At 62.9% G+C, this 56,788-nt stretch carries 49 protein-coding genes, 1 tRNA gene and 2 pseudogenes; 19 read left to right on the plus strand and 33 right to left on the minus strand.

Going from position 1 to position 56,788, the window contains the following annotated elements:
- Positions 1 to 542: 542 nt before the first annotated feature.
- The gene (locus JQ575_RS10085) at positions 543 to 1,427 is read left to right on the plus strand and encodes a Ku protein (RefSeq protein ID WP_212033058.1); all 885 of its coding nucleotides are present in this window, start codon (positions 543 to 545) and stop codon (positions 1,425 to 1,427) included.
- Positions 1,428 to 1,556: 129 nt separating this feature from the next.
- Here JQ575_RS10085 and JQ575_RS10090 read toward each other — a convergent pair whose 3' ends face one another.
- The 8 genes from JQ575_RS10090 to JQ575_RS10125 all read right to left on the minus strand — a co-directional run bounded on the left by JQ575_RS10090 (position 1,557) and on the right by JQ575_RS10125 (position 10,534).
- Positions 1,557 to 1,787, minus strand: a complete 231-nt coding sequence (locus JQ575_RS10090) for a DUF6496 domain-containing protein (RefSeq protein WP_212033059.1) — start codon at positions 1,785 to 1,787, stop codon at positions 1,557 to 1,559.
- A gap of 66 nt (positions 1,788 to 1,853) precedes the next feature.
- Entirely contained in the window at positions 1,854 to 2,294 is a 441-nt protein-coding gene (locus tag JQ575_RS10095) for a PTS sugar transporter subunit IIA (protein ID WP_212033060.1), read from the minus strand.
- Between the two features lie 25 nt (positions 2,295 to 2,319).
- Positions 2,320 to 3,009, minus strand: coding sequence for a response regulator (locus JQ575_RS10100; RefSeq protein WP_212033061.1), 690 nt, complete (start codon positions 3,007 to 3,009; stop codon positions 2,320 to 2,322).
- The gene (locus JQ575_RS10105; RefSeq protein ID WP_212033062.1) at positions 3,006 to 5,729 is read right to left on the minus strand and encodes a sensor histidine kinase KdpD; all 2,724 of its coding nucleotides are present in this window, start codon (positions 5,727 to 5,729) and stop codon (positions 3,006 to 3,008) included. The genes JQ575_RS10100 and JQ575_RS10105 overlap by 4 nt, the downstream gene beginning before the upstream one ends.
- Before the next feature lie 41 nt (positions 5,730 to 5,770).
- Positions 5,771 to 6,376, minus strand: coding sequence for a K(+)-transporting ATPase subunit C (locus JQ575_RS10110; RefSeq protein WP_212033063.1), 606 nt, complete (start codon positions 6,374 to 6,376; stop codon positions 5,771 to 5,773).
- Between the two features lie 109 nt (positions 6,377 to 6,485).
- A complete protein-coding gene (gene kdpB, locus JQ575_RS10115) occupies positions 6,486 to 8,600 on the minus strand; it encodes a potassium-transporting ATPase subunit KdpB (RefSeq protein WP_212033064.1) in 2,115 nt (704 codons plus the stop codon).
- Positions 8,601 to 8,625: 25 nt separating this feature from the next.
- The gene (kdpA, locus tag JQ575_RS10120) at positions 8,626 to 10,329 is read right to left on the minus strand and encodes a potassium-transporting ATPase subunit KdpA (protein ID WP_212033065.1); all 1,704 of its coding nucleotides are present in this window, start codon (positions 10,327 to 10,329) and stop codon (positions 8,626 to 8,628) included.
- 115 nt (positions 10,330 to 10,444) lie between these two features.
- Complete coding sequence (locus JQ575_RS10125; protein WP_018454042.1) at positions 10,445 to 10,534, minus strand: K(+)-transporting ATPase subunit F; 90 nt, start codon at positions 10,532 to 10,534, stop codon at positions 10,445 to 10,447.
- A gap of 524 nt (positions 10,535 to 11,058) precedes the next feature.
- On the opposite strand from JQ575_RS10125, the gene JQ575_RS10130 reads away from it, so the two are divergent.
- The 6 genes from JQ575_RS10130 to JQ575_RS10155 all read left to right on the plus strand — a co-directional run bounded on the left by JQ575_RS10130 (position 11,059) and on the right by JQ575_RS10155 (position 15,635).
- Positions 11,059 to 11,526, plus strand: a complete 468-nt coding sequence (locus tag JQ575_RS10130) for a hypothetical protein (protein WP_212033066.1) — start codon at positions 11,059 to 11,061, stop codon at positions 11,524 to 11,526.
- A 40-nt stretch (positions 11,527 to 11,566) separates the two neighbouring features.
- Positions 11,567 to 11,860 (plus strand): hypothetical protein, encoded by a 294-nt coding sequence (locus tag JQ575_RS10135; RefSeq protein WP_312015917.1) that lies wholly within the window; start codon positions 11,567 to 11,569, stop codon positions 11,858 to 11,860.
- Positions 11,857 to 12,057 carry a hypothetical protein gene (locus JQ575_RS10140; RefSeq protein WP_212033067.1) on the plus strand — a complete coding sequence of 67 codons (201 nt, stop codon included), beginning with the start codon at positions 11,857 to 11,859 and terminating at the stop codon, positions 12,055 to 12,057. Before JQ575_RS10135 ends, JQ575_RS10140 begins: the two co-directional genes overlap by 4 nt.
- A gap of 182 nt (positions 12,058 to 12,239) precedes the next feature.
- Complete coding sequence (gene corA, locus JQ575_RS10145) at positions 12,240 to 13,256, plus strand: magnesium/cobalt transporter CorA (protein ID WP_212033068.1); 1,017 nt, start codon at positions 12,240 to 12,242, stop codon at positions 13,254 to 13,256.
- 160 nt (positions 13,257 to 13,416) lie between these two features.
- The gene (locus JQ575_RS10150) at positions 13,417 to 14,550 is read left to right on the plus strand and encodes an Ig-like domain-containing protein (protein ID WP_312015918.1); all 1,134 of its coding nucleotides are present in this window, start codon (positions 13,417 to 13,419) and stop codon (positions 14,548 to 14,550) included.
- 290 nt (positions 14,551 to 14,840) lie between these two features.
- Positions 14,841 to 15,635: a Crp/Fnr family transcriptional regulator gene (locus JQ575_RS10155; protein ID WP_212033070.1), complete on the plus strand. Its 795-nt coding sequence runs from the start codon at positions 14,841 to 14,843 to the stop codon at positions 15,633 to 15,635.
- A gap of 270 nt (positions 15,636 to 15,905) precedes the next feature.
- On the opposite strand, the gene fdhF is transcribed toward JQ575_RS10155, so the two are convergent.
- From fdhF to mobB, 5 genes are all read right to left on the minus strand, one after another.
- Complete coding sequence (gene fdhF, locus JQ575_RS10160) at positions 15,906 to 18,671, minus strand: formate dehydrogenase subunit alpha (RefSeq protein WP_212033071.1); 2,766 nt, start codon at positions 18,669 to 18,671, stop codon at positions 15,906 to 15,908.
- On the minus strand, positions 18,668 to 20,377 hold the full coding sequence (locus tag JQ575_RS10165; protein ID WP_212033072.1) for an NADH-ubiquinone oxidoreductase-F iron-sulfur binding region domain-containing protein: 1,710 nt from the start codon (positions 20,375 to 20,377) through the stop codon (positions 18,668 to 18,670). Before JQ575_RS10165 ends, fdhF begins: the two co-directional genes overlap by 4 nt.
- 282 nt (positions 20,378 to 20,659) lie before the next feature.
- On the minus strand, positions 20,660 to 20,896 hold the full coding sequence (locus tag JQ575_RS10170; RefSeq protein ID WP_212000343.1) for a sulfurtransferase TusA family protein: 237 nt from the start codon (positions 20,894 to 20,896) through the stop codon (positions 20,660 to 20,662).
- Positions 20,897 to 20,938: 42 nt separating this feature from the next.
- The gene (glp, locus tag JQ575_RS10175; protein WP_212033073.1) at positions 20,939 to 22,192 is read right to left on the minus strand and encodes a gephyrin-like molybdotransferase Glp; all 1,254 of its coding nucleotides are present in this window, start codon (positions 22,190 to 22,192) and stop codon (positions 20,939 to 20,941) included.
- Positions 22,193 to 22,198: 6 nt separating this feature from the next.
- On the minus strand, positions 22,199 to 22,726 hold the full coding sequence (gene mobB / locus JQ575_RS10180; protein ID WP_212033074.1) for a molybdopterin-guanine dinucleotide biosynthesis protein B: 528 nt from the start codon (positions 22,724 to 22,726) through the stop codon (positions 22,199 to 22,201).
- 191 nt (positions 22,727 to 22,917) lie between these two features.
- On the opposite strand from mobB, the gene JQ575_RS10185 reads away from it, so the two are divergent.
- Together JQ575_RS10185 and mobA are read left to right on the plus strand one after the other, a co-directional pair.
- Entirely contained in the window at positions 22,918 to 23,808 is an 891-nt protein-coding gene (locus JQ575_RS10185; protein ID WP_212033075.1) for a formate dehydrogenase accessory sulfurtransferase FdhD, read from the plus strand.
- A gap of 1 nt (position 23,809) precedes the next feature.
- Positions 23,810 to 24,421 carry a molybdenum cofactor guanylyltransferase MobA gene (mobA, locus tag JQ575_RS10190; RefSeq protein WP_212033249.1) on the plus strand — a complete coding sequence of 204 codons (612 nt, stop codon included), beginning with the start codon at positions 23,810 to 23,812 and terminating at the stop codon, positions 24,419 to 24,421.
- 24 nt (positions 24,422 to 24,445) lie between these two features.
- Here the strand turns inward: mobA and JQ575_RS10195 are convergent, their stop codons facing one another.
- From JQ575_RS10195 to JQ575_RS10205, 3 genes are read right to left on the minus strand one after another with little or no spacing between them, the layout of a single operon-like run.
- Positions 24,446 to 25,576, minus strand: a complete 1,131-nt coding sequence (locus tag JQ575_RS10195; RefSeq protein WP_212033076.1) for an FAD-dependent monooxygenase — start codon at positions 25,574 to 25,576, stop codon at positions 24,446 to 24,448.
- Positions 25,577 to 25,602: 26 nt separating this feature from the next.
- Positions 25,603 to 27,552, minus strand: a complete 1,950-nt coding sequence (locus tag JQ575_RS10200) for a molybdopterin biosynthesis protein (protein WP_212033077.1) — start codon at positions 27,550 to 27,552, stop codon at positions 25,603 to 25,605.
- 13 nt (positions 27,553 to 27,565) lie between these two features.
- The gene (locus tag JQ575_RS10205; RefSeq protein WP_212033078.1) at positions 27,566 to 28,678 is read right to left on the minus strand and encodes a molybdopterin-binding protein; all 1,113 of its coding nucleotides are present in this window, start codon (positions 28,676 to 28,678) and stop codon (positions 27,566 to 27,568) included.
- 207 nt (positions 28,679 to 28,885) lie between these two features.
- Between JQ575_RS10205 and JQ575_RS10210 the strand changes: the two genes are divergently transcribed.
- Positions 28,886 to 30,097, plus strand: coding sequence for an ABC transporter substrate-binding protein (locus JQ575_RS10210; RefSeq protein ID WP_212033079.1), 1,212 nt, complete (start codon positions 28,886 to 28,888; stop codon positions 30,095 to 30,097).
- Between the two features lie 177 nt (positions 30,098 to 30,274).
- On the opposite strand, the gene JQ575_RS10215 is transcribed toward JQ575_RS10210, so the two are convergent.
- A complete protein-coding gene (locus JQ575_RS10215; protein WP_212033080.1) occupies positions 30,275 to 31,240 on the minus strand; it encodes a TAXI family TRAP transporter solute-binding subunit in 966 nt (321 codons plus the stop codon).
- A gap of 125 nt (positions 31,241 to 31,365) precedes the next feature.
- Between JQ575_RS10215 and JQ575_RS10220 the strand changes: the two genes are divergently transcribed.
- Positions 31,366 to 32,358 (plus strand): Bug family tripartite tricarboxylate transporter substrate binding protein, encoded by a 993-nt coding sequence (locus tag JQ575_RS10220; protein WP_409364778.1) that lies wholly within the window; start codon positions 31,366 to 31,368, stop codon positions 32,356 to 32,358.
- A 103-nt stretch (positions 32,359 to 32,461) separates the two neighbouring features.
- Positions 32,462 to 32,537: transfer RNA gene (locus JQ575_RS10225), tRNA-Ile, on the plus strand.
- Positions 32,538 to 32,715: 178 nt separating this feature from the next.
- On the opposite strand, the gene JQ575_RS10230 is transcribed toward JQ575_RS10225, so the two are convergent.
- Complete coding sequence (locus tag JQ575_RS10230; RefSeq protein WP_212033082.1) at positions 32,716 to 33,756, minus strand: aliphatic amidase; 1,041 nt, start codon at positions 33,754 to 33,756, stop codon at positions 32,716 to 32,718.
- Positions 33,757 to 33,902: 146 nt separating this feature from the next.
- A pseudogene (locus JQ575_RS44495) lies at positions 33,903 to 33,977 on the minus strand (zinc ribbon domain-containing protein); the annotation flags it as partial.
- A gap of 86 nt (positions 33,978 to 34,063) precedes the next feature.
- Between JQ575_RS44495 and JQ575_RS10235 the strand changes: the two are divergent.
- The gene (locus tag JQ575_RS10235) at positions 34,064 to 37,426 is read left to right on the plus strand and encodes an ATP-binding protein (protein WP_212033083.1); all 3,363 of its coding nucleotides are present in this window, start codon (positions 34,064 to 34,066) and stop codon (positions 37,424 to 37,426) included.
- The gene (locus tag JQ575_RS10240) at positions 37,423 to 38,346 is read left to right on the plus strand and encodes a response regulator transcription factor (RefSeq protein ID WP_212033084.1); all 924 of its coding nucleotides are present in this window, start codon (positions 37,423 to 37,425) and stop codon (positions 38,344 to 38,346) included. The genes JQ575_RS10235 and JQ575_RS10240 overlap by 4 nt, the downstream gene beginning before the upstream one ends.
- A 362-nt stretch (positions 38,347 to 38,708) precedes the next feature.
- On the opposite strand, the gene JQ575_RS10245 is transcribed toward JQ575_RS10240, so the two are convergent.
- The 3 genes from JQ575_RS10245 to JQ575_RS10255 are packed head-to-tail and all read right to left on the minus strand — an operon-like array spanning position 38,709 to position 41,493.
- Positions 38,709 to 40,007 (minus strand): TRAP transporter large permease, encoded by a 1,299-nt coding sequence (locus JQ575_RS10245; protein WP_212033085.1) that lies wholly within the window; start codon positions 40,005 to 40,007, stop codon positions 38,709 to 38,711.
- Complete coding sequence (locus JQ575_RS10250) at positions 40,004 to 40,492, minus strand: TRAP transporter small permease (RefSeq protein ID WP_212033086.1); 489 nt, start codon at positions 40,490 to 40,492, stop codon at positions 40,004 to 40,006. Before JQ575_RS10250 ends, JQ575_RS10245 begins: the two co-directional genes overlap by 4 nt.
- A gap of 2 nt (positions 40,493 to 40,494) precedes the next feature.
- Complete coding sequence (locus JQ575_RS10255; RefSeq protein ID WP_212033087.1) at positions 40,495 to 41,493, minus strand: TRAP transporter substrate-binding protein; 999 nt, start codon at positions 41,491 to 41,493, stop codon at positions 40,495 to 40,497.
- Between the two features lie 143 nt (positions 41,494 to 41,636).
- On the opposite strand from JQ575_RS10255, the gene JQ575_RS10260 reads away from it, so the two are divergent.
- Positions 41,637 to 42,470 carry a FadR/GntR family transcriptional regulator gene (locus tag JQ575_RS10260; protein ID WP_212033088.1) on the plus strand — a complete coding sequence of 278 codons (834 nt, stop codon included), beginning with the start codon at positions 41,637 to 41,639 and terminating at the stop codon, positions 42,468 to 42,470.
- 59 nt (positions 42,471 to 42,529) lie between these two features.
- Here JQ575_RS10260 and JQ575_RS10265 read toward each other — a convergent pair whose 3' ends face one another.
- Positions 42,530 to 43,324, minus strand: a complete 795-nt coding sequence (locus tag JQ575_RS10265) for an adenylate/guanylate cyclase domain-containing protein (protein ID WP_212033089.1) — start codon at positions 43,322 to 43,324, stop codon at positions 42,530 to 42,532.
- 405 nt (positions 43,325 to 43,729) lie between these two features.
- On the opposite strand from JQ575_RS10265, the gene JQ575_RS10270 reads away from it, so the two are divergent.
- Both JQ575_RS10270 and JQ575_RS10275 read left to right on the plus strand, forming a co-directional pair.
- Positions 43,730 to 44,026: a hypothetical protein gene (locus tag JQ575_RS10270; protein ID WP_212033090.1), complete on the plus strand. Its 297-nt coding sequence runs from the start codon at positions 43,730 to 43,732 to the stop codon at positions 44,024 to 44,026.
- A 35-nt stretch (positions 44,027 to 44,061) separates the two neighbouring features.
- Complete coding sequence (locus tag JQ575_RS10275; RefSeq protein ID WP_212033091.1) at positions 44,062 to 44,502, plus strand: hypothetical protein; 441 nt, start codon at positions 44,062 to 44,064, stop codon at positions 44,500 to 44,502.
- 75 nt (positions 44,503 to 44,577) lie between these two features.
- Here JQ575_RS10275 and ald read toward each other — a convergent pair whose 3' ends face one another.
- Positions 44,578 to 45,690 (minus strand): alanine dehydrogenase, encoded by a 1,113-nt coding sequence (gene ald / locus JQ575_RS10280; protein ID WP_212033092.1) that lies wholly within the window; start codon positions 45,688 to 45,690, stop codon positions 44,578 to 44,580.
- Positions 45,691 to 45,824: 134 nt separating this feature from the next.
- Between ald and JQ575_RS10285 the strand changes: the two genes are divergently transcribed.
- The gene (locus tag JQ575_RS10285; protein WP_212033093.1) at positions 45,825 to 46,328 is read left to right on the plus strand and encodes an Lrp/AsnC family transcriptional regulator; all 504 of its coding nucleotides are present in this window, start codon (positions 45,825 to 45,827) and stop codon (positions 46,326 to 46,328) included.
- A gap of 33 nt (positions 46,329 to 46,361) precedes the next feature.
- On the opposite strand, the gene JQ575_RS10290 is transcribed toward JQ575_RS10285, so the two are convergent.
- The 4 genes from JQ575_RS10290 to JQ575_RS10305 are packed head-to-tail and all read right to left on the minus strand — an operon-like array spanning position 46,362 to position 50,685.
- The gene (locus JQ575_RS10290) at positions 46,362 to 47,405 is read right to left on the minus strand and encodes a TetR/AcrR family transcriptional regulator C-terminal domain-containing protein (RefSeq protein ID WP_212033094.1); all 1,044 of its coding nucleotides are present in this window, start codon (positions 47,403 to 47,405) and stop codon (positions 46,362 to 46,364) included.
- The gene (locus JQ575_RS45665) at positions 47,389 to 47,985 is read right to left on the minus strand and encodes a TetR/AcrR family transcriptional regulator C-terminal domain-containing protein (protein ID WP_212033095.1); all 597 of its coding nucleotides are present in this window, start codon (positions 47,983 to 47,985) and stop codon (positions 47,389 to 47,391) included. Before JQ575_RS45665 ends, JQ575_RS10290 begins: the two co-directional genes overlap by 17 nt.
- A 34-nt stretch (positions 47,986 to 48,019) precedes the next feature.
- The gene (locus tag JQ575_RS10300; RefSeq protein WP_212033096.1) at positions 48,020 to 49,660 is read right to left on the minus strand and encodes a DHA2 family efflux MFS transporter permease subunit; all 1,641 of its coding nucleotides are present in this window, start codon (positions 49,658 to 49,660) and stop codon (positions 48,020 to 48,022) included.
- Positions 49,657 to 50,685: an HlyD family secretion protein gene (locus tag JQ575_RS10305; protein ID WP_212033097.1), complete on the minus strand. Its 1,029-nt coding sequence runs from the start codon at positions 50,683 to 50,685 to the stop codon at positions 49,657 to 49,659. Before JQ575_RS10305 ends, JQ575_RS10300 begins: the two co-directional genes overlap by 4 nt.
- 82 nt (positions 50,686 to 50,767) lie before the next feature.
- On the opposite strand from JQ575_RS10305, the gene JQ575_RS10310 reads away from it, so the two are divergent.
- On the plus strand, positions 50,768 to 51,394 hold the full coding sequence (locus JQ575_RS10310) for a TetR/AcrR family transcriptional regulator (RefSeq protein ID WP_212033098.1): 627 nt from the start codon (positions 50,768 to 50,770) through the stop codon (positions 51,392 to 51,394).
- A 108-nt stretch (positions 51,395 to 51,502) separates the two neighbouring features.
- Here the strand turns inward: JQ575_RS10310 and JQ575_RS10315 are convergent, their stop codons facing one another.
- The 5 genes and pseudogenes from JQ575_RS10315 to JQ575_RS10335 form a co-directional block, all read right to left on the minus strand.
- Positions 51,503 to 52,285 (minus strand): 3-hydroxybutyrate dehydrogenase, encoded by a 783-nt coding sequence (locus tag JQ575_RS10315; RefSeq protein ID WP_212033099.1) that lies wholly within the window; start codon positions 52,283 to 52,285, stop codon positions 51,503 to 51,505.
- A 44-nt stretch (positions 52,286 to 52,329) separates the two neighbouring features.
- Positions 52,330 to 53,505 (minus strand): patatin-like phospholipase family protein, encoded by a 1,176-nt coding sequence (locus JQ575_RS10320; RefSeq protein WP_212033250.1) that lies wholly within the window; start codon positions 53,503 to 53,505, stop codon positions 52,330 to 52,332.
- A 99-nt stretch (positions 53,506 to 53,604) separates the two neighbouring features.
- Positions 53,605 to 54,339: pseudogene (locus JQ575_RS10325) on the minus strand (acetoacetate decarboxylase); the annotation flags it as partial.
- A gap of 109 nt (positions 54,340 to 54,448) precedes the next feature.
- Positions 54,449 to 55,378: an MBL fold metallo-hydrolase gene (locus JQ575_RS10330; RefSeq protein WP_212033100.1), complete on the minus strand. Its 930-nt coding sequence runs from the start codon at positions 55,376 to 55,378 to the stop codon at positions 54,449 to 54,451.
- Positions 55,379 to 55,474: 96 nt separating this feature from the next.
- Entirely contained in the window at positions 55,475 to 56,692 is a 1,218-nt protein-coding gene (locus JQ575_RS10335; protein WP_212033101.1) for an NAD(P)/FAD-dependent oxidoreductase, read from the minus strand.
- Positions 56,693 to 56,788: the final 96 nt, after the last annotated feature.

Raw genomic sequence — 56,788 nt, forward strand, 5'->3', positions numbered from 1 at the left:
TGGCTTTACGGCTTATGCCGTGATCTCCCCGGAGACGAGTTCTTGGTTGACTCCGTCGCTGCCGGTTCAGCTCACGCTTCTCCGACAGCTTGACGCCTGCAACGGGTGCCAGGACCACACGGTTTTGCCGTACGCTTATCCACGCCATCGTCGAGGCGTAAACCAGCGTCCACCGCAACCCGTCCAACGTCCGTGACGACGGCCGACGCCCTTCTGAGTGGGACGGGATTGCGATAGATGCGCACTGATTTGGGGCGATCGACAACAGAAATATTTTTGATTTGCAAAAATTTTCACTTGACACGAATTCTGTAAATCGGAACTGATTTGCCCGTCGGGTTGTTTTGTCGCACCTCTCCATTGTCATTCCGGGGCGATGCGTAGCATCGAGCCCGGAATCCATTAGGCGACAACAGATGCGGCCTGATGGATTCCGGGCTCGCGCTACGCGCGCCCCGGAATGACACGCACGGTCGCAACAGGAACCAAAACCCACACCAGCCGTTGAAACTCCGAACCCAAACGCCTCGCCGGAGATTGTAATGGCCCCTCGCGCCTATTGGAAAGGCTCGCTGAAGCTTTCCCTCGTGTCATGCCCGATTGCGCTGTACCCGGCCTCGACTTCGGCCGAGAAAACCCGCTTCCACATGATCAACAGGGAAACCGGCAACCGGCTGAAGCAGCAGATGGTCGATAGCGAGACCGGCGATGTCGTCGAGAGCGACCAGAAGGGCCGCGGCTACGAGCTGAAGAAGGGCGAATATGTCGAGGTCGAGAAAGAGGAGCTGGAGGCGGTCCAGATCGAGAGCAATCACACCATCGACATCGACAGCTTCGTGCCCCGAGACGAGATCGACAAGCGCTACCTCAACAACCCCTATTATATCGTACCCGACGGCAAGGCCGGTATCGACGCCTTTGCCGTGATCCGCGACGCCATGAAGGACCAGGACCGCGTCGCACTGGCGCGCATCGTGCTCACCAACCGCGAACACGTCATCGCGATCGAACCGCTCGGCAAGGGCCTGCTCGGCACCACGTTGCGCTACCCCTACGAGCTGCGCGACGAGGACAGCTATTTCGACGACATCAAGAGCCCCAAAATATCGAAAGACATGATCGAACTCGCCAGCCATATCCTCGATACCAAGGCGGCGCATTTCGATCCGTCCAAGTTCAAGGACGAGTACGAAAACGCGCTGAAGGCGCTGGTGCGGCGCAAGGCCTCCGGCAAGCCGCTGAAGGCCGCCCCGCGCGAGGAGAAGGCGGATAACGTCATCAACCTGATGGACGCGCTGAAGCAGAGCCTGAAAGGCAAGGCTGCCACCAAGCGGCGGGCGAGCGCGCCGGCCTCGCGCCGCGCGCCGCAACGGCGCGCGGCCAAGAAGGCCCACCGCTCGGCGGCGCGGGCCCGCAAGGCGGGGTGATTTCGAGAAAGTAGCCCACTCATTCGTCATGCCCGGGCTTGACCCGGGCATCCACGACTCCTTTAGCTTGCAGCAAAGACGTGGATGGCCGGGTCAAGCCCGGCCATGACGAGAATGGGAACGCGACAATTACTTCTTCGCCTTCCGCTTCTTCGACGTCTTCCGCTTCTTTGTTGTCTTCCTGGCCTTCTTCGGCACCTTCTTGCCCTTGGCGCGCGCCTCGGAAAGTCCGATCGCGATCGCCTGCTTCTTGCTCTTCACCGTTCTGCCGGAGCGGCCGCTCTTCAATGTGCCGGCCTTGCGTTTCTTCATTGCGCGTTTGACGTCGGTGGACGCCTTCTTGGAATATTTTCGTGCCATGGATGACCTCCCAATTGCAGGGAAATTAATCATCGCTTCTCATGAAAGTTCCAGCGCCCGCAACCCTCAGGCCACCGCGGCATGGAGCGCGGCTGAATCCTTCGCGGCGCGCAATCGCGCGAGCGTATCCGGCGACCTCAACGTTCGGGCGACCAGCGCCAAGGCGGTGAGCGCTTCGCTCTCCGTTGCCGCAGGCAGCAGCAGGACGAACACGACGTCCACCGCCCGACCGTCGATGGCATCGAACTCGATGCCCTGCTTCAGCTTTGCAAGCAGCCCATAGGGCCGCTTCAAGCCCGTCAGCCGGGCGTGAGGAATGGCGATGCCATTGCCGGTCCCCGTCGATCCCAGTTCTTCCCGCTTCAGGAGATGCGACGTGACCTGATCGACTGCCAAGCCGAGATTGGCTGCGGCCAAGGCCGCCAATTCCTGCAACAGCGGCCCCTTCTGCGAGGCCCGAACGTCGATCATGACGTCGGTTGGCGATAGCAGATCGGAAATCTTCATCGTAACTCCAGGCCGGGGTCGCGTATTAGTCCGGCGCGCGCAGCCGATAGCCTATTCCGGTTTCAGTCAAAACGAATTGCGGACGCTCCGGATCCGCCTCGATCTTCTGCCTGACCTGGCGCACATAGACCCGCAGGTATTGCGCGTCGGTCAACTCGTCCCACAGCTCCTTCAAAAGGAAACGGTGGGTCAGCACCTTGCCGGCATGCTGAACCAGCACGCGCAGCAATTCATACTCCTTGGGTGACAATTTGACATCCTTGTCACCCACTTTGACGATGCGGCGCACAAGATCGACCGAAAGATCACCGGATCGAAATACCGGCCGCTCGCCATGGACCTGCAACTGGTGCCGAAGTGCGGCGCGCATGCGGGCAAGCAGTTCGTCCATTCCGAACGGTTTGGTGAGATAATCGTCGGCGCCGAGGTCGAGCGCCTGCACCTTGCCGACCTCGTCGCCGCGGCTCGACAGCACAATGACCGGAACGCTGTCGTTGCGTCCGCGGATCATGCGCAACAATTCGTGGCCCTGGATGTCGGGCAGGCCGAGATCGAGGATGATCAGCGCCGGTCGCTCGGCCAGCTTTTCCAGCGCAATCTTGCCGTTGGAAGCTTCGAGGATGTCGTAACCCTGCGTGCTCAGTCCCATCCGCAGCAGTTTACGGATCGGCGGCTCATCGTCGATCACCAGAACCTTGATCGGCGCGGCACTCATGCGGCGGTGTCCAGTGCATCTGATACGGCCGGGACCGGCAAGCGGATAGTCAGCACGGCGCCGCTCCGGTCAAGCCGGTTGGCGGCCGAGATCGTGCCATGCATCGCCTCGACAAAGCCGCGCGAAATCGCCAGGCCAAGGCCGGTGCCCGGACGGACGTGATCGCCCTTTTGCGCGCGATGGAACTTGTCGAATATCATATCCACCTCCTCGGGCGGTATGCCATCGCCTTCGTCAATGATTTGCAGGGACACCCAATCCCTCTCCCGCGAACTCAGAATCGAAATCGTGGTGTTGGCCGGCGCATATTTCGCCGCGTTGTCCAGCAGATTAAACAGCACCTGCTCGAACAGCACCGCGTCAAGCTGCAGCATCGGCAAGTCGGCGGCAAGCTCAAGCGAAACCTTGTGGCCTCCAAGAATCTTGCTGGCGCGCCGCAGCACGCTGCCGACGATCTCGCCGATATCATGCAGCGCCGTATTCGGCACCACGGCGCCGGATTCCAGCTTTGTCATGTCGAGCAGGTTGGCGATGAAGCGGTTGAGCCGTTCGGACTCGTCGATCACGGTTGCCAGCAGATCCCGCTTTTCCGTGTCGCTCAGGCCGCTGTCAAGGTCCCGTATCGCGCTTGCGGCGCCGAGCACCGAGGCCAGCGGTGTCTTGAGGTCGTGCGAGATCGAGGTCAACAGCGCCGAGCGCAGACGATCCGACTCCACGGTGCGTTTGACGCGGTCCATATCCTCCACCAGCAACACGCGCTCGATCGCCAGCGCGCCCTGATCCATCAAGGCGTCGAGCAAGCGGCGTTGATCCGGGGTGAGCGGCGGCCCGGTCTTGTCGTCGTCGATGCCGATGACGCCGATCGGTCCGCGTCCGGTTCGCATCGGCAGGAACAGCCGCTTGGCGCCCGGCAGCGTATCGGCGCCGCGACCCGCGGCCCGGTCGTTGCCCCATGCCCAGTTCGCCGCGGCGAGATCAGCCTTGTCCAGTTGATCTTCGGGCGGATAGCCGGCCTTGACGGTAATGATGCCGTCCTCCGGCAACAGCAGCACCACCCGCACCTTCAACATCAAGGCCGTCTGGTAGGCGGTCGCCCACAACACGTCGTCGAGGGTCGCGGTGCCCGCGAGCTTGCGGCTGAAGGCGTAGAGCGATTCCGTGGTGCGGACCCGGCCCATCGCGGTCACAGCCTGTGTTCGTACCCGCGCCGCGACGTTGGAAACCAGGATCGCAATCAACATAAAGAAGAAGAAGGCGGCGATATTGGTCGGCTCGGTGATCGTGAAGTTATAGAGCGGCGGCAGGAAGAAGAAATTGTAGCAAAGCGAGCCCACCACGCTTGCAAATATCGACGGCAACAGCCCGTAACGGACGGCGGCCCCGACCACGGCCGTCAGGAATACGAGGTCGACGTTTTCGATGCCCAGCCGCGGATGAACCAGCAGGCCAGTACCGAGTGCAATGACGACGAACAGCAGAGACACAACATAGGGCAGCGGATCGAACGGCTCCTGCCGTTCGGCCGTGCGCACCGTATTCTTCGGAACGGGTTCGGCCGCGAGTTCCTCGCCGGCGATGACGTTGACGGTGATATTGCCGGCGCGGCGCACCAGATCGTGCACGACCGAGCCGCGCGTGAGTTCAAACCACCACGAACGCGTCGACTTGCCGATGATGATCTGGGTTACGTTGTTGGCTTGCGCGAACTGGACCACGTCATCGGCAATGCGCCGCCCGACTCCGGGAATGGTGATAGCCTCGCCACCGAGCGCTTCGGCGAGCCGCATCGTATCGGCGAGCCGGTCGCGCTGCTCGTCGGTCAGCTGCAGGCTGCGCCGGGTCTCGATGCTGATTGCCGTCCATTGCGCGTGCAGCCGGTCGGCCAGCCGCTTGGTGTAGCGCACCAGCCCCGCCGATCGCGGGTCCTCGCTGATGCAGACAAGAACACGCTCGCCCGCGGCCCAGGGCCCGGCGATCGCGTTGGCCTGCATGTGGGTCAGGAGCTGCTCATCGACCCGTTCGGCGGTGCGCCGCAAGGCCAGTTCGCGCAGCGCAGTCAAATTGCCCGGCGAGAAATAATGCTCGAGCGCGCGCTCGGCCTGCTTGGGGACATAGACCTTGCCCTCCTTCAGCCGCTGGATCAGGTCGTCGGGCGTAAGGTCGATCAGCTCGATGGCGTCGGCGCGGTCGAACACCTTGTCCGGCACGGTCTCGCGCACCCGCACATGCGTGATCTGCGCGACCACGTCATTGAGGCTCTCGATGTGCTGGATGTTGACTGCCGTATAGACATCGATGCCGTGGGACAATAGCTCCTCGACGTCGAGGTAGCGCTTGGGATGGCGGCTGCCCGGCGCGTTGGTGTGCGCGAGCTCATCGACCAGGGCGATCTGCGGACGCCGCGCGATCAGGGCGTCGAGGTCCATCTCGTCGAGGATCTGGTCCTTGTATTCCAGCTTCTTGCGCGGAATGATTTCAAGGCCCGCCAGCAGCGCCTCGGTCTCCGCCCGGCCGTGGGTCTCGACCACGCCGACCACGACGTCTATCCCGGCCTTCGTCCTGGCATGGGCGCTTTGCAGCATCTCATAGGTCTTGCCGACGCCGGGCGCGGCGCCGACAAATATCTTGAGCTTCCCGGCCCGATCATTCTCGCGCCGCGCGGCCTCCAGCAGCGCGTCCGGCGACGGTCGTTTTTCAAGATCGGGGCGCTGATTGGCCATGCGGCAATATACTCATCGCATCCGGCGCGGCCTAGCTCCCGTCATTTGGCTGCGGCGGCATCCAGCGCCAGGTTCAGCGCCAGAACGTTAACCCTGACCTCGCCGAGCAATCCAGCCATGCGGCCCTGGGTGTGCTCCGTGACCAACTGGCGAACACGCTCTTCCGGCATTTTTCGAGCCTTCGCCACCCGCGGTACCTGGAACAGCGCGGCTTCCGGCGAAATGTCCGGATCGAGGCCGCTGGCAGAGGTGGTGACGAGGTCGACGGGGACGGAAGCGTTGGGGTTTTCGGCCTTCAGCTTGTCGACGTCCTCCTTGATCCGGTCGGCCAAAGCCTTGCTGGTCGGGCCGAGGTTGGAGCCGCCCGAATTGGCCGCGTTGTAGGGCGCCGACACCGTCTTGCTGGAATCGGCCGGGTCCGGCGCCGAGGTCGCCGAGAGCCGCCCGTGGAAATATTTGTCTTCCTTGAACTCCTGCCCGATCAGGGCCGAGCCGATCACCTTGCCGTCCTTCTCGATCAGGCTGCCTTGCGCCTGCTTCGGAAAGATCACGCCGGCAATCGCGGTCATCGCGAGCGGATAGGCGAGACCGGTGATGGCGGTCAGCAACAGCAGCAGGATGATGGCGGGGCGAATTTCGCGAAACATGATGTGTCTCCTGATAATTCGTCATTGCGAGCGAAGCGAAGCAATCCAGAGTGAGGGACGGGAGAGATGGATTGCTTCGTCGCTTCGCTCCTCGCAATGACGGATGGGTTTAAGCCAGGTTCAAGGCAGTCACCACGAGGTCGATGGCCTTGATGCCGATGAAGGGAATGATGATGCCGCCGAGGCCGTAGATCAGCAGGTTACGGCGCAGCAGTGCCCCTGCCCCGACGGCGCGATAGGCGACGCCCTTCAGCGCCAGCGGAATCAGCGCGATGATGACAAGCGCATTGAAGATGATGGCCGACAGAATTGCGCTTTGCGGGCTTGCCAGATGCATGAGGTTGAGCACCTCGAGCTGCGGATAGAACGCGAGGAACATCGCGGGGATGATGGCGAAATATTTCGCGACGTCGTTCGCAATCGAGAACGTGGTCAACGCGCCGCGCGTCATCAATAGCTGCTTGCCGATCTCGACCACCTCGATCAGTTTTGTCGGGTTGGAATCGAGATCGACCATGTTGCCGGCCTCGCGCGCGGCCTGGGTGCCGGTGTTCATGGCGACGCCGACGTCGGCCTGGGCGAGCGCGGGCGCGTCGTTGGTGCCGTCGCCGCACATCGCCACCAGCTTGCCCTTGGCCTGCTCGTCGCGGATCAGCTTCAGCTTGTCCTCAGGGGTTGCCTGGGCGAGAAAATCATCGACGCCGGCCTCAGCCGCGATCGCGGCTGCCGTCATCGGGTTGTCGCCGGTGATCATCACGGTGCGGATGCCCATCCGGCGGAGTTCAGCAAAGCGCTCGCGGATGCCGCCCTTGACGATATCCTTGAGGTGGATAACGCCGAGCAGGCGGCCGTCCCTGGCGACAGCCAGCGGCGTGCCGCCTTCCTTGGCGATTTCATCCGCGATGGCCTGGAGTTCGCGGGCCGCTTCGGTCCCGACCGAAGGCTGGATCGCACGAACGGCGTTGCCGCTGGCCATGGTCTGAGCCGTACCGCCGCCGATGTAATTCAGGATCGCCTCCACCGCGCCCTTGCGAACCGACGAGTTGCCGGCGTCGATGCCGCTCATGCGGGTTTGCGCGGTAAAGGGCACGAATGTCGCGGCGAGCTCCTTCATGTCGCGGCCTCGAATGTTGTATTTCTCCTTGGCCAGCACGACGATCGAGCGGCCTTCGGGCGTCTCGTCGGCGAGCGAAGCCAGCTGCGCCGCATCCGCCAGTTCCTGCTCGGTCACGCCGCGGACCGGGCGAAACACCGTCGCCTGCCGGTTGCCGAGGGTGATGGTGCCGGTCTTGTCGAGCAGCAGCGTATCGACGTCGCCGGCGGCCTCGACCGCCCGGCCGGACATCGCCAGCACGTTGAAGCGCACCAGCCGGTCCATGCCGGCGATGCCGATCGCCGACAACAAGGCGCCGATGGTGGTCGGGATCAGCGTCACGAACAGCGCCACGAGCACCACCACCGAAATCGAGCCGCCGGCATAGGCGGCATAGCTCGGGATCGTCACGGTCGCGAACACGAAGATGATGGTGAGGCCGGCAAGCAAAATGTTGAGCGCGATCTCGTTCGGCGTCTTCTGCCGCTCGGCGCCCTCGACCAGCCTGATCATGCGGTCGATGAAGGTCGAGCCCTGCGCCGCGGTGATACGGACCCGGATCCAGTCCGACAGCACCTGGGTGCCGCCGGTCACCGCCGAACGGTCGCCGCCGGATTCGCGGATCACGGGCGCGGATTCGCCCGTGATCGCAGCCTCGTTGACCGAAGCGACGCCCTCCACCACTTCACCGTCGGACGGGATATTGTCGCCGGCTTCGACCAGAACGATATCGCCGACTTTGAGCGCGGTGCCGGGCACCAGGCGAAACGTCTTGTCCGAACCCGTCAGCAGCTTGGCCTGGCTCTCGGTGCGGGTCTTCTTCAGCGATTCGGCCTGCGCCTTGCCGCGGCCTTCGGCCACTGCTTCCGCGAAATTGGCGAACAGCACCGTGAACCACAGCCACAGGATGATCTGGAACGTGAACCCGAGGTTCGCGCCGCCGGTGACGAGGTCGCGCACAAATATAATTGAAGTCAGCGCCGCGACAATCTCGACCACGAACATCACCGGGCTCTTGATCATCAGCCGCGGGTCGAGCTTGACGAACGACGACCTGATCGCCGGCACCAGGATCTTCGGGTCTGATATCGCCGAGGCCGTACCCTTTTTCTGCAGTCTTGTGGCTTCCATGGAAGTAACTCCGAAGAGGGATCGATCAAAACAGATTGTTGGCATTCATCGCGAGGTGCTCGACGATCGGGCCGAGCGCCAGCGCCGGGAAGAAGGTGAGACCGCCGATAATCAGGATCACGCCGACGACGAGGCCGACGAACAGGCCACCGGTGGTCGGCAGCGTGCCGGCCGATGGCGGGATCGACTTCTTGGCCGCCAGCGAGCCCGCAATGGCCATCGCCGGGACGATCATGAAGAAGCGGCCGACGAACATCGAACTGGCGAGCGTCAGATTGTAGAAGAAGGTGTTGCCGGTCAGGCCGCCGAACGCCGAACCGTTGTTGCCGGTCGCCGAGGTGAAGGCATAGAGCACCTCCGTGAAGCCATGCGGCCCGGCATTGGCCATCGACGCCACCGCCGGCGGAAACACCACGGCGACCGCGGTCCAGCCGAGATACATCAACGGCAGCACCAGGATCGCAAGCATCGCCATCTTGACCTCGCGCGCCTCGATCTTCTTGCCGACATATTCCGGCGTGCGGCCGACCATCAGCCCGGCAACGAAGATCGCCAGCACGACGAACAGCAGCATGCCGTAGAGGCCGGCGCCAACGCCGCCGACGATGATCTCGCCGAGCTGCATGTTGATCAGCGGGATCATGCCGCCGAGCGCGGTGAACGAGTCATGCATGGCGTTGACCGCGCCGCAGGAGGCCGCCGTGGTGACAACGGCGAACAATGAAGATGCAACGATGCCGAAGCGGACTTCCTTGCCTTCCATATTGCCGCCGGTCAGCCCGAGCGCACTGAGCGTCGACGTACCGTTGGCCTCGGCCCAATAGGTGATGGCGACGCCCGCGAGGAACAGCACGCCCATGACGCCGAGGATCGCCCAGCCCTGGCGCTGGTCGCCGACCATGCGGCCGAACACGTTGGTGAGCGCCGCGCCGAGCGCGAAGATCGAAATCATCTGCACGAAGTTCGACAGCGCGGTGGGGTTCTCGAACGGGTGCGCGGCGTTGGCGTTGAAGAAGCCGCCGCCATTGGTTCCCAGCATCTTGATCGCGACCTGCGAGGCAACCGGGCCGACCGCGATGGTCTGCTTGGCGCCCTCCAGCGTCGTGGCGTCGACATAGGCGCCGAGCGTCTGCGGCATGCCCTGCCAGACCAGGAACAGCGTGTAGACCACGCAGATCGGCAGAAGCACATAAAGGGTGCAGCGCGTCACATCGACCCAGAAATTGCCGATGGTGCGCATCGAGGAGCGCGAAAAACCGCGGATCAGCGCCACCGCGAGCGCGATGCCGGTCGCGGCCGACAGGAAGTTCTGGTGCGTCAGGCCCAGCATCTGGACCAGATAGGACAGCGTGCTTTCACCGCCGTAGTTCTGCCAGTTGGTGTTGGTGATGAAGGAGATCGCGGTGTTGAACGACAGATCCGGAGCGACCGCGGACTGATCCTGCGGATTGAACGGCAACAGCGCCTGCAGCCGCATCAGGCCATAAATAATAAGGAAGCCGCCGACATGGAACAGCAGCATCGCGACCGCATAGGTCAGCCAATGCTGCTCGCGCTTCTCATCGACGCCGCCGATCCAGTAAAGCCCCGCTTCGACCGGCCGCAGCACAGGCGACAGAAAGGTGGATTCGCCGTTGAAGACGCGGGTCATGTACCAGCCGAGCGGTTTGACCAGCGCGACCACGATGGCGCAGTACAGGAAAATTTGGATCCAGCCGATGACAGTCATGGTCTAAAACCCTTCAGAATCTTTTTGCAGGCAGCAGCAGGTGAATCAGCGCAATCAGCAGCGCCGAGGTGACGGCGAACGCCAGAACGACTTGGACCAGCGTGATCATGGCGTCCTAGAAGCGTTCGGGCCGCAGCAGCGCGTAGGTCAGGTAGAACAAGAGGCCTAGCGAGACGGCGCCGGCGAGTGAATAATCGAAGATCATGGCCTTACCCTCACAACCGTTCGCAGGCATAGGCGTAGCCGATGCCTGCCAGGAAGAAGCCTGCGCCTAGCGCCAGCATGACAATGTCCAGCATGGGATGCTCCTGTGCGACATGAGCCGCGGACCGAACGGACGGCCTCGCTTTGGTTGGTGGTGAAGTGCCACCTTGCGCATAGGTTTTCGAGATGGGGACAATGGCGAAGTTATAGGAATCTCATAAGTGCCCGTTTCGCCGGCTCTCCATCCTCAGGTCGTCCCGGCCTTGAGCCGGGACCCATACCGCGTTGCGCTATCGATGAAGCAGGACGGCAGAGACCCTTCGCAAATTTCCGACGGTGGCTATGGGTCCCGGCTCGCGCTTCGCTTGGCCGGGACGACGGGGGGAGAGAGCGTGCCAATATCCCACTCCCCACTTATGAAATCCCTATTTCTTCGCCCCTCGCCGCATCTCGTTTTCAAATGGCGACTGGACCACCTTGGACCCACGGCTGCGGTGGCAGCCGCCCCACAAGTGAGATCACGCCATGTCACTATTTGTAGAATCCCAGAACCCCGTTGAACCCGGCGACCGGCTGCGCAACGCGTATGCCGTGACCGCCGAATTCCTGTCCGACATCGTCAACCAGACCTGCCGGCGCTTTCCGTCCGTAAGCCAGAGCGGCAAGACCGCACGCATTGAGCGGCTGATCCAGTCGGGCGCCTGGACCGATGCGGCCCTGGCCCTGATCGACCTGGAACTGCCGCAATGGCAGCTCCGCCGTATCGCCTATGACGAAGGCGAATGGCATTGCGCGCTGTCGCGCGAACGCGAACTGCCGGATTGGCTCGATCAATCGGCCGAGGGCCGGCACGCCGATCTGGCGCTGGCGATCCTGAGCGCGTTCGTCGAAGCCCGTCGCCTCAACGCGCCGTTGCCCCGACCCAGCGTCCCGGCCGTGCGCAGCGATGCCGGCGCGCTCTATGAGCCGGTCCTGAGCGACAATTTCGGCTGAACCGGCCGGGACACTGCTCGCCAAAACAGGGAATACCAACGTGAAATTCGTCGAACCTCCATCGTGCCGTGCGCCCTCCGCAATCGTCTTCATCGGCAGAAACCGCCGCGGCCATTGGGTTGCCCAGGAACAAAACGGCCTCTATGGCGGCCTGTTCGTCAATCGCGCACAGGCCATCAAATACGCGTTGTTCGAGAATGGCCATCATCCAGAAATGATCGTCGAGCTGGCCTGCGAAATCGAGCTCGACATGGGCAGCGGTCCAGGCGCGCGCAGCGTGTCGCCGCGACAGATTCGCCCGCACATCCAATCTTCAGAAGGAGTGATGACATGACCATGCTGACGCATCCCGGCAACCGATTCGAACCGGCTTCCCATCGGTCGGGACGCCGGACCCCAACCACCACCGCAAAGCTCGATATGCTCAAGCTGATCTGCGTTCGCGCGATTGGTCCCTTGCTGATCTCAGTCGCGATCGCCGGCGTCATCGTGCTCAAGGCTGCGGTCTTCCTTTCGCGCGTCAACCATTGAGAACGGCCGAACGACCCGTGCGGCAAGAAGCTGCTAATACATCCGCGCCAGGTCTGAACGGCATCGACGTTAACGACATGTGAGGCCGAACATACATTTGACCACAAATTCCCAGGTTCTAGCCTTGCCGAAAACACGGCGGCGGCGCAGGTTTCAACAGCGATCATTGAGAGATGGAAGCCATGAACATAGCGCCGCAAGCGGACATGCCGAGCGATCCCGTTGCTTCCGAAGGTGTGGTCGCGGCCGGGGCCTATGTCGACGGCCGGCGGGTCGCCAACATCGCTATCGAGGAAGCCTCGAGCTGGCGCAGCAAGCCCGGCCACGTGGTCTGGATCGGGCTGCACGAACCGGACATGACGATCCTGACGAGCGTGCAGCAGCAATTCCAGTTGCATGATCTTGCCATTGAAGACGCGAACAACGCCCACCAGCGGCCGAAGATCGAACAATATGGCGACGGCCTGTTCATCGTGGCACGCACCGCGCAACTCATCGGCGACAGCATCGCGTTCGGCGAAACCCATCTGTTCGTCGGCGAAGGATATCTCGTCACCGTTCGCCACGGCGCTTCGACATCCTACGCGCCGGTGCGCGCGCGATGCGAAAGCTGCCCGCGGGCGCTGGCCCGCGGCGAGGATTACATCCTCTACGCCATTCTCGACTTTATCGTCGACAACTACTCGCCGGTGCTCGAGACCATCCAGGAAGAGGTCGAAGCGATGGAGGAGCAGGTGCTCGCGAGCGCGATGACGCGGGCGCAGATCGAGCGGCTGTATCTGTTGCGGCGCGATCTGTTGCGCCTGCGGAATGCGGTGGGGCCCTTGGTGGAGGTCTGCCGCCGGCTTGAACACGACAATCTGCCGATGATTCGCCCCACCATGCAGCCGCTGTTCCGCGACGTCACGGACCACGTTCGCACCGTCCAGGAGCAGATCGACTCGCTCCGCGAAGTCCTCGCTTTTGCCTTCGAGGCGAGCCTTTTGGTGGGCCAGGCCCAGGAGACCGCGGTCTCCAAGAAACTCGCCTCATGGCTTGCCATTATCGCGGTCCCGACCGCGATCGCCGGCATCTACGGCATGAACTTCAAGCACATGCCGGAACTGGAGTGGGAGTATGGTTACTTCGCCATCATCGGCTTGATCCTGATCGTGTGCGCGGGCCTGTTCTGGCGCTTCCGGCGTGCCGGGTGGCTGTAAGCTGACCGGCCTACCCCGTTTTCGCAACGCAAACGAGTACCAACTTTGCCCAAGACGCTATAGAATGCTGTCGAGCCAGTGATTTGGCTGATGGATCAGCATCATGATTGCGACATCGATGAGTCGAATAGTCGTACCGTCCCTGGTTGCGGCATGTAGCGTGGCGGCCATCTTCGCCGTCTATTACATCAGCCACGAGCCGCGGGTCGATACCAGGGCCGCAACCGCCGCACCGGCGGTCTCGAAACCGGCATTGGACGCCCCAAAGCAGGGTGCGCTCGCAGCGGCGCAAGCGGAAGCAAACGCCGTGACGGCCACGCTGGGCGGACCGACCCCACCGCCGGATAGCGTGCCGTCGTTCGACATTGCCCGCATCGAGCCGACGGGCGAAGCTGTCATCGCCGGCCGGGCCATGCCGGGCGCAGCGGTGGAACTGCTGCGCAACGGCGAGATACACGATCGCGTGGTGGCGGATCAATCCGGACAATTCGTCATGGTTCCGCCCCGGCTTCCCTCAGGGACGTATGACCTCACGCTGCGGGCCAAAGAGCCGGACGGCAAGCAGACCTCGTCCAAACAGAGCGTGACGGTGGCGCTTGAGCCGAAGTCAACCGAGCGGCCGGTCGTTGCGTTGATGGCACCGGACAAACCCACTGTCGTGCTGTCGCAGCCGGCTGTGCCAAAGCCGATGGCCGGCGCAGTGGTTGCGGAGACGGTTGAGATCGAGCCGGGCGGCAAGCTCCATGTCAGCGGCCGCGCCCGCCCCGGCGCCGCGGTGAAGCTTTATCTCAACGACAGCTTTATTGCCTCGGCAACGGCTGGCGCTGATGGACGTTTTGCGGTCACGATCAATGAGGGGGTCGCCTCCGGCAGCTACCGCGTGAGGCTGGACGAGGTGGAGCAGAATTCCGGCGCGGTGCGCGCCCGCGCCGAGGTGCCGTTCAACGTTCCCGATACGATGGTCACGGCCTCCGTGCCGGCACAGACCACCGCGGCCAAGCGGCTGGACGTTGCCGCTGCACAGCCGCCGGAGCTGGCGGCCGCCATGGCCGCCGTTCTGCCAGACAAGGGCTCGCCGCCAGACAAGGGCTCGCCCTCCACCGTGGTCGTGCCGAAGATCAACACCACCACCGTCTCGCGCGGCGACAGCCTCTGGCGCATCAGCCAACTCTCCTACGGAGCGGGCACGCGCTACGCCGTCATTTACAAGGCGAATCGGGAACAGATCCGCAATCCCAACCTGATTTATCCCGGCCAGGTTTTTGTCGTTCCGATGCCTGAAGCGCGGCCATAGCGCCTGCGCAAGAGATTGCGCGGCCTTTTAGCTCGCGCTCGATTATGTGCGGCGGTTCTGCTGGACGCGCAGGACGACCGTCACGTCTCGGGTGAACGACTATCTCCCTTCACTCCGCCGCGGTCCACAGCCCGCCCTTGGCCCGCACGGCGCGTCGGAGACCTTTCGGCTTTAATCATTTGTGCCAAGGCGCCTTCACCTTGGTACGCTTCCCTGCGGGGCTTTGAGGCGGTACAACCCGCCTGTATTCTCGTGTGTAGCGGCTAAATGAAGTGTAGCGGTGCAGACCAGTGACAATATTTGATCGAATTCTCGACGCGGCCGCGGATAATCTCAGGATAGCGAAAATCCTGGTCCAGCTGGGCCTCGACCCCAACAACGTCACCTACGACGCGATATTCAACCGCCTGCTGGAGATTTTTATCCACAACATCACGCTGGCCAACATGTTCGCCCTGGCCGGCGCCATCTTCTTTGTCGCCACCTTGCTGACGCAGACCATGGTGCCGCTGCGTGTCGCGAACATGATCGGCTGCGCATTTTTCGCCCTGTTCGGCGCGCTCACGGCATCCGTCACGACCTTCCTGTTGTATCTCCTGATGGTCCCCATCAATGCGTATCGTCTCCGACAGATGCTCGTTCTGGTGAAAAAGGCCCGCAGCGCAACGAAGGGCGATACGTCGCTGGAATGGCTCAAGCCGTTCATGACCGAGCGCAAGTATCGCAAGGGCGATATTCTGTTCAAAAAAGACGATGCCGCCCATGAGATGCTGCTGACCGTCACCGGAAAATTCCTGGTCAAGGAAATCAGCGTCGAACTTCCGCCGGGACGTTTGATGGGCGAATTTGGTTTCCTCACGCCCGATAACCGGCGCACGGCGACGATCGAATGCATCGAGGATGGTCACGTGCTGACCATCACTTATGACAAGCTGCTCGAGATCTACTTTCAGAACCCGCAGTTCGGCTATTACTTCCTGGTGCTGACCAGCCAGCGCCTGCTGGAAAACATTGCGCGACTGGAAGGCATTGTCGCGCAACACAAGTCCTTGCAGCAGGCCGCGGCTGCGAACGGCCCCAACTGATCGGCGGGACACGCGCGCCGGGGCTTTCTAGAGCGGCATGGCTTTTGGTTGAATCGATCGAGCCACGAGTCCCCTCAACCTCTCCCGCTTGCGGGGTCGAGACGAGCGAAGCTCGCTCTTAGGTCGGCGCGAAGCGCCGGGTGGGGCTCTCTCCACGTAGGGAGTGTTCGTTGTGGAGACACCCCCACCCCAGCCCTCCCCCGCAAGCGGGAGAGGGAGTACACCGTCTTCGTGGCAACCAACCCAGCCTAACCTCATCAGGCTTTAGGCCTACTCCGCCGCCGTTCGCAGCTCAGCCCTTTCGGCGCGCACCGCGCAGAACTTGAACTCGGGGATCTTGCCGAACGGATCGAGCGCCGGGTTGGTCAAGAGGTTCGCCGCCGCCTCGGCGTAGCAGAACGGCATGAAGACCATGTTCTCCGGCACGTCACGGTCGGAGCGCACCTTGATCTCGACCGCACCGCGGCGGGTTTCCAGCTTGATGAAATCGCCGGGCCATACGCTGAGGCGCCGCATATCCTTCGGCGACATGAACGCGACCGCCTCCGGCTCGATCTGGTCGAGCACGCTGGAGCGGCGCGTCATCGAGCCGGTGTGCCAATGTTCGAGCACGCGGCCGGTCGACAGCACCATCGGATACTCGCCGTCCGGCAGTTCGTCCGGCGGAATGACCTTGGCCGGCACGATCTTGCCGCGACCGCTCTCGGTCGGGAAGCCGGTGGTGAAGATGATCTCGTTGCCTGGCTTGTTCGGATCATCAGCCGGATAGGTGACGGCGCCTTCACGGACCAGCCGCTCCCAGCTGATGTTCTTGAGCGACGGCATCAGCTGCGCCATCTCGGTGTAGACTTCGCCGGGGCCCGAATAATTCCACGGGAGCCCCATACGCTTGCCGATCTCCTGGATGATCCAGAGATCCTGTCGCGCCTCGCCCGGCGGCTTGATCACCTGGCGCGCAAGCTGCACGCGCCGGTCGGTGTTGGTGAAGGAGCCGTCTTTTTCGGCAAAGGCCGAGGCGGGCAGGATCACGTCGGCGTGGAATGCGGTCTCGGTGACGAAGAGGTCCTGCACCACGAGATGATCGAGCATGGCGAGCGCTCCGCGCGCATGCTGAAGATCGGGATCCGACATCGCGGGGTTTTCACCCTCGATATACATGCCCGTGATCTCGCCGGCGTGGATCGCGTTCATGATCTCGACCACGGTCAGGCCGCGTACCGGATCGAGCTCCTGGTTCCACAGCTTCTCGAAATTGCCGCGCATGTCGTCGCGGCTAACCGGCTGGTAATCCGGCAGGAACATCGGGATCAGGCCGGCGTCGGAGGCGCCCTGCACGTTGTTCTGTCCGCGCAGCGGATGCAGGCCGGTGCCGGGACGGCCGACCTGTCCGGTGATCAGCGCCAGCGCAATCAGGCAGCGCGCATTGTCGGTGCCGTGGACATGCTGGCTGATGCCCATGCCCCAGAATATGATCGACGATTTGGCGCGCGCATATGTGCGCGCGACCTCGCGCAAGGTTTGTGCCGGGATGCCGCAGATCGGCTCCATCTTCTCCGGCGTGAACTCCTTGATCTTTTCCTCGAGATCCTGAAAGCCCTCGGTGTAACCCGCGATGTACTGATCGTCGGTCAGGCCTTCGGTGATGATCGTGTTGATCATCGCATTCAGCATGGCGACGTCGGAGCCGGGCTTGAACTGCAGATGTTTGGTCGCGTGGCGCGACAGCGATTGCCGACGCGGATCCAGGACGAAGAGCTTGGCGCCCTTCTTCGCCGCGTTCTTGATGTAGGTTGCAGCGACCGGGTGGTTGACGGTCGGATTTGCGCCGATCACGATGATGACTTCGGCGTCCATCGCCGCTGCGAACGGGGCCGACACCGCGCCGGAGCTCAGGCCTTCGAACAGCGCCGCCACCGACGATGCGTGGCACAGCCGCGTGCAGTGATCGACATTGTTGGAGCCGAAGCCGGTGCGCACCAGCTTCTGGAACAGATAGGCCTCTTCGTTGGAGCCCTTGGCAGAGCCGAAACCGGCCAGCGCCTTGACGCCCTTCTCGTCGCGGATCTTCGAAAGGCCGTTGGCGGCGATATCCAGCGCCTCTTCCCACGACGCTTCGCGGAAATGCGTGAACGGATTGGCCGGGTCGACCTGGTCGTTGGCGTCCTTCTTTGCGTTCGGTAGCCGCACCAGCGGCTTTGTCAGGCGATGCGGGTGATGGATGTAGTCAAATCCAAAGCGGCCCTTGACGCAGAGCCGGTTGTGGTTGGCCGGGCCGTCGCGGCCCTCGGCGTAAATGATCTTCTCGTCCTTGACCTGGTAGGTGACCTGGCAGCCGACGCCGCAGAACGGGCACAGCGAGTCGACCTCCTTGTCCGCATAGGTCACGCGGGTCTGGTTCTCGTCCAGCATCACCGACGGCATCAATGCACCGGTCGGGCAGGCCTGCACGCATTCGCCGCAGGCGACGCAGGTCGATTCACCCATGGGGTCATCGAAGTCGAACACGATTTTCGACCCGTGACTGCGATAGGCCATGCCGATGACGTCGTTGACCTGCACTTCCCGGCAGGCGCGCACGCAGAGGCCGCACTGGATGCAGGCGTCGAGATTGACGCTCATCGCGGGATGGCTGACGTCGCTTTCCCAGCGCTCGGCGGCGGGGAAGCGGCTCTCGGTGACCTCGACCTTTTCGGCCCAATGCCAGAATTTTGAGTCGGGATCGTGGGAAGTCTCGCGCGCCGGCTGGTCGGCGACCAAGAGTTCCATCACCATCTTCTGCGCTGCGACCGCGCGCGCGCTTTCGGATTTCACCTTCATGCCGACGGTGGGCGTGCGCTTGCACGACGCCGCCAGCACGCGCTCGCCCTCGATCTCCACCATGCAGGCGCGGCAATTGCCGTCCGGCCGATAGTCGGGCGCAGGCGAATAGCACAGATGCGGGATTTCCTGGCCCTGGCGCTTTGCCACCTGCCAGATGGTTTCGCCTGCGTTGGCCTCAACCTGCTTGCCGTCGAGTTCAAACTTGATCTTGGTCATTCCGCGGCTTCTTTCGGCACGAATTCTTCCGGAAAATACTTAATCACTGACGTCAGTGGATTCGAGGCCGCCTGCCCCAGCCCGCAGATCGAGGCATCGCGCATCGCCTGGCTCAACTGGTCGAGCAGTTCGCGGTTCCAGACCGGGCGTTCCATCAGGATCGCTGCCTTCTGGGTGCCGACCCGGCACGGCGTGCACTGGCCGCAGCTCTCATCCTCGAAGAAGCGCATCAGGTTCAGCGCCGCGCCCCGCACGCTGTCGTGTTCGGACAGGATCACGACCGCGGCCGAGCCGATGAAGCAGCCGTATTTTTCCAGCGTGCCGAAATCGAGCGGGATATTGTCCATCGACGCCGGCAGGATGCCGCCGGACGCGCCGCCCGGCAGATAGGCGTGGAAGGTATGGCCGTCCGCCATGCCGCCGCAGAACTCGTCGATCAGTTCGCGCACGGTGACACCCGCAGGCGCCAGCTTCATGCCGGGGTTCTTGACGCGGCCCGACACCGAATAGCTGCGCAGGCCATGACGGTCGTTGCGGCCGTTGCCCTTCCACCAGTCCGCGCCCTTCTCGACGATGTCGCGCACCCACCACAGCGTCTCGATATTGTTGATCAGCGTCGGCAGGCCGAACAGGCCGACCTGGAACGGATATGGCGGCTTATGACGCGGCAGACCGCGTTTGCCTTCGATGCTTTCGAGCAGCGAGGATTCCTCGCCGCAGATATAGGCGCCGGCGCCGCGGCGCATGTGCAGCACCGGTCCACCCGGCGGCAGTTTTGCGATCTCACGTTCGAGAATTTCGCGCGAGGCCGGATATTCGTCGCGCAGGTAAATGTAGACATCGGTCGCCTCGACCACATGCGCGCCGATCAACATGCCCTCGAGGAAACGATGCGGGTCGGTCTCGAGGTAAAAGCGATCCTTGAAGGTGCCGGGCTCGCCCTCGTCGCCATTGATCGCCATCAGCCGCGGGCCGGGCTCGCCGAGCACCGCACGCCATTTGCGTCCGGTCGGGAAGCCGGCGCCGCCGAGGCCGCGCAGCGAGGCATCGTCGAGCGACTTGAGCAAATCTTCCTTGGAAAGCGCGCCGGAGCGCAAGCGATTGAGCAGCGCGTAACCGCCGCCGGCGACGTAGGCGTCGTAGCCGACATACTCAGGCAAATGCGCGTGGGTCTCGCCGGCTTTCGCTGCGGCGAGCACGCTTGCGGTGGTGGCGTGATCGACAAAGTGATGGCCGACTTCGGCTGCCGGCGCGGTGTCGCAGCGGCCGACGCAGGGCGCGCGCACCACGCGAATGCCGGGGCCGGCTTTGTCCTGCAATTCATGCAGCAGTTTTTCCGCGCCCAGCATCGCGCAGGTCAGCGAATCGCAGACGCGAATGGTCAGCGGCGCAATATCCGGCTCGCCTTCCTTCACGATATCGAAATGCGCGTAGAAGGTCGCGGTCTCGAACACTTCGGCAAACGACAGCTTCATCTCGTCGGCGAGGGCGGCGAGATGGCCCGCGGATATCTGGTGATACGTGTCCTGGATCAGATGCAGATGTTCGATCAGCAGGTCGCGCTGCCGCGACCGGTCGCCGAGCAGCTGTTCAATCTCGTATGCTGCGGTCGGATCGACCTGGCGGCCCTTCGGCGTCGCCTTGGCCCGCTTCCGTCCGGCGCCGGGGTGCTCGAACGAACGCACTTTCTGCACGTCTTGAACCATGGAAAACGTCTCGTTCCTGCCTGTATGTTTCCGCGATCATAAATCGTGGCATGCCAGATGCCAAGAGAATTGTCGCGTTTTGATAAGCATTTAAGCGGGCACGTCCGGCGCGGTCATGCCGCTCGCCGCCCGGACCAGGCTTCGCGTCGAAGCCATCTTTTTCGATCAGCGAATGAGAACTGGAATCGATCTAAAGATCAATAAAGCTGTCTCATGATGCGATAGGGAATGCGTATCGATTTGGTTTTGCAATCAGTCGATACGGATTCAAAATGACTTGTCCTAGTTTCCGCCGTTCGCCTTTTCGATCAGAAACACGATGCGGGTCTCTGCGCGCTCCGTGATCTCGACCTTGTCACCGGTCTCGCGGATCAGATTCGGGATATCGATCACCGACAGCGGATCGGTGCAGTGGACTTCAAGCCGCTCGCCTGGTTTGACCGACTTGAGCGCCTTGCGCGTCTTCAGCGCCGGCAGCGGACATTTGAGGCCGGTGAGATCGAGCTTTGTCGTGGTCATCGGGGGAACATGGCGAAGCGAATGCGCATCGTCAATGAGGCTTCAGATCAAGCTTGCATAGGACAGGAAGCAGACGGTCTGGCCAGGTTCGACAAGCGTGACCTCTTCGCCGAGTTCGACAAGGCCGTCGGTGTCGACCAGCGAGGACAACAGCCCCGCACCCTCGCGCGGAAACTTCACCGCTTCGAGCGCGCCATCCCCGGCCTTGCGAAGGGTGACGCGGACATATTCGCGGCGCGCGATTTTCTTCGTGTAGGCGAAGGCGGCGCGAACCGGCATCGTCACCAGCTTCTGTTGCCGCGCGCCTGACAAAGCCAGGATTGTGGGCCGCACCACGTGAGCGAAGGTAACAAAACTCGCCACCGGATTGCCCGGCAGGCCGATGAACGGTGTGCCGCCGATGATCCCCATCGCCACAGGACGTCCCGGCTTGATCGCCATTCGCCACAGCACGAGCGAGCCTACGCTTTCGACGCTGGCCTTGACGTGATCTTCTTCGCCGGTCGATACGCCGCCGGTGGTGAGGATCAGATCATGGGCGCCGGCGACTTTCTTTAGTGCGACAGCGAGCGCGGTGGGCTCGTCCCTGATAATGCCGAGATCGCTGACCTCGCAGCCGAGCCGCGCCAGCATCGCAATCAGCATGAAACGGTTTGAATCGAACAGCTGCGCCGCCGCGCGTGGCTCGCCCGGCGAGACCAGCTCATTGCCGGTGGAGAACACCGCAACGCGGATGCGCCTGTTGACGCCAAGTTCGGTCAGGCCGAATGCCGCTGCCAGCGCCACATCCTGCGGCCGCAGCCTTTGTCCGGCCTTCAATGCCGCGTGGCCTGACGGGATATCCTCGCCCGCGGGACGAACATTGGCGCCGGGCTTCAGCCCCGCCGGAAGCACCACCTTGCCGTCCTCAACGCGAACATCTTCCTGCATGAACACGGTGTCGGCGCCGTCAGGCATCGGCGCACCGGTAAAGATCCGCACCGCCTCGCCCGGCTTGATCGGCGCGCGCGCGGAAGCGCCGGCCTGAACGCGGCCGGACACCGCAAACGCCTGCTCCTTGTCTTTGGGCAGATCGCGGCTCGACACCGCGTAGCCGTCGACGGCGGAATTGGTGAAGGGCGGCAGCGGCAGCGGCGCCGAAACATCCTGCGCGAGCACGCGTCCGTCGGCATTGACGAGCGCGACGGTCTCGACCTCCTGCACCGCGGTGACCCGCGCTGCAATGATGCCGACGGCCTCATCGACCGACATCATCGGACCGCCGAAGGCAAAGCAATCGTCGGACAATTGCGCCATCGCGAATTAGCTCTCCGCTTCGCTCTTTGCCAGCACCTCTTCGACCGATATCGCCGAGCGCAGCATCATCGCGGCAATTGCCTCGATATCATCGAGATGGGCGGTGGGAAGTCTGGTTTCAACTGCGGTATCGGTGGCGAGGCCGACTACGCCGGGATCATCGGGGAACAGAAAAGGCTTGCCGTTGGCGGCACGATAAACCTCGATCTTGCGGTGCGGCTCGCGCTTGAAACCCTCGATGACGACCAGATCGACCCGCGACATTTTGGTCAATAGTTCCGGCAGGCGCGGCTCTTCGGCGCCACGCAATTCATGCATCAGGGCCCATCGCCGCGCCGAAGATACCAGCACCTCGGTGGCGCCGGCCTCGCGATGCCGCCAGGAATCCTTGCCGGGAATATCGACGTCGAAGGCGTGATGGGCGTGCTTGATCACGGAAACCCGCAGGCCATCTTTCAGCAAATACGGGATCACCCGCGCCAGCAAGGTGGTCTTGCCGGCGCCGCTCCATCCCGCGAGGCCAATCACTTTCATCCTGTTCTCCGGAACCCTGACCATCACCGTCATTGCGAGGAGCGGAGCGACGAAGCAATCCATTCTGTCTTCACCGAGCCGTGAAATGGATTGCTTCGCTACGCTCGCAATGACGATCGTGGCGGCCATTTCGCCCATTTCCGGAGATGGTCTATATCGGTTAGGACCCAATGTCATGCTAACCTGCGGAAATGATGAAGATCGAGAAAGCCCCCGTCCCCCTGATCGTGCCCAATCCTGATGATCCCAGGCTGACCGAGCGCGTCACCGGGACCGACCAGACCGGCGCCACGGTGGAAATCAGGGTGCCGGTGGAGCGGCCGCTGACGCTGTACCTGAACGCGCAGGAGATCGTCACCATGATGACGATCGGCGACTACCCGGAGTATCTCGCGCTCGGGTATCTGTTGAACCAGAACATGCTGAAATACGACGATGTCGTCACCGAGGTCGAATATGACGACGACCTGCAGGTGGTGGTGGTGCGCACCGAGCACCACACCAATTTCGAGGCCAAGCTGAAGAAGCGCACGCAGACCTCGGGCTGCGCGCAGGGCACCGCGTTCGGCGATCTCTTGGAAGCCGTGGAAAGCGTCGCACTGCCGAAGGCGGAGCTCCGCACCTCCTGGCTCTACGAGATGACGCATGCGATCAACACCATGCCCTCGCTCTATCTCGAGGCCGGCGCGATCCATGGTTGCGTGCTGTGCAAGGAGGGCACGCCGGTCTGCTACACCGAGGATGTCGGCCGCCATAACGCCGTCGACAAGATCGCGGGCTGGATCTATCGCCACGGCGTCGATCCCGGCGACAAGATTCTCTACACCACGGGCCGGCTGACCTCCGAGATGGTGATCAAGACGGTGCGGATGGGAATTCCCATCCTGGTATCGCGCTCGGGTTTTACGGCGTGGGGCGTCGAGCTGGCGCGCCAGGTCGGGCTGACGCTGGTCGGGCGCACGCGCGGCAAGCGGTTCATCGCGCTGTCAGGCCAGGAGCGCATCGTGTTCGACCAGAATCTCGCCTTTGTCGAAGAGGAATCGGCGCGGCACAAGCGCAAGGGCGAAGACCGTGACGACTGAAATGATTCCCGGCGTGCTGCTCGCCGGCGGCCTGGCGCGGCGCATGGGCGGCGGCGACAAGCCGATGCGCACCATCGGCGGCCGCACCATCCTCGACCGCGTCATCGCGCGGCTGCAGCCGCAATGCGACGGGCTCATTCTCAATGCCAACGGCGATCCTGCACGGTTCGCCGCGTTCGGCCTGCCTGTGATTCCCGACGGCGTCGCCGATTTTCCCGGACCCCTGGCCGGCATTCTTGCCGGGCTCGATTGGGCCGCGGCCAACCGGCCCGAGGTCAAATGGGTGCTGAGTGCTGCGGCGGACTGTCCATTCCTGCCGCGCGATCTGGTGGCGCGTCTCGTCGCGGCGCTGCACGAGGAGAACGCCGAACTCGCGGTCGCCGCTTCCGACGGCCAGTCGCATCCGGTGATCGGCCTGTGGAGCGTGGCGTTGCGCGAACAGCTCCGCCACGCGCTTGTTGTCGAGGATGTCAGAAAGATCGACCGCTGGACCGCACGCTACCGGCTCGCCACCGTGACCTGGCCGACAACGCCGCTCGACCCGTTCTTCAATGCCAACACCATGGATGACATTGCGGAAGCGGACCGGCTGGCGGCGCTGGATGGGGGTTAGATTGCAGCTCTCTCCACGTCGTCCCTACGCCGCCAATGGCACAGTCCAGGCGTCATAGCCATAGACCCAGTCGGCGTCGGTCTTGCCGCTGAGCCAGGTATTGGTTCGCGAGGTCTGCTGGATCCTAGCGGTTCGCGCCTTGCGGGTTGCCTCGAACCTTCGAAACGCATTCGGCACGCCCTCGCGCTCGATGCCGTCGAGACAGCGCGACAGCACGGCGGCGTCTTCGATCGCCATCGCCGCGCCCTGCGCCATATAGGGCGTCATCGGATGGCAGGCGTCGCCAAGCAGCGTCACCTTGCCCTCGCCCCAACGCTCCAGCGCATTGCGATCGACGATCGCCCATTTGTGCACGTCCGGGCACGCGGCCAACACCTGTTCGACCTGGCGATCAAAGCCCGCAAATGCCTCGCGCAATTCCCGGACGTCGCCCTTGGCCGACCACGACTCGATCCGGAATTCCGGTTCCGGCTGACTGGTGACGAGATAGATTTCGCTACGGTCCGGCTTGACGTAGTAGATGACGATGTGCGGGTCCTCGCCCCACCATTTGGTGCAGTCGTCGATTTGTTCTCCGCCGAGCAGCGTCGCCGGATAAGTCGTGCGATAGGCGATGCGCCCGGTAAAATGCACCGGCGAGGTGTCGAACAGGATGTCGCGCACGACCGAGTGGATGCCATCCGCGCCGATGACGGCATCAGCAACCGCCGTCTCACCGTTGGCAAACGACAGCCGGACGCCATTGCTGGTCTCGTCCAGCCCGACCAGTTTGTGGCTGAGCTTGATGTATTCGTCGGGCACCGCACTTGCGAGTGCGGCATGCAGATCGCCGCGATGCGCCAGCAGATAGGGCGCGCCAAATTTCTGCTCGGCGCTCTCGCCAAAAATCATGTCGAATTTGACTTCGCCGGTCTTCCAATCCCGGTTGTTCCAGGAGCGCGGGTAAAACGATTGCCCCCGCAGCCGCGCTTCGAGCCCGAGCCCGCGCAACACTTTCATGGCGTTGCAGCCAATCTGGATGCCGGCGCCCAGCCGCACGAATTGCGATGCCTGCTCATACACGGTGACGTCGATGCCGACCCGCCGCAGCGCTGCGGCCGACGCAAGGCCGCCCATGCCCGCGCCCACGATTGCAATCGACAGAGGTCTTGCCATCGCCTCCCCGCCCTGTTTCCCACGGCTCAGGCCGGTCGAAACCCGGCTCTTTCGAGCGCCGTGCGGCCTTCTTCCGACGCCAGCGCGTCGAGAAAGGCCTGTACCGCCGCCCGCTGCTTGCGCGCCGTCACCAGCGCGAAATCATAATGCTCTTCGGCAAAGGGAATGAAACCCAGGTCGGATGCATGGGCCACCGGCGCGATGGTCATGCCCCAGTCGGCGCGATGCTGCGCCACGGCGGCGGCGACCGCATTATGCGAGCGCGGCTGATTCCAGTAACCGTCGGGTCTCGCGCCCGCCAGCAGCCGGTCGATCAGGATGCGCGTGCCGGCGCCCTGGTTGCGGTTGACCATGATGCAGGCGGGGTCAGCGAGCGCCGCACGCACCGCGGCCTCGGCGCCCAGGCCCTCGAAGCGCGCATCGCCCTTGCGGAACACGATGCCCTGCATCCGCCGCCAGCCCGGCACCAGTTCAAGTCCGTCGGTGAGATAAGGCGTGTTGTAGGTTTCGGTCTTGTCATCGAACAGATGGATCGGCGCGAAATCGCATTCGCCGCGCTTGGCCGCCGCCAATCCGCCGAGGCTGCCGACCGCGATCGAACGTACCGAGAGCCCGGTGCGCGCCAGCGGCGCGGTGACGAGATCGAGCCCGGTGCAGTGGCTGCCGACGATCACGAGATCAGGCACCCGCACATGGGGCGTGAACAGCGTCACTTCGGCATCCGTGCCTGCCGGCATCTGGTCGGCCAGCGCATCGATGCGCAGAAAACCATCGGCCTGCGCGAATGAGGTGATCGCGCCCGAGCCCTTGCCGGTAGGATAGGCGATCAGACCGTCCGTTCCCTCGACCAGCGAGACCATGACGAATTCGGTGCGGCCGAGCTCGGAGGCGATCCGAACCGGAATTCTGGCGCTGACCTTGGTGTCCAAACGCGGCGGCAGGCCCGCCATGCGCCTCAGCACCGGCACGATCATGTCGTGGAAGGTGAACATCGCCGAGGTCGGAAATCCCGGCAGGATCACCACCGGCTTGCCGTCGCAAACCGCGAGGCAGAGCGGCTTGCCCGGCTTCAGCGCGACGCCATGCGCAATGATGCCGGGCTGGCCGAGCCGCGCGATGATGCGGTGGGTCACATCTCCCGCACCTTTCGAGGTGCCGCCCGAGAGCACCAGCATGTCGCTGATTTGCAGCGCGCTGCGCATCGCAGATTCCAGTTGCGCCTCGTCGTCGGGAATGGCGCCCAGAAATATCGCCTCGCCGCCGTTCTCCGATATCGCCGCGGTGACGATCGCGCCATTGGTGTCATAGATCGCCGCCGGGCGCAGCGGCGAACCCGGCTGCACCAGTTCATCGCCGGTCGAGATAATGGCGACGCGCAGCGGGCGAGCGACGGCAACTTGCGCGATGCCGCAGGCCGCCAGCATCCCGATCTCGCGCGAGCCGATCATGGTGCCGGCGCGCAGCAGCACCTCGCCACGCGCGATATCGGAGCCGGCATAGGACACGAACTGACCGGGCGAAGCGGCGCGGCGAATTTCGATCGCGCGGGTTCCCGACGGCTGGGTGTGCTCGACCATGACGATGGCATCGGCGCCGCGTGGCACCGGACCGCCGGTCGCAATCGACGTGGCGGTCCCTGATAGCACCGGCCGCGTCGGCGCGGTGCCGCAGGCGATCACCTCGTCATTCAGCATCATCCGCACCGGCGTGGCTTCACCGGCGGAAGCGAGATCGACGGAACGCACCGCAAAACCATCGACGTTGGAACGATCGAACGGCGGCACATCGATCGGTGCCACGACATCTTCGGCCAACGCGCAGCCTAGTGCATCCGCGAGCGCCCACCGCTCGCTGGGCACCGCGCGTGGAAACAGCGCGGCTTCAAACCGCGCCAGCGCTTCCTCGCGCGACAGGATGATCAAGAACTGGTCCTGATCGACGGGTTCCCGGTCTTTCGGCGAGGGGGTACGGGTCATGCCGGCATCCATATCATTCCCGCAGCATATAGCCATCGACGCCGCTGCCTGCCGCAAATCCTTCCGCGCCGCCCGGCACGGTTAACCAGGCCTCGGCGCGGGCGATCGCATCGAGCGACAGTTCCCCGACCGCCAGCGTCACCCAGGCTCCCGCTTTTCGCTGCAGCAGCACGACTTCCGCAATGCCAACGGCGGAGGCAATCTTGCGCGCCAGCGGCAGATTGAGCGTCTTGCGCGGCCGCCGCCCCGACAGCCGGTCGAGTGCGGGCAACGCCAGCGTCCACCACGCCGCGAACGCCTGATCGGGCGCGCCCGGCAGCACGACCACGGGCGTGTTGCCGATGCGGCCGACCGCCGAGGTGCGGCCAGGCTGCACGGCGATGCCATGGGCGAGAACCTCGCCGCACCCGGCCAATGCCGACACCGTCGCGTCGGTGCGACCGACGCCGCTGCCGCCGACAGTCAGCAGCAGATCGCATGCGCCGACGTCGATCGCCGCGGCAATCGACGCGGCATCGCGGCCAACAGCGGTAACGGACACCACAACGGCGCCGGCGGTGCGCGCGCTCTCCGCGATCAGGTCCGACGTCACCGAGCCGCCGGGCAAATTGACGATGCGCAGGCGCGGCTGGCGCACCTTCAGCCGCTCTATTCCCGCCGCTCGCGCGATCATGAGGTCACGTGCCAGCACGCGCCGCCCCGCCTCGACTACACTGCTGCCAGCAGCAATGTCACCACCGGCCCGGCGCACGCCCTGCCCCGGGATCGCTTCCGCCAGCACCTGCGGCATCGGGCCTGATAGCTCGACGGAATCGGCATCGAGCACGCAGTCGCAGCCGCCGGGCATCGCATCACCCACTTTGACCCAGACCGGCAACGCCGCCAATGGCAATGGCGAATAGGACGACGCGCCGACGAGATCGCGGGCGCATAGCGCAAAGCCGTCGCTGGCGGCGATGTCGTGCGGCGGCAGCGCGCCCAATGGCGGCATGTCGGCGGCAATACAACGCAGCGCCTCCGCTAGCGGCAGTTCCGACGGCGTTACCGGCTCGACGCCGTGCAACAGGGTGGCGAGCGCCATATCGAGCGGCGTAAGCGAAGTCGGCAGGCGCTGGTTCGGGGTCATGGCCCGCTATGCCCTGAATCGGTCCGAAAATAAACAGAACCCGATACCGCTGGCGGTCGGCCCCTCCCATCGACCAAGTTGACGCCGGCTCAAATTAGTTGCAATTGGGACCAATTGGCTTTAGTTGCAGATTGGACTAATCGGCGGAAAGCAACCGCCTGAAGACACACACACGGCCAACGTGCCGATGCACAGGGAGAAGAGGGGATGCTCGTCAAAAACCTATCCATGCTGGGCGCGCTTGCCGCTGCGATGCTGGTATCATCAGCGGCGCTCGCGCAGCTTTCCGATGACATCGTCAAGATCGGCGTTCTCACCGATATGAACGGCCCGGCGGCGACGCCGACCGGTCAGGGCTCGGTCACGGCCGCGCAGATGGCGATCGACGATTTCGGCGGCAAGGTGCTGGGCAAGCCGATCAGCCTGATCGTCGGCGACCATCAGCTGAAGCCGGATATCGGCGGCGGCATGGCGCGGCGCTGGTACGATGTCGACCAGGTCGACCTGATCGTCGACGTTCCGGTGTCGGCGGTCGGCCTTGCGGTACAGAACGTCGCCAACGAGAAGAAGAAGCTGTTCATCACACACTCGACTCTTGCCGCGGATTTCCACGGCAAATTCTGCTCACCTTACGCCATGCAATGGGTGATCGACACCCGCTCGCTCGCGGCCGGCACCGCGCAGGCGGTAGTGAAGCGCGGCGGCAACAGCTGGTTCTTCATCACCGATGATTATGCGTTCGGCCACGCGCTCGAACGCGACGCCTCCGCCGTGGTCACCGCCAATGGCGGCAAGGTGCTGGGTTCGGTGCGACCGCCGCTTGCGACCCCCGACCTGTCGTCCTTCGTGCTGCAGGCGCAGGCTTCCAAGGCCAAGATCATCGGCATCGCCGCCGGCCCGCCCAACAACATGAACGAGATCAAGACCGCCTCGGAGTTTGGCGTCTTGAAGGGCGGGCAGCAGATGGCGGCCTTGCTGGCGCTGATCACCGACATTCATTCGCTGGGATTGCCCGCGGCGCAGGGCCTCTTGCTGACGACCTCGTTCTACTGGGACATGGACGACAAGACCCGCGAATGGTCGAAGCGCTATTTCGCCAAGATGAACCGGATGCCGACGATGTGGCAGGCCGGCGTCTATTCCTCGGTCATGTATTATCTCAACGCCATCAAGGAAGCGGGTACCGACGAGCCGCTGAAAGTGGCGGCGAAGATGCGCGAAAAGCCGATCGAGGATTTCTTTTCCCGCAACGGCAGACTGCGCGAGGACAATCTGATGGTGCATGACCTCTGGCTGGTCGAGGTCAAGAAGCCGGAAGAATCAAAATATCCGTGGGACTATTACAAGATCCTGGCCAAGATCCCCGGCGACGAAGCGTTCGGGCCTATTGATCCGGCCTGTGCGATGGCGAAGAAATAGTTCGACCGTTGTCCCGACGACAGCGCGGCAATCAACAGTGTCGTCCCGGCCTTGAGCCGGGACCCATAACCCCGGTCATCTGTTGTTGAGCAAAGTCGTCGACCACTGTGCTCAACAACAACCGCCGCGGCGTATGGGTCCCGGCCTTCGCCGGGACGACGTGTTGAGAGGGCGAGGCTACTTCACCACCCCGACTTCGCGGAAATATTTCAGCACGCCCGGATGGATCAGCTGCACATGCGGCGCAGCCGCGGCCGTGTTCACCGCCGTTGTCTCGCAGGCCTGCGGCAGTTTCTTGCACAACGCGCCCTCCGCGCCGTGCAGCGTCTTCGCCAGCCGGTACGCAACGTCATCCGGCAGGCTTTCGCGCGCGAGGACAAAACTCCAGGAGCCGATCGAGTCGATCGCCGCCGGCTGGTTCGGGTAGCTGTTGGCGGGCACCGTCAGCGGCTTGAGAAAGGTGTGTTTGGCGCGGACCTTGGCGATCTCGCCGGCGTCGGGCGCGATGAAGCGGGCGCCGCCGGGGCTTTCCGCCATGCTCTTGAAGCCGGGCCAGCCGATGCCCGCGCCCCACAGCGCCGCGGCACGGCCGTCCTGCACCATGGCCGGACCGTCGCCGGCGCGGTCGAGATAGATCGACTTGAAATCCTCGTCCTGCTTCAGCCCGATGCCGTCGAGCATGTAGCGCGACAGGATCGGCAGACCCGAGCCTTTGGCGCCGAACGCCACCGGCTGGCCGACGAGATCGCGAATGGTCTTGTAGGGGCTGTCGGCGCGCACCACGAACATGCCCGGGCTGGAATACATCGCGGTCAGGATCTTCAGCCTGGTCGGCGCCCGCCCGATGCCCATGAAGGCTTCGTAGGAAGGCTCCCCGGCCACCAGCGCGATATCGAGCCCGTCCGTCTCGAGCAGCGGAATGTTCTCGCTGCTGCCCTTGGTGTTGCGCGGCTCGATCGACAGCGTCGGATCGGCGGCGTTCATGACTTCCGCGAAGGCGTTACCATAGACCGGGAAGCCGCCGCCCGGTGTCGCCGTTCCCAGGCTGATTGTTGTTTTTGTAATGGCCTTGCCTCCATCTTGCGCCGCGGCGCCGCCCGCCAGCAGAACAACGCCGGCGCAGACAATATGAGCGAGTTTCATGTTTGGCCTCAAGCGTGTTTCCAGGAGCAGGTCTGCGCCCGGGAGAAATGACCAATCAACGCGCCGTGGAGGTTGTAGGCAAGCGCGGGCTTTTATGAAAGCATGGCTGCAACGGTAACAAGAAAATGACGGGAAGCATAATGATCCGATTTTCGCGAAAAGCATTGCTTGGTCTGGTTTGCCTTTTGAGCTTTGCGGCCAACACCTCCCCTTCCGCCGCCGCCGATTACCCCAACCGCCCGGTGAAATGGGTGATCGGCTTCGCCGCCGGCGGCCCGGTCGACATCGTCGCGCGTATCATGAGCCAGTGGTTGTCGGACCATTTCAACCAGCAATTCGTGGTCGAGAACCGCACCGGCTCCGGTGGCAATATCGCCGCGGCTGCGGCGATCAGCTCGCCGCCGGACGGCTACACACTGCTGTTCGTCGCGCCGAACAACGCGATCTCGACCTCGCTCTACAAGAAACTGCCGTTTGACTTCCTGCGCGATACCGCGCCGGTCGCCAGCATCATGCAACTCACCAATATGTTCGTGGTGTCGAACGCGACGCCGGCGAAAACCGTTCAGGAGTTCATCGACTACTGCAAGGCGAACCCCGGCAAGATCTCCTATGCGTCATCGGGCAATGGCACGTCGGTGCACATGTCGGCAGAACTGTTCAAGGCGATGACCAAATGCGACATGCTGCACGTGCCCTATCGCGGCTCGGCGCTGGCATTTCCGGACATCATTTCCGACAAGGTGCAGTTGATCTTCGACAATCTGCCGTCGGCGCTCGAACAGGTTCGGGGCGGCACCGTTCGCGCGCTCGGGGTCACCTCCCCGCAGCGCTGGCCGACGGTGCCGGACGTGCCCGCAATCGCCGAAACCGTGCCGGGCTTCGAGTCCGTCGGCTTTTACGGCATCTCGGTGCCGAAGGGCACGCCGCAGGAGGTCATCGATATCCTCAACAAGGCGGTCGGCGAAGCGCTGAAGGACCCCAAGCTGGTGGCACGGCTCGCCGAGGTCGGCGGCATCCCGAAGCCGATGACACCAGCCGAATTCGGCAAGCTCGTCGCCGGCGAGACCGAGAAATGGCGCAAAGTTGTGGAATTTGCCGGCGTTTCGGTGGATTAACCCCGGCATTGCGGGATTGTAATCACCGCATTGCGGGATTGAGATCATCACTGTAAACGATGCCCGCACCGTTGCCGGCCGCCTCAAATCGGCCGTCGCGGCGGGGCCTGTAGCTCAATGGTTAGAGCCGGCCGCTCATAACGGTCTGGTTGCAGGTTCGAGTCCTGCCGGGCCCACCAGCCTTCGCTCGCGAAGCGAGTGAAGGCTGCCGCGCCGAAGCCCACTTGGGCGAAGGCGGGCGCGGCTGCGAGCTACGGCTCGGCAAGCCATCCAACAAACGATCGCACACCGCTGTCAGTCATCGATCCCGGCCCAGGGCCGGGACCACGTCGGTATCGTGCGGCGCGCTGCGGCTGTCTAGTAATTGGTCGCGGACTTCTCGTTCGGGATGCCGTCGATCGGGCATTCGTCGGTTCCCGGAGTGGAGCGGGTCATCGCCTCGACCATTTCGCGCGTGCCTTCGGGATCGGCGATCCATTTCGAATAGAAATCGTAGGGACAGGTCGCGAGCCCCTTGGCGCTTTCGCCGGAATTGATCATGCCGGTGTAGCCGCGATGCACCAGCTTGTAGAGATGGTTCTGCGACTGGTTGTTGCGGCGGGCATCGCGGATCAGGTTCTTCGACAGCGCTGCATACTGGATGCCGTACTCCTCCTCGCCGGTCTCGCCCAGCGTGCGGCCGTCGAAGCCGATGATCGCGGAGTGACCGAAATAGGAATAGACGCCGTCGAAGCCGGCGGCATTGGCGACCGCGACGTAGACATTGTTGGCCCAGGCCATCGCCTTGGAAATCAGCACCTGCTGCTCCTTGGCCGGATACATGTAGCCCTGGCAGCGCACGATCAGCTCGGCGCCCTTCATGGCGCAGTCGCGCCAGATCTCGGGAAAATTGCCGTCGTCGCAGATGATCAGGCTGACCTTGAGGCCTTTCGGGCCGTCGGACACATAGGTGCAGTTGCCGGGATACCAGCCTTCGATCGGCACCCAGGGCATGATCTTGCGGTATTTCTGGACGATCTCGCCCTTGTCGTTCATCAGGATCAGGGTGTTGTACGGCGCCTTGTGCGGATGCTCCTCGTGACGCTCGCCGGTGAGCGAGAACACGCCCCACACTTTCGCCTTGCGGCAGGCTTCGGCGAAGATCGCGGTTTCCTCGCCGGGCACCACCGACGCGGTCTCGTACATCTCCTTGGAGTCGTACATGATGCCGTGGGTGGAATATTCCGGGAAGATCACCAGATCCATGCCCGGCAGGCCAAGCTTCATGCCCACCACCATGTCGGCGATCTTGCGGGCGTTGTCGAGCACCTCGGCCTTGGTGTGCAGGCGCGGCATTTTGTAATTGACGACGGCTACGCCGACCGTGTCGTTGCTTGAGGAAATGTCACCGTGAAGCATGGGGTTCGCCTCTCCTGTTCTTGTTCAACTCTGCCGTCGCGGCCTCGGAGCCTTTTCCGTTCCGATGGAATCGGAACGGGGCTCCGTCTTTTTGTTTTGACGCGTTTTCTTCACGCGAACCGGTATCCACTTCGCTTGAAAACGCTCTAGTGACTGATCATCCACGGCCGCGCGGTCGGGAAACTCTTGGCGCCGCTTCTGGTCTTGGTCACCAGCCGCGCCGCGGTACGCAATTTGCGGTACGCAGTTTGCAGGGTGATGGATGAGCCCCGGAGGGGCTCGGTCGTCAGCGGTCAGGAGCAACAAAGTGGCAGGGCGGCAGCGGATTGACCGCGTCAGGCGCCAATATAATCAGTGGGTTGCCAACCAGACGCTGGAAGACTACGCGCTGCGCTTCACCGCCAAGAGCGCGCGGCGATGGTCCGCCGCCCGCGTTGCCAACACCGCGCTCGGCGCCATCTCGTTCCTGGCGCTGGAAGCAATCGGCGGCACCATTACGCTCAACTACGGCGCCACCAATGCGGTCGTCGCCATTCTGGTCGTCAGCGTCATCATCTTCCTCTGCGGACTGCCGATTGCCTATCACGCCGCCAAATGCGGCATCGACATCGACCTGCTGACCCGCGGGGCCGGTTTCGGTTATATCGGCTCGACCATCACGTCGCTGATCTACGCTTCCTTCACTTTCATCTTTTTCGCGCTTGAGGAGGTCATTCTCGCCAGCGCGCTGGAGATGTGCTTCGGCATCCCGCGACCGATCGGCTATCTCATCAGCGCGGTCGTCATCATTCCGCTGGTCACGTACGGCATCACTTTGATCAGCCGCTTCCAGCTGTGGACGCAGCCGATCTGGATCATCCTGCACATCCTCCCCTTTGTTGCGATCGCCTACGCCAACCCGCAGTCGTTTACGGAGTGGCGGAAATTTTCCGGCGAGCATGGCGACGCCGGCGGGAATCTCGACCTGCTGTTGTTCGGCACCGCCGCCTCGGTGGTGTTTTCGCTGGTGGCGCAGATCGGCGAACAGGTCGACTTCCTGCGGTTCCTGCCGCGCGACCGCCGCACCTCGCGAACGTCGTGGTGGATCGCGATGCTCAGCGCCGGCCCCGGCTGGATCATCTTCGGCGCGCTCAAACTGCTGCTGGGCTCGTTCCTCGCCTACTTCGCGCTCAGCCACGGCGTTTCCACCGAGCATGCGGCCGAGCCCGCGCACATGTATCTCGAGGCGTTCCGCTATGTGCTGTCGCAGCCCGATCTGGTGCTGGCGCTGACCGGCAGCTTCGTCATTCTCTCGCAGATCAAGATCAACGTCACCAACGCTTATGCCGGCTCGATCGCCTGGTCGAATTTCTTCTCGCGGCTGACCCACAGCCATCCCGGCCGCGTGGTCTGGCTCGTCTTCAACGTGCTGGTGGCGCTGCTGCTGATGGAAATCGGTGTCTACAAGGCGCTGGAGCAGACGCTGGCGCTTTATTCCAACGTCGCCATCGCCTGGGTTGGCGCGCTGGTCGCCGATCTCGTCGTCAACAAGCCGCTCGGCCTGCGTCCGCAGCACATCGAGTTCAAGCGCGCGCATCTCTACGACATCAACCCCGTCGGCGTCGGCGCGATGACGATCGCGACCATCGTTTCCATCAGTGCGTTCTACGGCCTGTTCGGGCCGACGCCGAAGGCGCTGTCGGCTTTCGTCGCGCTCGCCGTCGCCTTCGTCACCGCGCCGCTGATCGCCTGGGCGACCGACGGCAAGTACTACATCGCGCGCAAGCCGAAGCGGAGCTGGCAGAACCTCGAAGCCATCCAGTGCTGCATCTGCGAGCATTCGTTCGAGCCCGAGGACATGGCCTCCTGCCCGGCCTATGCCGGCCCGATCTGCTCGCTGTGTTGTTCGCTGGACGCGCGCTGCCACGATCTCTGCAAGCCGCATGCGCGAATTCAGGCGCAGATATCGGACACGCTGGGCAAGATGCTGCCTGAACCGATCTACGCGCGGATCAACTCCCAGGTTGGGCACTATCTCGGCGTGTTCGCGGTTTCCGCGGGGCTGGTCGGGTTGACGCTCGCGCTGATTTACCTGCAGACGTCAGCGACGATTCCGGTCGACGACCTCCAGCTATCCGATGTGCTCTGGAAGGTGTTCTTCGCACTCACGATCATCATCGGCGTGGTGGCCTGGCTGTTCGTGCTGGCACAGCAAAGCCGCCGCGCAGCGGAAGCGGAAACCAGACGGCAGACCGCGCTGCTGATCCAGGAGATCGACGCGCATAAGCGCACCGACGCCGAATTGCAGCGTGCCAAGGAAGTCGCCGAATCCGCCAATCTGGCCAAGAGCCGCTATGTTGTTGGCCTCAGTCACGAGCTGCGCTCGCCGCTCAACGCCATCAGCGGCTACGCCCAATTGCTGGAGCAGGATTCCAGCCTGCAAACAAAACCACGCGACCAGGTGCGCGTGGTCCGCCGCAGCGCCGATCATCTGTCCGGGCTGATCGACGGCATTCTGGACATCTCCAAGATCGAGGCCGGCCGGCTCTATCTGTCGCGCGACGAAGTCCGCCTCAGCGATTTCCTCGATCAGCTGGTCGGCATGTTCCGGCTGCAGGCGGCCGCCAAGGGCATCGACTTCGTATTCAAGCGGCCGGCCGTGCTGCCCGTCGTGGTCTTTGCCGACGAGAAACGGTTGCGCCAGATCCTGATCAATCTGTTGTCGAACGCCATCAAGTTCACCCAGGCCGGCAGCGTGCAGTTCGTGGTGCATTACCGCAGCCCGGTGGCGGAGTTCGAAGTGATCGACACCGGCCCCGGCATTCAGGCCGGCGATCTGGAGCGTATTTTCGCACCGTTCGAGCGCGGCGCGCTCGGGGTTTCACAGCCGCAGACCGGCACCGGTCTCGGCCTGACCATCAGCCGGTTGCTTGCCGGCGTCATGGGCGGCGACATCAAGGTGACCAGCACGGTCGGTACCGGCAGCAACTTCCGCATGAAAATCCTGCTGTCTGAGGTCACCAACCCGACGCAGATCGCACCCGTCGGGGCGCCGATCTTCGGCTATCACGGCCCGCGCAGGACGATCCTGATCACCGACGACGATCCGACCCATCGCGATCTCCTGCGCGAGGTCTTGACCCCGCTCGGCTTCATCCTGCTCAGCGCGCCCGATGGCCCCGGCTGTCTGGAGCTGGCCCAGCATTGCCGGCCCGATCTGTTTCTGCTGGATATCTCGATGGCCGGCATGGACGGCTGGACGGTGGCGGAGACGCTGCGCGCGAGCGGACATCATCAGGCCCGCATCCTGATGGTATCGGCGAGTGCGCTGGAAGCACACGGCGCGCCGCTGGCGCAGCCGTTTCACGACGGCTATCTGATGAAACCGATCGCCATTCCCAAGTTGCTGGAAACGATTCGCCAATTGCTCAAGCTCGAGTGGGACTACGAAGCCGATCAAATCATCGTTCCGCACTGGAAGCCCGAGACCGGTTCACGGCCGTCGGTACAGCATGTCGAGGAACTGATCGGCCTCGGACAATTGGGTTATATCCGCGCCATCCAGCTCAAGCTCGATGAAATCGGCGACGATTTCCCCGAACATGCCGACTTCGTCGCGCAAATGCGTACCTTGATCGACCGCTTCGATCTCGATCAGTACATGGCGACCCTGAAGACGTTACAGCTATGATCATTGATCCCAAAAAACGCGACGTCGCCCTCGTTGTCGACGATTCCCCGGAGACGCTGCGGCTGCTCACCGACGCACTCGATGGCGCCGGCATGACCGTCATGGTCGCGCTCGACGGCGCCTCGGCGATGCGGATCGTCGACCAGATCACGCCTGATATCGTGCTGCTCGATGCCGTGATGCCCGGGATGGACGGCTTTGAGACCTGCAAGCGGCTCAAGCGCGATGCGGGCCTCGTCAACGTTCCCATCATCTTCATGACGGGCCTCGCGGAAACCGAACACATCGTTCGCGGGCTCGAGGCCGGCGGCGTCGACTATGTGACAAAACCGATCGCGATCGAGGAGATGCTGGCGCGGATTCGGGTGCACCTGGCCAACGCCCGGCTGACGCAGAGCGCCCGCACCGCGCTCGACGTCTCCGGCCGCTATCTGCTGGCGGTCAGCGGGCAAGGCAAGATCCTGTGGGCGACGCCGCAGGCGCAGAAGCTATTATCGGCAACGCTCAGCGCCAATGCCGACGACGAGCTCGTGCTGCCGGAGCCGGTGCCGCGATGGCTGGAGCAGGTGCAGGAGGGCAAGACCGCCTCGAAGGCCGCGACGGCGTCGTTTCCCGGCAACGAGCAGCTCCGGCTGCACTATATGGGCAAGACCGGCCCCAGCGAATTCCTGCTGCGGCTCGCCAAGGACGCCAGCGCCGGTACGGCCGCCGAATTCTCCAGCGAGCTTGGGCTGACCACGCGCGAGGGCGAAGTGCTGTCCTGGCTCTCCAAGGGCAAGACCAACCGCGACATCGCGCAGATCCTGGGCCTTTCGCCCCGCACGGTAGATAAGCACCTCGAGCAGATCTATTCGAAGCTCGGGGTGGAAAACCGTACCGCGGCGGCGGCGATCGCAGTCAAGGCGAGGGACCTGAAGTAGCGAACCGGAAGGCTCAGGGCTTACCCGTTCATCTATCGCTCCAGATACCGTCGATCTCCACGATGCCGGCACGGCGGCGCACTGCTGTTCCTGCCCGGCGGGGTGGTCGGCGAAGTAGCAGCGCGACTAAAGCGGTAGCTTGTCCGCCGCCGTACCCGCCGATCTCATGCTCGCGCCGCGAACTCGCCAAGGACCACGGCCATCGCCGGCAACGTCACGCAGCATGCGAGCCTGATCGTTCGGACAAGCGCCGGCGCTCGCAGTGACGGATAGTCTCGACGCCTGATTGTGGCGCACAGGAACATAGAGCCACACTGCTTGCCGATGCGGCTAGCTGAAGTCGAGCATTCCCTGGCTCGGCCTTACACCCATCCCGGCGTAAATAACCGTGGCAACGCCAGGACCGTCCATTCCGAGAAGGCGCAAATCAGGATCACGATCAGCAGCGGGATCATCATGATATGTAGAAGCCCCTGAATCTTCGCCATCGGCACGCCGCCCACGGCGCACGCCGTCATCGCGCACATGCCGACGGGCGGTGTCAGGAGCCCGAACGACTGCGTCATCACCACGATCACGCCGAGATGCACGGGATGGATTCCGACCTGCATCGCGATCGGATTGATGATGGGAACAAAGATCAGGATTGCAGGCAGGGCATCCATGAAGGTGCCCAGCAGAATGTTCAGGATGACGATCAGGAACATCACCACATACTTGTCCCGCGAAAACGAAATCATGAACTGGGTGACGATATCGGGGACCTGATAATAAGCGAGCAACCAGCCAAACAGGACTGCTCCCGTGAGGCAGAACAACACCTGCGAAAACTGCGTGACGGTCTCGCCGAACATTGCAGGCAGCTGTCGCCAGGTCAGGCTGCGAAACACGAACAGCGTGATGAACAGCGAATAGACCGCCGCCACGGCCGCCGATTCGGTCGGCGTGAATACCCCGCCGATCATGCCCGCAACCACGATGACCGGCACGCCGAGCGGCCAGCTTGCCGCCTTGACGCCGTCCCAGATCGCGCGGAAGCCAAGAAACTTCGGATGCTCACGTGGAAAGTCGTATTTGATCGCAAAGAAGTGCGTCTGAATCATCAGCGACAAACCCATCAGCACGCCCGGCAGGATGCCGCCGATCAGCAGCGCGCCGATGGAGACGTTGGCGGTCGCGCCATAAATCACCATCAGGATCGAAGGCGGGATCACCGCGCCCATCGTCGATGTGCAGGCGGTGAGACAGACTGTGAAGCGCTCGTCATAGCCCCGCTTCTTCATCGCCGGGCAGAAGATCGAGCCGATCGCCGCGGCGTCCGCGGTGCTGCTGCCCGAAATTCCTGAAATGAACATGCCGACCACGACGTTTACATGCGCGAGCCCGCCGCGCAGATGGCCGACAAGGGACATCGCCAGCTTCACCAGGCGCTCGGAAATGCCGCCATCGGTCATGATGTTGCCGGCGAGGAAGAAAAACGGGAGCGCCAGCAGCGTGAATGCGTTGATGCCGGTGAACATCTGCTGCACCGCCAGCACCGTCGGCAGGTCGGCGTACCAGATGACGAACAGCGAGGAGAGAATGAGCGAAAACGAGATGGGGACGCCGATGACGAGGAGAAAGGTAAGCGAAACCATCAAGAGCGTGAGCGGATGGGTCATTGCATTTCGGTCCAGAGACGGCGGCAGCAGCGCGCGATATCGATAACGTTGACGAGCATCATCAGCGCGCCGGCAACGGGAATAATGATGGTCGGGATGAAAAGGGTGATGCCGAGCGCGGGCGAGAGACGCTGGAGGCTAACGACCGAAAAGTACCAGCCCTCGACCGTCATGACCCATGCCACGATCAGCATGCATATGTTGATAATGAGCTGCTGCAGATACAACGCGCGCCCATGCAGGACGCCGTCCAGCGCATCGAAAGCGAAGTGCGTCCGCCGCATCGAGATGATCGCGGTGCCGAGAAACACGCACCAGATGAATGCGAACAGCGACAATTCTTCACCCCAGAGGAACGACTTCGAGAACAGGAAACGCATCAGGACCTGGATGAAGACGCCCACCGTGGTGAAAGCGAGAAGCAGCGCGAGCAGGGGCAACAGCCCCTGTTCGATCCGGGCAAACAGTCGCTCGGGCCAGGGCATGTTTACTTCTTCTGGCTGCGGATGGTTTCCAGCAGCTGCACCGCCTTGATGTCGCCGGCCACCTTGTCCTGGATCGGCGCCACGAGGGCGATGAACTTGGCCTTGTCGGGCTTGGTCAGCACCGCGCCCTTGGTCTTCAGCCCCTCGACCGCCGCATCCACGAACTCATCGTCCTTCATGCGCTCGTGGACGGAGGCGTCGATCGCGGCCTGAAGGACGATCGCCTTGAGATCGGCGGGCAGCGAGTTGAGCTTGCGCTCGTTCATGAACACCGGATTGATGCCGTATTGGTGCTCGGTCTGGCTGATGTATTTCGCCGCCTCGTAGTGCTTGTTCGATTCGATCACGGCGAGACCGTTTTCGGCGGCGTCGATCACGCCCGATTGCAGCGCCTGATAGACTTCGCCAAAATTCATCGGCGTCGGAATCGCGCCGAACGCCTTCCAGATGGTGACTTCAACCGGGTTGTTCTGCACGCGGATCTTCACGTTGGTCAGATCCTCGGGACCGGCCACCGAACCCTTGCGGCTGTAGATATTGCGCACGCCGGACGTGTAGTAGCCTATCCGCTTGATGCCGAGGCTCTTGCCGGCGACTATTGCGTCGATCTGCTCGCTGAATTTCGGATCGTTGATGACGCGTGCGACATGCGCGCGATCGTTGAACAGGTAAGAGACGCTCAGCAGGCCAAGCTCGGGAATGACGGTCGCCGCGTTGGCTGCGCTGCACGACGACATGTCGAGGGTGCCGAGGCGCACGCCTTCCAGCATCGCCACTTCCGCGCCGAGTTGTCCGGCTGGAAAGACGTTGACGCGGATGCGGCCGTTGCTGCGCTCCTCCACGAGCTTTTTGAACATCTTGTGACCTTCGTCGTACATGCTGCCGACGGGCTGGTCATGGCCCACACGCAGCGTGATTTCCTGCGCGGATGCGGCCGCCGACGCCGCCGAAAGCGCGACAAGACCGGCAAACAGAGAACGAAAATACGGTAAAGCGCTCATGCATTCCTCCCCGGGGTGCGCGTGATTTCACATTTTTTTGTTTACTTATTGATCATATGAATTGATTGTCGTCAATAATGATTCATCATATTAAACGCGACCCGCGCGGGACGGCCAGTCAAAGCCGCAAGAGGATCGGCGCGATGGCGCGCAAGCAGGCGATCGGAAAAACAAAGAGGATCGCCCGCCGCGAACATAAAGGCGCGCCGTCCGAGAAGCGCACGCTGCAGATCGCGCGGGCGATCGGCTTACGTATCCTTGCCGGGGATTACCAACCCGGCTCGACTATTCCCGTTGAACCCGAACTCTGTCGCGAACTCGGCGTGAGCCGGACCGTTTTGCGCGAGGCGATCCAACTCCTTACCGCCAACGGCATGGTGACCGCCCGCGTGAAGGTGGGCACCGCGATCAATCCACGCGCGCAGTGGAATTTCCTTGATCCGGCGCTGCTCGATTGGCTGCTGGCGATGGGCGATATCGGCCCCTTCCTGATGAAATTATCGGAATTCCGGCACGCACTGGAGCCGGCGGCTGCGTCACTCGCCGCTGTTAACGCGACGTTCGAGGACTTCGAGCGTTTGCATCACGCTTATGAAGACATGGCCGCCTCGACGGACAACCTCGAAGCCTGGGTTGCCGCCGACTTCCGATTTCATCAGGCCATCTACCTTGCCACCCGCAACGAGTTTTTCTGGCCGGTCGGACGCCTGCTGGAGCCAGCGTTGATCGCGGGCTTCCGCGTCATCGGCAGCGCCCACAATCAGCAATGCCTGCCCGAACACCGTGCCGTGCGCGATGCCATCATCGCGCGCGTACCACATCGCGCCTATCAGGCCGTGGTCGATCTCATGCGGACATCGGATTCGGATCTGATGCAGATGCTGGCGTCCGGAAAGGAAAAACCCGAATTCGCGAAGAGGAAAGGGAAAGTCGGATCCAAATCTCCGCGCGCCGGAGGGATTGCAAAAGCCTCCTGAACGCCAAGCTGAGGCACGAACCGACCAGGCAATACCGGTGCCCAATCCTGCAGGACGCCTTAATGTTCGACCCGGTACAGGCGCCATCGCTCCGGTACGCCCTTCAGTCGATGAACGCCGCGATCCTTGAAGCTGATTCCCGACTGCGACATCAGATCCTTGACCGCGCTCGAGACCAGGACTTCGCCGGCACGCGCTTTCGCGGCGACGCGCGCGCCGATGTGAAACGCGAGACCGACCATCTCGGCCCCGCTCACTTTGTATTCGCCCGCATGCAGTCCCACCCTGATCTCCAGCCCCAGCGTGCGCACGGCCTCACGGATCGCGGTCGCGCAACGGACCCCGGCAGCCGGCGCCTTGAAGGTCGCGAGCAGCCCGTCCCCCGTGGTCACGACTTCCTTGCCGCGCAGGGTCTTCAGCTCTCTGCGGACGGCGACGTAATAGTGACTCATCACCTGCGTCCAGCGGGCATCGCCGAGCCGCGCGGCTTTTTCGGTGGACCGGACGATATCGACAAACAGGATCGTGGCGAGCGCCTGTTCGGGCTCGGCGCCACGGCCGGCGGATCGGCGCCGCATCGCAATGGGTCCCGCCAGCGGTTCATAGCGATGGCTGCGTCGCCGCGCGATCGCAGCTTTTGCATAGTCCATGGCGCGCTGCGCCGTGCCGCAACGAACCGTTTTCACCCTCGGCGGAAGCGTCCAGAAAACCTTTCGCCCATCGCCGGCGCCATGGACCTCCACGGCACCCCACTTCAGGAAAACCGCCGAGCCAACCCGTCGAATACACCATGCCTTGGACGTGTATCCGGAGACGTTCGACTGATGGACTCCGATGCGAAGGAATTTGGGCATGAACGTGCGGCCACTCGAAAGACCGTTTGGGTCTACCAGAGGTAAAGCGTAGTCGCACATTCCTGCGTTGGCAACCGTACTTCCAATCGAGGATTCTCCGATGGCCCTCGCGTCAATTCGTGTTCACGATCAACCCGCATGAGAGCACGGGACAGGCATCGGTCGAGAAAAAACGTGCCGCTGGTTTACGGGGTATCCAGAACGCCGGGGCTGCGATCGTCTTTCGTTGACGATCGACGGCCAGCGCTCGCCCGCTCGAAGTTGGTACTTGGTCGGTGTTTGCACAAGCTAAAACCTGGTCCGAAGACATAAGGCAGGTTATCTGCTGCTCGCGACCGCCGCTTGCCTTGCCAAAGCGCGGGAAAGACGCAAAGTTCGTGCGGTTCGGAGTTCAGTCGGAGAATTATGGCTATGTTTATTTTTTCTATCAGGACTGCTCTCCTCGCCATCGCAGTGTCTGATTCATCGCTTTCTAGTGCAGCTGCTTTGTCCGCGCAGTCAGAATTGTTGTGCAGCCCAGAAGGCTTAATGCGCTTAATCCCTCAGTTTAGTGCAAATGGGAAATTCACAATTCCTGATCCCAATACCGACTTGCAGACATTCCTTTCAGCGCAACAAGGTCTTTCAAATGCAATTGATATGATCTTGGCTCAAGAAAACATAAGCCAAAATCCGTCTGACGTCGGACAAGCAACTGGCTAGCTAGTGAAGTGGGAATACAGACAGATGGAACAAACTTGAGTTCTCCTGAGAAGGGAGGAAAGTTTGGTGGTTATCGCGTTCAGTCGTTTTTGACCGGACTTACTCCTGTGCCTTTGTCTCAAGGAAGCATTTATGCAATCAAGCAATCCAAGCCGATCTACCCGGCACTTGTTTACCCGATGCCCACGAGCCACCCTTGCGTGAACAGGCTTGTTTTAGGCGCTTACAATACTGCTGGCTCCTGGCCGACCCCGACATATGCTCTTGGCAAGTATCAGCTGGATAACAATGGTCTCCCAATGCGCGATAAGCCATTGGTCACCTACTTGATCGTCAATATCTGTCTTGATCTTGGCAGGTCAGCGATGATCAGAAAACAATCAGTGTTGCGCCCAAATGCAATGATCATTCTGGCGCTTCATTGGCCATGTGAGGGCTCAGAATGCGCTAACAATGGAATTGGCCATCAACATTGACTGTTGAATGTCCGCTGTGCTCGCAGTTCCGCCTCAGACCGCTTCCGTCCGTCGTGGGCAGTCACCCTTGCAGCCTCAAGCCACAGCGCCGTCGATCGGTGAGAATGGCATGCCGAGGCTTCTGGCCACCGGTTCGCAGGTCAGCCGGCCCCGGTAGACATTCAGACCGGCGCGCAAATGCGGATTCTCGAGCACGGCCGCAAATCCCTTGTTGGCGAGCGCCAGGCCAAACGGCAGCGTCGCATTATTCAGCGCCTGGCTGGAGGTCAGCGGAACAGCGCCTGGCATGTTGGCGACGCAGTAGTGGATGACGCCGTCCACCTCAAAGGTTGGATCAGCATGGGTGGTCGGGTGCGATGTCTCAAAGCAGCCGCCCTGGTCGATCGCGACATCCACGATCACAGCCCCCTTGCGCATCGAACTCAACATATCCCGCGTCACCATTTTCGGCGCGCTCGCTCCAGGGACCAGCACCGCACCGATCACGACGTCGGCGGCAAACACCTCTTCCTCAATGCTGTCGATGGTCGAGAATTTCGTCCGCACACGCCCCTCGAACAGCTCGTCCAGCTCGCGGAGCCGGCCTATCGAACGGTCGAGAATGGTGACCTCGGCGCCGAGGCCGACCGCCATGCGTGCCGCGTGCGTCCCGACGACTCCGCCTCCGATCACCACGATGCGCGCCGGCTGGACGCCCGGCACGCCCCCGATCAACAGGCCCCGGCCTCCCGCATGTCGCCGCAAGGCTGCGCCGGCCGCTTCGATCGCAAGCCTGCCCGCTACCTCGCTCATCGGCGCCAGCAGCGGCAGGCCGCCATGGGCATCCGTCACGGTCTCATAGGCGATCGCGGTGCATCCTGATTCGATGAGGCCCTTGGCCTGCTCCGGATCGGGCGCCAGGTGCAGGTATGTGAAGAGAATCTGGTCTTGCCGCAGCTGTGACCATTCCGACGCTTGAGGCTCCTTGACCTTGACGATCATCTGGCTGGACGCAAACACCTCGCGGGCGGAGTCCAGCACAGTAGCGCCAGCCTTGCGATAAGCGTCATCCGTCGCGCCGATGCCGGCGCCGGCATTGGTCTCGACCACGACGCTGTGCCCCGCCGCCACATATTCGCGAACGGCCCCCGGCGTCAGACCGACACGGTATTCGTGCGTCTTGATCTCCCTGGGCACCCCGACCTTCATGGCAACCTCCGCTGTATGGCACGCCTCTTTTCTAGGAGGGAACCGTGGTTGGTTCTCAGCAAACTTGCGCGCATACCGGCAAATAGTGCAGAAATTCAACGCGGTTTGGCACTATGGCGCAGGATTTTAAACATATGGACCACGACAAGATCGACATGACCATTCTCGCCGAACTCAGCGCCAACGCGCGGGTCAGTCACACCGAACTGGCGGACCGGGTCGGACTTTCGAGCACTGCGATCGCGCGGCGGCAACGCGCGCTGGAAGACGACGGATATATCAGAGGCTATCAGGCCATCCTTGATCCAAGCCGGTTTGGCCTCAATACCACTGTGCTGGTCAGAATCGCGCTCAACAGCCAAAGCGACGAGGCGTTGAAATCGTTCGAAGCCGCCGTCGTCAACTGTCCATCAGTGATCCGCACTTTTTTGATGTCGGGAAACGACGACTATCTCCTGATCGTGCTGGCGCGCGATATCGAAGACTTCGAGAGAATTCACCGGACCGAACTGTCGCGCCTGCCGCACGTCTCCCGCATCCAGTCGAATTTCGCCCTTCGCGAGATCATCGATCGCGCGGTCCCCCCGGCGATCTTCGGAAAGCCGGGGCGTCCAGCACTGAAGCCAACCAGAAAATAGGCCGGCTAACGCAGGTAGACCCATGCCCGGCGGCTAGCCACCGGCAATGGCCCGCCGCCGTTGCGCAAAAACCCCTCGCTCGAGGATTGCCGTCTCGTCGGGCCCGGCGCCGTCGAGAAAGACTTTCACCGCGGTGCGGGCGCGCAAATCGATCTCGGAAAGCGTTGGTATCGCGCCGAGCTGAAGCACCGCTTCCAGGTGAATGTTGCCATAGAGCATGCCGAGAAACTGGCGGGCGCCGGCTTCGCAATCCGCAAGATCGATCTCGCCGGCCTGCTTTGCTCTTGCAAGAATTCTTGTCAGGACCGCGATGGCCCGCTTTGGGCCATGCTGCGCGTAGACCCGCGTCGCATTGGGGTAGCGGTCCGCTTCGAGAATGGCGGTGTAACAAACCTCCAGCAAGGCCGGTGTCATCATCGTCTCGAGAAGATTGCGCCCGATGATGATGAGCAATTCCCTGAGCGGCAGGGAAAGCTGGTCGGCACTGACACTCAGGGCATTGGACGAGTATTGGCTGACGACCTTGGCGAACTGGTCGACCAGAAGCTGCTCCACGTTCTCGCGCCGCGTTGTCTTCTCGCGGAGTAGTTCCTTGTAGAGACCGTGCGGCGTCCATGTCCAGCTCGGCCGCCCAAGCACGAATGCCGTGATAACAGCGCAATTCGACCAGCCGCGCATCTGGCTCGCTTTACCCGGGACCTGCTCACGGACGCGAAGGATATCGCCCGTCCCACCCCACCGCAGAAACTTGACGGCATCGGCCGGCGGCAGGATCGTCACCATCATGCGGGTCCACCACGGCTCCACGAGCAGCCAGCTCCCGGTGTTCGTGGGACGCATGGCAAAGACGTGCTTATGCTTGTGGTGGACGAACCGATGCCACCATTGCCGTTTCAGGCCGGGGACGAAGCAAATGATCCAGTCGACGGGCTCGACCGTCACCAGCGATCCATGCGCGTCGGCGCAGTTGGCCAAATCCGACGGGACATCGTCGACGACCTTCAGGCTTGATGGGCTGTCGCTGCTCCGCGCCAGCCAGGACTGGCTCGCGCGGGCAGTATCATATGGCGCGTTCATATCTGATGCTCCTCGCGCTTGCACATCCATGCAGGAACCTTTCAACGCCGGCCTTGACGCGGTCGGCGGTTGACCCGTTCTGGCTCATCACGGGATTCAGCATCAGTGCCTGGTAGAGCGGCTCCCTCAGCAGTCCCATCAATTGCTCCGCGCAAACCTGCGCGTCCGATATCGACAGTATCCCTCTTTCATTGGTGTCCGACAGAAACTCCCGCAGCCTCCGTGTGACGATCTCCGACCCCGCCTCGTACACCCGCTTCTTGAGAGAAGGGTTGCGCGCTCCTTCAGCCATCATCATCCGGATGAACCCGACCAGGGTGGTCGAATACTCTCGCGAGGCAACGAGGCCGAAGGCGACAAGGGTATCGCGTACATCGTCAAGCGTATTTGGACGCACTCTCCTCACCAATGGCTGCGATATGAACAGGGCTTCGTGCTCGGCAACCGCGACGACGAGATCGTCGATACTTTCGAATGCCGACCAGACATCTGCTTGCGAATATCCGCTACGATGAAAAATTCCATTGAGGTCGGCGAGCGTATCGCAGGGATCAGCGAGGGCCCCGCTGATCGCCGACACGATGTCGGAGCGAATGTCCGGCCTCGATTCAGCATTATCCGCTCGAGCGGACGTGGGACGTCTCATGTTGCGGCTCCTGGCTTCGGGATGACTGCGCGGCGTGCGCTTTGGCGTATCGGTGGAATCCGATCTTGATGGAGACGAGCAGGGGCGCGGCGATGACGAACAGCAAAGCGACGGCATTGAACGCGGTGTCGAAGGCGATCACGGTGGACTGACCCGTGACGGCCCTGCCCAGCAGGCTCGTCGCAGCCCGGCTGGCGGCCACGGCGTCCATTCCCCGCGCCGCGAGCATGGCTGTCATCGCCGTCAGCCGCTCGCTGACCGCAGGAACGCCCGCGGTGACGCTGGCGCCGAGCACCGCAACATTGCCGGCGACGTTATGGTCGATCAGTGTCTGGAGACCGGCTACCCCCATCAGACCGCCAAGCTGGCGACCCGCATTGAAGAGACCGATGCCGGACGCACGTTTGTGGTCATTGAGATTGCTGAAAGCGATCAGCGTGATGGACAGAAACAGGAAGCCAAGGCCCAGGCCGCGCAACAGGATGGCTGCCATCATGTCGTGCGCGCCGCTTTCGCTGGTCGAGCCTGATAGCATCCACATCGCAATCATGATCATCAGGATCCCAAAGGGCACCGTCGCGACCGGAGGAACGCGGCGGGCCTGGAAGAGGAAGGCGGCTATGAGCAGTGTGCCGATGAAAAATGCGCCGCTCGGCAACAACAGCAGGCCGGCGTCGGTAGGCCTGAACGCGAGAACGGAGACGGCAAACGACGGGATCAGGAATGCGCTCCCGAACAGCGCGGCGCCGGCGACAAAGCTGACAATGAAGGCGAAGGAAAAATCTTCCGTCCGGAACAAGGTGAAATCGAGCAGGCCCCGGCCTTTGGCAATCACCTGGTGACCGAGAAACAGCAGCAGGGCGGCGGCGCCCAGCACTGTCAGCCACAGGATGCGAGGTTCCTCGAACCAGCGCCATCGGTTGCCCTGATTGAGGACATAGGTGAAGCAGAGAAATGTGACTGACATCAGCGAGAAGCCGATCCAATCAAACGGACGGCGCACGGCCGCAGCGGGCTTCGGGGCGTCCGCGATCAACAGGAGGCCGGCCGCTGCCAGGGCCACCGGAACGACGCTGACGAAAATCCATGTCCAGGACTGGCTGTCGAGCAACCATCCCTGAAGAGCCGGGGCGATGGTCCCGGGAGCGACGACCGATCCCATCGCGAACAGGGCTTGGAGGATCGGTTGGTGGGCGCGCGGATAGGCGAGAAAAATGATCGCCTGGCCGCTGATAAGCAAGGTGCCTCCGGCGAAGCCCTGTATGATGCGGAGTGCTATCAACAGATCCAGCCGGGCTGTGATGACGGCAATGCCACATGCCGTGCCCATGACCAGCGTTGAGCAGATGATCAGTTTGTGCGGATTGACGCGGGTCATCAGCCAGGGGGCGGTCATGAACCCGATCAGTTTCAGAGCGGTGTATCCGATGTCCAGCCAGGCGGCCTCGTCGGGAGTTGCATAGGTGTCGCCGATGATATAGCCGCGCCCGAGCGACAGCGCGGTGCCTGCGATCGCCTCCGTCAGTGTCGCAACCACGACCCCAACGACAAGAAGGGTTCCTGTCGCAGATCTGTCGCGGCTCGGCGTGTCGGCGACGGCGATGCTCATGAACCGCTTCTCCGATCAATGTCGACACGCGCGGACAGGCCAGGCACGAGGCGGCCGGGCAATGGGTTGCTGGCAAAGCGGATCTTCACCGGCACGCGTTGCACGACGCGAATGAAGTTTCCTGTCGCGTTGTCCGCGGGGAGCAGACTGAAGGCAGACCCGCTGCCGGGCGCAAAACTGTCTACCAGGCCTTCAATCTTCTCATTCGGGTAGCCGTCGACCGTGATGCGGACGCGCTGGCCGGGCCGGATATGTTCGATCTGGGTTTCCTTGAAATTCGCGACCACCCACACGTCCTTCACCGGAACGATGTCGAGCAAGGAGGCGCCCGGCGCGACAAGCCGGCCGATGCGGACCTGGCGGTTGCCGATCACGCCGTCGACCGGCGCATGCACCACCGTGTTGTCGAGATCGATCTGGGCAAGATCGCGCGCGGCCTGTGCCTGCGCCACGGCGGCAACGGCTGCTTCGCGCTGGGTGGCAAGCACGGCAATGCGCTGCTGCTGGGCCTCCACCATTGCCGACGCCGCCGACACGCCCGCCTCGGCCCTCGATAGCGCCGCGTCGCTTTCATCGACCGCGGCCTGGCTAACGGCATTGGTGCGGATAAGTTCGCGGCGGCGATCGGAGGCCTTGGTCGCCAGATTTTTCTCGGCCACGGTCGATCGTCGCTGCGCGTCAGCCTGCCGAACCAGGGCGTGTTGAAGCTGGATGTCGGCATCGACATTGGTGAGGCGGGCCTCTGCCGCATCGACATTGGCAACCGCTTGCGCAAGCTTTGCGCGATAGTCCCGATCGTCGATCCGGAACAGGACGTCACCCGCCTGCACAGTCTGGTTATCCTCGACCTCGAGGGTCGTGACGTAGCCCGCAACCTTCGGGGCGAGTGAGGTCACGTCACCGCGGACATACGCATTGTCGGTCGAGGTCTCGCCGATCGAACGCGCCCTCCATCCCGTGGCCACGATCACCACCGCACCAAGGCACAGCAGCAGGCCGATTGTCTTCTTCCTGTTACGCTGCATGACAGCCTCCGGTAATGGATGTTACCATTTGACGTCTATGGTAATGATCGTTACCAGTCAAGGGATGGATCGGGATGGATGAATGGCTGTGGCTAAGAAAGGGCGCCCGAACGGTCGCCGGGAGGCCCTGCTTCGCGCTGCGGCCGAGGTGTTTTTTGAACAGGGCTACGCGGCGACGAGCATCGACGCGATCATCGAACGCGCCGGTGGTTCGAAACGCAACATCTACAGCGAATTCGGAAACAAGCAGGGCCTGTTCTCCGCCATCGTCAGGGAAAACGCAGACAGGGTGCTTTCGACGTTGGTCATCGAGCAGACCGAAGGCCACGATCTGCGGGCGACGCTGACGGCGTTTGGTCGGCATCTGATGGGCGTCTACATGTCGCCCACCTTGATCGGCATCTACCGAATTGCCGTCACCGAGGCCAACCGCTTTCCTGATCTGGTGAAGTCGTTCTACGAACAAGGCCCCGGCCGGGCGACGTCCCGGCTCGCCGAGGTCCTTGAAGCCGCCAACAAGCGAGGAGAGATTCGCACCGATGATTGCTCGCGAATGGCAGGGCACTTTGTCGGCATGATCCGCGACAACCTTCATCTGCAGGTCGTTCTCGGGCTCCGCGCGGCGCCGTCGGACAAGGAAGTGCAGGCGGCGGTCGGTTCCGCCGTCGAGGTGTTTTTGAACGGTGTTCGACCTGGCCGGAAAAAGTAGACAGCCTGTCGTCGTCTTCGGCATCACGTGGTTTGCTGAACGGCCGGGCCGGGAGCTGATAGCGATCATCATTTTCTCCATCATGTGAGGAAATGCTTGTCGTCGTGCCTAGCGCGCGGTCCAGCCGCCATCGACGGAGATCGCCGTGCCCGTGATCTGCTCGGCAGCAACCGAGCACAGGAACGCGACGGTGCCGCCAAGCTGCTCCGGCGAGGCAAAATCCAGCGACGGCTGTTTCTCCGACAACAGCTCTTCGGCGGCTTGCTTCTGGCTGATGCCGCGTTGCGCTGCGATGTCGCTGATCTGCTTTTCGACGAGCGGCGTTCGTACCCAGCCGGGACAGACCGCATTGCAGGTGACGCCGCTCCCGGCGGTCTCCAGGCCGACCACCTTGGTCAGGCCGACCATCCCGTGCTTGGCAGCGACATAGGCGGCCTTGTGCGTCGAAGCGACGAGGCCGTGGGCGGAAGCGATGTTGACGATCCGTCCCCAGCGCTGCTTTTTCATCTGCGGTACCGCCGCTGCAATGCCGTGGAATGCCGCCGACAGGTTGATCGCCAGGATCGCATCCCACTTGGCCGCCGGAAACTCATCCACCGGTGCGGTGAACTGGATGCCGGCATTGTTCACGAGGATGTCGAGGCGCCCGAATTTCGCGATCGTCGCGGCAATCAATCCGCGCACGGCGTCGCCCTTTGACATATCGGCGCCGTCGTAGACGACGCGCACGCCATGCTCGCGCTCGATCCCGCTGCGGATCGCCTCGATTTCGCTCGCCTCGCCAAAGCCGTTCAACACCAGGTCGGCGCCGGCCTTCGCCAGCTCTCTGGCGATGCCGAGGCCGATGCCGCTGGTCGATCCGGTGACGACGGCTACCTTGCCCTTCAACATTGGAATTCCTTTCGGGTGCTTGAGAGATGAAGTCCGTCGCGTTTTCAGTCGCGGCGATGCACGTCGTGCGTGACGATGCCGAGTTCCGGTGACGGCGGGTCGAGGCGGTGCGGATCGGCCAGCGTGCGGCGGATGTCTTCGAGTCCGCTCTGCCAATGCGCACGCATCGCGCTCAACCCGAACTCGTAGTCCCGCGAATGGCCTTCGTAGGTCTTGGACTGGTAGATCAGGTGAACGATGTTGTAGGAGCGATGGCGGGCCATGTCGGCGATGGCGCGGATTTCCGGCTTCGCCTTTGCGCTTGCCGGCAGCTCTTCCATGGTCCGCTGCAACGCCTGACGCATCTTCTGCATCCGCAGCACCTGGTCGGTGACGGCGCGCGTGCGGCTCGAATACTGGATGTCCTTCTGCCGGCTCGAGACCTCCATCAGGTCCTGAGGGACGCGGCCCCTGGCCGACCAGAGGTCGACCTGGAAGGTCAGCGTGTCACATGGCTCGCCTGACAACACGCGGGAAAGCGGCGTATTCCAAACCACGCCGCCGTCCCAATAGTGCTCGCCTTCGATCTCGACGGCGGGAAATCCCGGCGGCAGCGCGCCGGAAGCCATGAAATGCTTCGGTCCCAGCCGGCGTTCGGCGGTGTCGAAATAGGTCAAATTGCCGGTGCGGACGTTGACCGCGCCGACGCTGACGCGCACCTCGCCCGAGTTCAGCCGGTCGAAGTCGACCAGCCGCTCCAGCGTCTGATGCAACGGCGCCGTGTCGTAGAAGCTGGTAGCGGCATCGCCCGTGAAGGGCGACCAGAGCGGCGACGGGAAGCGCGGCTTGAAGAAGCCGGGCTGGCCCTGGACCAGGGCCCGCGTTGCCGCCAACCTGTTGCGAACCGAGTTGATGTCGAAAGCAAACGGCAAGGCGTTGGCCAGCCCCTCGCCCGCAGGCCACTCGATCGAAAAGGCACAGATCGTCTCCCAGAACTCGCGCAACCGCTGCACGCGCTCGGCTTCGGGCGAGCCGGCGATAATGGCGGCGTTGAGCGCGCCGATCGAGATGCCGGCCAGCCAGTTCGGCCGGATGCCGGCTTCGTGCAGGCCCTCATAGACGCCGGCCTGATAGGCTCCGAGCGCGCCGCCGCCTTGCAGCACCAGAGCGACGACATCGTATGGCAGCGGGCTGGTTTGCTGCGGCGCCGGACTGAATCGTTCACGCATCACGTTCAACATTGCCAAAACTCCCTGCATTGTGGCTGACCCGATCAGCCGGCATTCGCCTTCGATGAGGATTTCGGACCCGGTCCCGCGTCGACGTAACGTCGCGCCAGGCGCCAGATAGTCGTGGACCACGGTGCCAAGCCCGAGCGTGAGATCGGCAACAACGTGTTTGGCCGACAGCACCTCAAGTACCGGCAGTTCGGCAACGGGAGCGAGCGCATGCGAGCACAAATCGAGCGCCGCCGGCCCGGTCCATGCGCCCTTCACGGTGATGTCCTCGAGGTGGAAGCGCACCAGCTCGCAAATACGTGCCGTGCCGTCGACATGCGGGATGATCTTGAGCAGGAAGTTGGGTACGGCGAGTTTTCTGGCTTCGACCGATGTGTCGAGGGCGCGGTGCTTGTAGCCCATGGTGCCGGTGGCGATGCGGACCGAGCCGTAGTTCAGCGTGCCGACCAGCGTGTCGGTCTCGACCGCCAGTTTCGGCTGCGCCAGCTTCTTCGGAAAGCCCCACAGCTCACGCCCGCCGGCAATCGGCGGATGATCATTGAGAAACATCTGGTGGACGAAGCTGCCGGCCTCGCCCCGGTAGGACACCGGGATGACCTGGCCGCTTTCGGTGTAGTCGCCGAAGCCGGTTGAATCAGGCATGCGGATGAATTCGTAATTCACCACCGGCTCGGTCAGTTCGAGCGGTTCCGGCACGACCCGGCGCAGCGCTTCGGGATCGGTCCGGTACTGGATGATGAAGTACTCGCGGTTGATGAACCGGTAGGGGCCGGGTGGAAAGGCCGAGTTCGTCAGCGGCATGGCGAACGCGGTCGCGCGAACGGTCTCGTGTTTCATCGAGGTCGAACTCCAGGAGGATTTTGGGTGTGCGGGCCGCGCTCCGGCGCTGGTGACGCGGCCCGTATCAGATCAAGCGCGTGCGACGCGCCTCGTTCAGACCGTACGGTCAGTAGTCCCAGAAGACCGGCACCCAACGAAAGGCGTCGCCTTCGACTGCCACATGGCCGACGGACGGGAACGGCAGGTGAGTTGCCACCAGCAGCCCGCGGGTCTCAGCCAGTTCTCGCAAAAGACCGATACGAACGCGGGCCGACTCCTCGGGATCGTGTTCGAAGCCGTTGTACCATTCGGGGTGCTCGAACCCGACCGCGAACACGAGGTCGCCGGCGAACGTCAGCCGGTCGCCGCCGGACACCACGCGGACCACGCTGTGCCCGGGGGTGTGGCCGCCGGTGCGAGTGACGACCACTCCCGGCGCCACCTCGTATTGCTCGTCGAAGGTACGCAGCTGGCTACGGTATTCCTTCACGAACTTTTTGGCGGTCGATCGCAACGCGTCCGGGAAACCCGGCGGCATGGAGACGTGGGAGAAATCGGGCGCCTCCCAGAACTTGACCTCGGCGGCCGACACGTGGATCCGCAGGTCCGGACGCAGCCGCTCCTTGACCCCGTCGACAAGCAGCCCGCCGATGTGGTCCATGTGCATGTGGGTCAGCACCACGTCGGTCACGGACGCAAGATCGATGCCGGCGGCTTCCAGTCGCTTGATCAGCTGCCCGGCCCGCGGCAAGTGCAAGTCCGGGTCAAGCCCAAGCCCGGCGTCGACGAGGATGGTCCGGTCGCCGCTACGCACCACGACCACGTTAAGCGCCCAATCGTAAGCGTCCGGCGGCAGGAACATGTCTTTCAGCCAGGTCGCCCGGACGGCCGGGTCGATGTTGTGTGCCAGCATGGCGGTTGGGAGCGGCAGCACGCCGTCGCTGACCACCAGCACCTCAATGTCGCCGACCTGCACCGCGTAGCGCGACGGAACCAATTCGTTGGGCGCAGGTGTACCGGGGTGTGAGGTATTGGCCAGGCTCGTGTTTAGATTCATGTTTGTCTCCCGTTTTCAAGGTGAAGGTTACTGGCTGGTCTTGGTTGAGCGGGCCGCGCAGCCAGCGCGGAACGCGGCCCGTTTCGCGTGAGGGGTCTAGAAGAAGCCACTCACGTCAGTGACACGCTCCGGATCGGCCGAGGCCAGCGCGGCAGCACGTTCGGCCTTCGGCGGATAGATCCAGACCGTGTTGATCTCCTGCTTGGTCTTCTTGCCGACGTCGCCGACCATCCCGACCTTGCGCTCCCAACCGATCGTGAACAGCGCGCCGGCTTCTCCCAGATCGAGACAGGTGACGTATCCCTCCTGGTGATAGGGCTTGGTCGGAACGCCGAGCAACTCGGCGGCGGCGTTGTTGCCGGCAAAGGCGCCCATCCGCGTGGCGTGCTGGCACGACATCAGCGCGTAATTGCCGACATCGTCGCTGGCGGCTCTGGCGGCATCGCCGGTGGCGAAGACACCGGGCACTGACGGGACGCGCAAATCGCGGTCGACCAGCAGCCGGCCGAAATTGTCGCGCTCGGCCGGGATCTGCTGGGTCAGCGGAGCGGCGCGAATGCCGGCCGCCCAGATCACGGTCTCGGTTTCGATGTGTTCGCCGTTGGAAAGCGTGACACCGGATTTGTCCAGCGACGCGACGCCGGCGCCGAGCCGGGTCTCCACGCCGACCTTGCGCAGGGCATCCTCGATGACGGGGCGCGGGCCCGCGCCCATATCCGGAGCGATCGCGCTGTTCCGGTCGACGATGATGACGCGCGTCTTGGCATCCTTGCCGAGAATCGCACGAAGCCGTGTGGGCATCTCCGTCGCCGCCTCGATGCCGGTGAACCCGCCGCCGGCAACGACGACCGTGTCGCGCCCGTTCTTTGCCGGCCGATCGGCCAGAGCGTGCAAATGCCGGTCGAGCGCGATCGCATCGTCGAGCTGGTCGACGCTGAAGCCGTGTTCGGCAAGGCCGGGAATATTCGGACGGAACAGCCGGCTGCCGGTAGCGACGACCAGCCGATCGTAGGAGAGGCTCTTCTGCGCGCCCTTGGCGCCGACGATGTTCACCGTGCGGGCCTTGGTATCGATGGTCTCGGCGCTGCCCTGCACGTAGACAACATCGACCGCCTTGAGCACATCCAGCAGCGGCGCGGTCAGCGTTTCGGGCTTCGGTTCGTAAAGCCGGGGGCGAACCACCAGCGTCGGCTCTGGTGCAACCAGCGCGATCTCGAGCTGTTCGGGGGAAACGCCCTGGATGTCGCGCAGGCGAGCGGCGGAAAGTGCAGCGTACATGCCGGCGAAGCCGGCGCCTATGATGAGGATTCTCATGTGGTTCTCTCCTATGGTTTGATCTGCTCGAAAATTCCGCGCGTCACTGCACGGCTCCCCGTTGACGGGAGACCTTTGCGATCGATGACGACGCGA

The sequence above is a fragment of the Bradyrhizobium sp. JYMT SZCCT0428 genome (assembly GCF_018131075.1).
Lineage (GTDB): Bacteria > Pseudomonadota > Alphaproteobacteria > Rhizobiales > Xanthobacteraceae > Bradyrhizobium.

Coding starts and splice junctions, on each gene's coding strand:
- JQ575_RS10195 (WP_212033076.1), bottom strand. CDS start 25,576: ATGGCAAGACCTCTGTCGATTGCAATCGTGGGCGCGGGCATGGGCGGC.
- kdpA (WP_212033065.1), bottom strand. CDS start 10,329: ATGACTGTCATCGGCTGGATCCAAATTTTCCTGTACTGCGCCATCGTG.
- ald (WP_212033092.1), bottom strand. CDS start 45,690: ATGAAGGTCGGGGTGCCCAGGGAGATCAAGACGCACGAATACCGTGTC.
- JQ575_RS10255 (WP_212033087.1), bottom strand. CDS start 41,493: ATGAGCGCTTTACCGTATTTTCGTTCTCTGTTTGCCGGTCTTGTCGCG.
- JQ575_RS10310 (WP_212033098.1), top strand. CDS start 50,768: ATGGCTGTGGCTAAGAAAGGGCGCCCGAACGGTCGCCGGGAGGCCCTG.
- JQ575_RS10085 (WP_212033058.1), top strand. CDS start 543: ATGGCCCCTCGCGCCTATTGGAAAGGCTCGCTGAAGCTTTCCCTCGTG.
- glp (WP_212033073.1), bottom strand. CDS start 22,192: ATGGCGCAATTGTCCGACGATTGCTTTGCCTTCGGCGGTCCGATGATG.
- JQ575_RS10265 (WP_212033089.1), bottom strand. CDS start 43,324: ATGCCCAAATTCCTTCGCATCGGAGTCCATCAGTCGAACGTCTCCGGA.
- JQ575_RS10260 (WP_212033088.1), top strand. CDS start 41,637: ATGGCGCGCAAGCAGGCGATCGGAAAAACAAAGAGGATCGCCCGCCGC.
- JQ575_RS10170 (WP_212000343.1), bottom strand. CDS start 20,896: ATGACCACGACAAAGCTCGATCTCACCGGCCTCAAATGTCCGCTGCCG.
- JQ575_RS10095 (WP_212033060.1), bottom strand. CDS start 2,294: ATGAAGATTTCCGATCTGCTATCGCCAACCGACGTCATGATCGACGTT.
- JQ575_RS10220 (WP_409364778.1), top strand. CDS start 31,366: ATGACGGGAAGCATAATGATCCGATTTTCGCGAAAAGCATTGCTTGGT.
- JQ575_RS10205 (WP_212033078.1), bottom strand. CDS start 28,678: ATGACCCCGAACCAGCGCCTGCCGACTTCGCTTACGCCGCTCGATATG.
- JQ575_RS10130 (WP_212033066.1), top strand. CDS start 11,059: ATGTCACTATTTGTAGAATCCCAGAACCCCGTTGAACCCGGCGACCGG.
- JQ575_RS10105 (WP_212033062.1), bottom strand. CDS start 5,729: ATGGCCAATCAGCGCCCCGATCTTGAAAAACGACCGTCGCCGGACGCG.
- corA (WP_212033068.1), top strand. CDS start 12,240: ATGAACATAGCGCCGCAAGCGGACATGCCGAGCGATCCCGTTGCTTCC.
- JQ575_RS10285 (WP_212033093.1), top strand. CDS start 45,825: ATGGACCACGACAAGATCGACATGACCATTCTCGCCGAACTCAGCGCC.
- JQ575_RS10300 (WP_212033096.1), bottom strand. CDS start 49,660: ATGAGCATCGCCGTCGCCGACACGCCGAGCCGCGACAGATCTGCGACA.
- JQ575_RS10290 (WP_212033094.1), bottom strand. CDS start 47,405: ATGAACGCGCCATATGATACTGCCCGCGCGAGCCAGTCCTGGCTGGCG.
- mobA (WP_212033249.1), top strand. CDS start 23,810: ATGATTCCCGGCGTGCTGCTCGCCGGCGGCCTGGCGCGGCGCATGGGC.
- JQ575_RS10330 (WP_212033100.1), bottom strand. CDS start 55,378: ATGAATCTAAACACGAGCCTGGCCAATACCTCACACCCCGGTACACCT.
- JQ575_RS10250 (WP_212033086.1), bottom strand. CDS start 40,492: ATGCCCTGGCCCGAGCGACTGTTTGCCCGGATCGAACAGGGGCTGTTG.
- JQ575_RS10335 (WP_212033101.1), bottom strand. CDS start 56,692: ATGAGAATCCTCATCATAGGCGCCGGCTTCGCCGGCATGTACGCTGCA.
- JQ575_RS10100 (WP_212033061.1), bottom strand. CDS start 3,009: ATGAGTGCCGCGCCGATCAAGGTTCTGGTGATCGACGATGAGCCGCCG.
- JQ575_RS10270 (WP_212033090.1), top strand. CDS start 43,730: ATGGCTATGTTTATTTTTTCTATCAGGACTGCTCTCCTCGCCATCGCA.
- JQ575_RS10165 (WP_212033072.1), bottom strand. CDS start 20,377: ATGGTTCAAGACGTGCAGAAAGTGCGTTCGTTCGAGCACCCCGGCGCC.
- JQ575_RS10110 (WP_212033063.1), bottom strand. CDS start 6,376: ATGTTTCGCGAAATTCGCCCCGCCATCATCCTGCTGCTGTTGCTGACC.
- JQ575_RS10125 (WP_018454042.1), bottom strand. CDS start 10,534: ATGATCTTCGATTATTCACTCGCCGGCGCCGTCTCGCTAGGCCTCTTG.
- fdhF (WP_212033071.1), bottom strand. CDS start 18,671: ATGACCAAGATCAAGTTTGAACTCGACGGCAAGCAGGTTGAGGCCAAC.
- mobB (WP_212033074.1), bottom strand. CDS start 22,726: ATGAAAGTGATTGGCCTCGCGGGATGGAGCGGCGCCGGCAAGACCACC.
- JQ575_RS10185 (WP_212033075.1), top strand. CDS start 22,918: ATGATGAAGATCGAGAAAGCCCCCGTCCCCCTGATCGTGCCCAATCCT.
- JQ575_RS10210 (WP_212033079.1), top strand. CDS start 28,886: ATGCTCGTCAAAAACCTATCCATGCTGGGCGCGCTTGCCGCTGCGATG.
- JQ575_RS10305 (WP_212033097.1), bottom strand. CDS start 50,685: ATGCAGCGTAACAGGAAGAAGACAATCGGCCTGCTGCTGTGCCTTGGT.
- kdpB (WP_212033064.1), bottom strand. CDS start 8,600: ATGGAAGCCACAAGACTGCAGAAAAAGGGTACGGCCTCGGCGATATCA.
- JQ575_RS10230 (WP_212033082.1), bottom strand. CDS start 33,756: ATGCTTCACGGTGACATTTCCTCAAGCAACGACACGGTCGGCGTAGCC.
- JQ575_RS10245 (WP_212033085.1), bottom strand. CDS start 40,007: ATGACCCATCCGCTCACGCTCTTGATGGTTTCGCTTACCTTTCTCCTC.
- JQ575_RS10315 (WP_212033099.1), bottom strand. CDS start 52,285: ATGTTGAAGGGCAAGGTAGCCGTCGTCACCGGATCGACCAGCGGCATC.
- JQ575_RS10240 (WP_212033084.1), top strand. CDS start 37,423: ATGATCATTGATCCCAAAAAACGCGACGTCGCCCTCGTTGTCGACGAT.
- JQ575_RS10090 (WP_212033059.1), bottom strand. CDS start 1,787: ATGGCACGAAAATATTCCAAGAAGGCGTCCACCGACGTCAAACGCGCA.
- JQ575_RS10200 (WP_212033077.1), bottom strand. CDS start 27,552: ATGACCCGTACCCCCTCGCCGAAAGACCGGGAACCCGTCGATCAGGAC.
- JQ575_RS10320 (WP_212033250.1), bottom strand. CDS start 53,505: ATGTTGAACGTGATGCGTGAACGATTCAGTCCGGCGCCGCAGCAAACC.
- JQ575_RS10140 (WP_212033067.1), top strand. CDS start 11,857: ATGACCATGCTGACGCATCCCGGCAACCGATTCGAACCGGCTTCCCAT.
- JQ575_RS10215 (WP_212033080.1), bottom strand. CDS start 31,240: ATGAAACTCGCTCATATTGTCTGCGCCGGCGTTGTTCTGCTGGCGGGC.